This window comes from Kocuria sp. UBA5001, from assembly GCF_002398425.1.
Taxonomy (GTDB): domain Bacteria; phylum Actinomycetota; class Actinomycetes; order Actinomycetales; family Micrococcaceae; genus Kocuria; species Kocuria salsicia.
On record NZ_DGYR01000009.1, the window covers coordinates 14610 to 70199 of the forward strand.

A 55590-nucleotide genomic window follows, 5' to 3' on the forward strand; every position below is an offset into this window, starting at 1 on the left:
ATGATGTTCACGCGCACCAAGTACCGCGCCAAGAAGATGGCCAAGAAGCTCAGCCAGGCCGGCATCCCCGCCGTGGACCTGCAGGGCAACCTCTCGCAGGGCGCGCGCGACCGCAACCTCGGCGCGTTCTCGGACGGCGACGTGCGCGTGCTCGTGGCCACGGACGTCGCCGCGCGCGGCGTGCACGTTGACGACGTCGAGCTGGTCGTGCACATCGACCCGCCCGCCGAGCACAAGTCCTACCTGCACCGCTCGGGCCGCACCGCCCGCGCCGGTGCCTCAGGTTCGGTCATCACGATCGCGACCACCGAGGAGCGCTCGGACGTCAACAAGCTCATGAAGAAGGCGGGTGTCACTCCGCAGGTGGACGAGGTCGGCCCCAACTCCGAGGTCGTGAAGGAGCTCGTGGGCGAGCGCGCCGAGCGCGTCGCTCCCCAGGCGGCCCCGGCAGCCACGCAGTCCGGTGACGGCAACCGTTCGGGCGGTCGCTCCGGTGGCCGTTCCGGCGGCCAGCGCGGTGGTTCCGGCCGCAATGGTTCCAAGCGCGGTGGCCAGGGCTCCGGCCAGCGCCAGAACCAGGGGCGCGGCCAGGGCCAGGGCGGCGGCCGTTCCGAGCGTTCGGACTCCGGGCGATCCTCCCGCGGCGGGCGTTCGACGTCGCGCCGCGGTCAGGGCGGCGACGCCGCCGGGTCCGGTTCGGCGCGCACGTCCTCCCCGCGGGGCGCCCGCGTGGGCTCGTCGCAGCGCGGCGGCGTCGGCCAGGTGCCGGACCGCGCCACGGCGGCGGCGCAGCGTCGTCGGCAGAACAACCGCTCGGGTCAGCCCTCGCGCTGAGTCCAGTCCCGGGAGGCTGCCCCGCCCGCGTGACCGCGCGGTGGGTGCTGCCCCCTGAACCACCGAACCCCCGGTCCGCATTGCGCGGGCCGGGGGCTCGTCGTACCGGGGGCCGCTCCAAAGGTGTCGAACCGCTCAGGTGCCGTGTTCGTGCGGCCGAATCACCGTGGTCTCGCCCACCGGCGGTGTGGCCGCCTCGGGAGTCGGCACCCGCCCAGGGGCTCAGGCCGGCGGGGTGAGCGAGCGCAGGAAGTCGAGCGTGACGTCCTCGTGGGAACTGACGAACACACGGTGCGGTCCCTCGGGAACGGGCTTGTCTCCCGGGACCACCACCACGGTCATGCCCGCGGCCACGGCGCTCTCCACACCCGGCTCGGAGTCCTCCACGGCCACGCAGTCGCGCGGGGGGACGCCAAGCAGGCGAGCGCCCGCGAGGTAGGGCTCCGGGTCCGGCTTGGCGCGGGACACGTCGTCGTGCGAGACGATCCGGGTGAGGACGTCCGGGGCGCCCGCTGAGGTGGTCCGGGCGACGGAGCCGAGCGCGTTGGTCACGATCGCCGCGGGAATCCCCGCTTCCTTCAGCTCGCGCAGCAGGGAGGGGATGCCCGGCAGGAACGGGATCTCGTGGTCCACGCTGCCGATCACGTGCTCCGCCAGCTGCCGGGTGATCTCTTCCACTGAGTCGGTGGCGCCGCGCTCGACCATGAGCCGGGCGGCGTCCTGCACCGTACCGCCCAGGGTGGCGTGGTCGTCCTCGGTGTCCCAGCTCTGCTGGTGGGTGCCGGCCACGTGGCGCTTGGCGGCAGCCCAGTGCGGCTCGGTGTCGACGAGCGTGCCGTCGTGGTCGAAGAGGACTGCTCGGGGGTAGGTCATGGTCACCTTTCGGCAGGGAACGACGGAGAAGAACGGAACCAGGCGGGCGCCGTTGGAACCCGTGAAGGCACGGTGCCGTGGGGTTCGCGGCCGGAGGGCCCAGCTCCGAGGAGGTCAGGAACCGGGGGCTGCTCGGCCCGTCCCAGCATGTGTCGGCTCAGAGCGCAGCTCAGTCCCGTGGCGCGAGCGAGCGCAGGAAGTCCAGTGTGAGGCTCGCGTGCTCGGGCACGTGAACGATCCGCGGCCCCGGTTCCACAGCCTGCTCACCGGGGACAACCACGGTCGCCATGCCCGCGGCCACGCCGGCGGCTGCTCCGGAGGGGGAGTCCTCCACGACCACGCAGTCCTCGGGCGCGACCCCCAGGCGGCGTGCAGCCTCGAGGTAGGCGTCCGGATCCGGCTTGGGGGTGACGCCCTGGGCCACCTCCTCGTCCCCGATGACCACCCGGAACAGGTTGTCCGGGGCGCGGCCGGCGGTGTGACGGGCCACCTCCGAGGTGGCGTTGGTGACGATCGCGGCGGGGATCCCGGCCCGGTCCAGCTCGTGGAGCAGGGGCTCGATCCCCGGGATGAACGTGGGCGTGTCCTCGGCCAGGACCTCCCGGAGGATCCCGTGGAACTCACGCTGGATCTCCTCCTGGCTGCCGGGAACTCCCAGTTCCCCGAGGCGGCGGATGGTGTGAGACAGCGGCATCCCCAGGGTGTCCCGGGTGTCCTTCTCGGACCACTTCCCGCCGTGCGCGGCCGTGATCCGCTGCTTGCCCCGTTCCCACAGCGGCTCGGTGTCCACAAGGGTGCCGTCGTGGTCGAAGAGGACGGCCCGGGGGAACTGTGAGGTGCACATGGGCCCAGGTTACGTCCCCGCTCCGACACGGCCCGGCACCCGCCACCTGCCACCGGCCACCATCCGGAGGACACCTATCATGGGGGCCATGAGCTCCCCGGCCCCGATCCTCCCCGCGAGACCCGGTTCGGCTCTCGCCCGCAGCTTCCCCGTGGTCATGGTGGTCGTGGCCGCCGCGCTGGCACTGTGGGTCGGCTTCGGGCGGGGCCTGGCCGGGCTGCTGGGCAGCCTCGCACCGGTCTACGCCCTGGCGATCGCCCTGCCCGTGCTCGCGCTGCACGTGGTGGCCGCCGCGCTCTTCCGCCGGGACAGCCTGGACCACCCCTCCCGCTCCGTGACCCGCCGGACCATGGCCACCGCTGCAGCGGCGTGGGTCGTCACCGCGTGCTTCGGGTTCTTCCTCCCGGACGCCACTCCCGAGGGGATGCGCTCCCTGTTCACCCACGTGGCCGGGGCCGAGTTCCTGGAGCTCGGTTACGGCTTCGTCAACATCTTCGGAGTGCTGACCGTGGCGCTCGCCGTGGCCCTCGTGCTGCTGGCCGTCACGGAGCAGCGTGTCACGGCCCGTCGTCTGCGCGGGGATCCGCTCACCGAGGACGAGCGCCTGGACCGGCTGGAGCGGGAGCAGCAGCAATGGTCGGGCCCCCGGTCATGACGGTGCCCCTGCGCTCCGCGCGGCTTCTGCTGCGGACCTACGACGCCGACGACGCGGCGTTCGTCCGCGACCTCTACTCGCGCGAGGCGGTGCAGCGCTTCCTCGGGAACGGCACCGCGCGCACCACCACGCTCGAGGCGGCGAGGGAGAAGATCGCCGGGTGGCAGGCCGCCTGGGACACGGATCCGGTGCTCGGCGTGTGGGCGGTGTGCGAGCCGGATGGTTCTCCTCTCGGCACCGTGCTGCTCAAACCCATCCCGGACTCAGGCACGGACACCGCGCATGACGTCGAGGTCGGGTGGCACCTGCACCCGGACGCGTGGGGTCGCGGCTGGGCCACCGAGGCGGCGCGCACCGTGCTCGACCATGCGTTCACCGCGGGCCTCGACCGGGTGGTCGCGGTGACCCATCCCGACAACACTGCTTCGCAGGCGGTCTGCCGACGGCTGGGGATGACGCACCGGGGCCGCACCCGCGCCTACTACGACGCCGAGTGCGAGCTCTTCGAGCTGGCGGCGGAGAATCCGGACCTGGTGGTGGGTGAGGACGGCCTGGCACGCCCCCTCTGGGCGGCCGGGGACCCCCTGCTGCGCGAGTACTACGACCACGAGTGGGGCATGCCCGTGCGGGAGGAGGTGGGGCTGTACGAGCGGATCGTGCTCGAGGGTTTCCAGTCCGGGCTCTCGTGGCGCACTGTGCTCGCCAAGCGGCCGGCGTTCCGAGAGGTCTTCCACGACTTCGACCCGGACGCCGTGGCCGCGATGGGCGAGGCTGACGTGCAGCGGCTCATGGGTGACGTGCGGATCATCCGCAACGAGCGCAAGATCCGCGCCGCAGTCACCAACGCGCGGGCCACGGTGGCGCTGCGCGAGCAGGAGGGCCTCGTGGACCTCGTGTGGTCCTTCCGCCCGGAGGAGACGCCCGAGCCGGTGCGCTTCGCGGAGGTCCCCACCGTCTCCGAGCGGAGCACCGCGCTGTCAAAGGAGCTGAAGCGACGCGGGTTCGCATTCGTGGGGCCCACCACCATGTACGCGCTCATGGAGGCGATCGGCATGGTGGACACGCACCTGGTGGGCAGCCACCGGCGCGGCAGCTCGGGTGAGTGGACGTGAGGCGGGCCGGGCCTCAGGTAACGGGGCCAGCGGCGTCGTGCCCTGACGCCGCCTGCTGACGACGAGGGGTGACGAGGGGGTCAACGACGCCGCCGGGCCGGGGTGCCCGGCCGGGATCAGCTCCCGCGGCGGCGCAGGTAACTCTGGCCGTGGGCGTCCTTCACCATCTCGTACTCGGACTGCAGGTTGCTATACCACTGCTGGGTCTGCTCGCTCATCTGCTCGTTGCCGCGCAGGTCCGCGGGGCTGCGGTCGGCGGGTCCCACGAACTTCATGACGAAGTCGTCGAAGCGCTTGAAGAGGCTGTGGCGCGGGCGGTCGGGGTCGCGGCGGCGGGACATGGGAGATCCTTTTCACGGGACGGACGGGGTGGTCTCACCCCGACGATTAGGGCACTAATCATAGCCTGTCCACCCCCGAATTCCCCCAGAATTCCGGCGCCGAGGGCTTCACAAAGCAGGTTGAGTGGACTAGACTCAAGATAATTGACAATCCGTTAGCCAAGCAGAAGGAGATGCTGTGGACACCAAGTTCACCACCAAGTCTCAGGAGGCCCTGAGTTCTGCGGCGTCGAACGCCGCGACCGCGGGCAACCCCAACATCGAGCCCGCCCACACCCTCAAGGCCCTCATGGACCAGCGGGACGGTGTGGCGGTCGCGGTCCTGAAGGCCACCGGCGCCAACGCCGACGCCGTGTCCCTCAAGGCCAGCACCATCATCCACGAGCTGCCGAGCGCGTCCGGCAGCTCCACGGCCCAGCCCCAGCTGAGCCGCACCGCGCTGCAGGCGCTGCAGGCCGCCGAGACCTATGCGCGCGAGCTGCAGGACGAGTACGTCTCCACGGAGCACATCCTTTACGGCCTGGCCGCGGGCCACGACAAGACCGCGGAGGCTCTGAAGAACGCCGGTGTCACCACCGAGGCGCTCGCCGAGGCCATTCCGCAGGTCCGCGGTGACCGCCGCGTCACCAGCCCGGACCCGGAGGGGACCTTTCAGTCCCTGGAGAAGTTCGGCACGGACCTCACCGCCATTGCGCGTGAGGGCAAGCTCGACCCGGTGATCGGCCGCGACTCGGAGATCCGCCGCGTGGTCCAGGTGCTCTCCCGGCGCACCAAGAACAATCCCGTGCTGATCGGCGAGCCCGGCGTGGGCAAGACCGCCGTGGTGGAAGGCCTCGCGCAGCGCATGGTCGCAGGGGACGTCCCCGAGTCCCTGCGCGGGAAGACGCTGATCTCCCTGGACCTCGGGTCCATGGTGGCCGGCGCGAAGTACCGCGGCGAGTTCGAGGAGCGACTGAAGGCCGTCCTGGACGAGATCAAGAAGTCCGAGGGTCAGATCGTCACGTTCATCGACGAGATCCACACCGTGGTGGGCGCGGGTGCGTCCGAGGGCTCCATGGACGCGGGCAACATGCTCAAGCCCATGCTGGCCCGCGGCGAGCTGCGCCTGATCGGCGCCACCACGCTGGACGAGTACCGCGAGAACATCGAGAAGGACGCCGCCCTGGAGCGTCGTTTCCAACAGGTCTACGTGGGAGAGCCCTCGGTGGAGGACACCGTGGCCATCCTGCGCGGGCTCAAGGAGCGCTACGAGGCGCACCACAAGGTGCAGATCGCGGACTCCGCTCTCGTGGCCGCGGCCCAGCTGTCCCACCGGTACATCCCCAGCCGTCAGTTGCCGGACAAGGCCATCGACCTGATCGATGAGGCCGCGTCCCGGTTGCGCATGGAGATCGACTCCGCCCCGGAGGAGATCGACGAGCTGCGCCGCTCGGTGGACCGTCTGACCATGGAGGAGCTCGCCCTGGACGGCGAGACCGATCCCGCCTCGGTGGAGCGCCTGGCCGCGCTGCGTCGTGACAAGGCGGACAAGCAGGCGGAGCTGGACGCGCTCAACGCCCGGTGGGAGTCCGAGAAGGCTGGCCTGAACCAGGTCGGCGAGCTCAAGGCGCGGATCGACGAACTGCGCTCGCAGGCCGAGCGCGCCCAGCGCAACGGGGACCTCGGCGAGGCCTCCCGGTTGCTGTACGGCGAGATCCCCGCCGCGCAGAAGCAGCTCGACGCCGCCCAGGCACAGGAGGACGCCAGCGGCGTCCCCGAGGACACCATGGTCTCGGAGGAGGTCACTGCGGACGACATCGCCGAAGTCATCTCCGCCTGGACGGGCATCCCCGCCGGCAAGATGCTGCAGGGCGAGTCCGAGAAGCTGCTGCACATGGAGGAGGTCCTGGGCAAGCGGCTGATCGGCCAGCGCAAGGCCGTGACCGCCGTGGCGGACGCGGTGCGCCGCTCCCGCGCGGGGATCTCGGACCCGGACCGGCCCATCGGCTCGTTCATGTTCCTCGGCCCCACAGGCGTGGGCAAGACCGAGCTGGCCAAGTCCCTCGCGGACTTCCAGTTCGACGACGAGCGCGCCCTGATCCGCATCGACATGTCCGAGTACTCGGAGAAGCACTCCGTCTCCCGCCTGGTCGGTGCCCCTCCGGGGTATGTGGGCTACGACGAGGGCGGGCAGCTGACCGAGGCCGTGCGCCGTCGCCCGTACTCCGTGGTGCTGCTGGACGAGGTGGAGAAGGCCCACCCGGAGGTCTTCGACATCCTGCTGCAGGTGCTTGACGACGGCCGGCTCACCGACGGGCAGGGCCGCACCGTGGACTTCCGCAACGTGATCCTGATCCTCACGTCCAACATGGGCAGCCAGTTCCTGGTGGACCCCACGATGGACGAGCAGGCCAAGAAAGACGCCGTGATGGGCGTGGTGAACGCGTCCTTCAAGCCGGAGTTCCTGAACCGGCTGGACGACATCATCATATTCGAGCCGCTGAGCACCGAGGACCTCGCGAAGATCGTGGACATCCAGGTTGCCCAGCTGGCCCGCCGCCTCGCGCAGCGCCGCCTGACCCTGGTGGTCACGCCCGCGGCGAGCGAGTGGCTCGGCGTGACCGGCTACGACCCCGCCTACGGCGCCCGTCCGCTGCGCCGACTGGTGCAGCGCGAGATCGGCGACCGCCTGGCGAAGGGGCTGCTGTCCGGAGCCATCCTGGACGGTGACACCGTGGTGGTGGACGTGAACCCGGACGTCGCCGAGGACGGGCTCACGGTCACGGCCGAGCGCAGCGAGTCCGACGCCTCCCGTGACAGGGATGACGACGACGTCGTGGACGCGGAGGTCGTGGAGGACTGACCCCGCGCACCGCTGGCCACGCGCCAGCACAGCGCGAAGCGCCGGGACAGAGGTGATCCGTCCCGGCGCTTCGTCGTGCGCACCCGCCGCTCGCCGTCGTGGCTCAGCGTCGCGCGGGAGGCTCCGGATCCACGTAGCTGTCCCGCGCGTAGTCGTAGTCGACGGGGCGCCCGTCCTCGTCCGTGCGCTGGTACCAGGAGCTCATGCGCTCGCCGGTGGAGTCGACGTCGGCTCCGGCGGCAGAGGGCCCCTCCTGGTGACGGACCTCCAGAGCGAAGTCGTCACCGTGGTCTCCCATGCCCTGGCGCACGGCGTTGTCCAGGGCGGTGCGGGCGTAGCGGTAGCGCAGGCTCAAGGGGTCCGTGGAGAGGTCCCGCAGGAAGGCGGGGATGAGGGCCAGCAGGATGATCGCGAAGGGTAGGGCCGCAACGGTCACGAGATCCTGAAGCCCCTGCAGGGCGTCGGAGCCTCCGACCGCGAGCATCACGGCGGCGACCCCGGCCAGGGCCACTCCCCAGAAGATCACGATCTTGCGGTCCGGCTCCGGCTTGCCCTGCTGAGACATCGAGGCCATCACGAGCGTCGCGGAGTCCGCGGAGGTGATGAAGAAGACGGCGAGCAGCACCATGATGGCGATCGGCGTGACCTGGGAGAACGGCAGGGCGTCCAGGACCCGGAACAGCATGTCCTCGGGGGACGCGGCGCCGGCAACGTCCGTGCCGGAGCGCTGCAACCAGATGGCGGTGCCGCCGAAGATCGAGAACGCGAGCACACAGATCACCGTGGGGGCCAGCAGCACCACGCTCACGTACTGGCGCAGGGTGCGACCGCGCGAGATGCGGGCCACGAAGACCCCCACGAAAGGCGCCCAGGACACCCACCACGCCCAGTAGAACAGGGTCCACGAGCGCATGAAGTCCTCGGCCTCGGGGCCCCACGAGGCGGAGAGGGCGAGCATCTGGAACATCTCCGCGAAGTAGGTGCCCACCACGGAGGGGATGAAGTTGAGCAGGAACACGGTGGGCCCGGCCACGAAGAGGAAGAACGCCACCACGGCCGCGAGCACCATGTTGAAGTTGGACAGCAGGCGGATGCCCTTGGCCACCCCGGAGACCGCGGAGACCAGGAACACGCAGGTCAGCACGGCGATGATCGCGATCAGCACACCGTTGCCCACCCGGCCCATCCCCGTGACGATCTGCAGCCCGCTGCCGATCTGCAGCGTGCCGAGCCCCAGGGAGGCGGAGGTGGCGAAGAGGATGCCCACGATCGCGAACATGTCGATGAACCGCCCGCCCACGGTGAGGTGGGCCCGCTGGCCGAAGATGGCCGACATCAGCAGCGGCCGTCCGCGCCGGTAGGCGGCATAACCCACCGCGGCGCCCACGAGCGCGTAGATGGCCCACGCCTGCAGGCCCCAGTGGAAGATGGTCTGGGCCATGGCGGAGTGCATTGCGTGGAAGCTCTCGGCCTCGGCGCGCCCCGGGGGAGGGGTCATGTAGTAGGTCACCGGTTCGTACACACCGAAGAAGATGAGGCCCACGCCCATGCCCGCGGCGAAGAGCATCGCGATCCACGAGCGCATGGAGTATGCGGGCTCCTCGCCGTCCTTGCCGAGCGGGATGCGTCCGTAGCGGGAGAAGCCCACGTAGAGCAGGAACAGCAGCACGATGGCCGCCAGCAGGGTGAAGATCCACCCGCCGTACGTCACCACCGTGTTCAGGGCGGACGTCGAGACCGTGGTCAGGGACTCCGTGGACACCGCGCCCCAGATCACGAACCCCACGATGAGTGCACCGGCGACACCGAACGTGATCTTGTCGGTGCGGTAGCGCACCCGCTGCTCCTCCACGGACACGCCGGGCACCAGGCCCGGGTGGGTGTCGTGGGGGTACTGGCCGGTGGGCCGGGGGCTGTCGTCAGGGGACGAGCTCATGGGAAACCTGCGTTCTGGTGCGGGGAAACGCGGGCGACGCCGCCCGGGCCGTCCCACTGTACCGGCCCCTTGCGGAGGCGGCGGGGAGCCGCGGATCGGCCCGGGGTGAACGGGGCCACGGGCGGTGCGCGAGACGCGGTCAAAACATGTACCCTGGACTCACGAAAAACTGACAAGACACTCCGGGGCCGTACTGTGTGCTCAACACGGCACCGCCCACCGGACACGAGACGCAGAGGGGGTCACGCCATGGGGCGCGGCCGTCAAAAGGCGAAGGCGACACGACAGGCGCGGGAGATCAAGTACTTCAGCCCGCAGACCGACTACTCGGCCCTGCAGCGCGAGCTGCGCGGCACGAAACCGTCCTCCCGAGCCGCTGACCACGAGGAAAGCTCCGACGAGGAGGACAACTATTCGTCCTACGCGGAGAAGTACTCCGACTACGACTGACCCGGCCCCGGTGCGTTCCCTTTCGTTGCTGCGCGAGCCGGAGGCCGTGGTCGCTCCGGGGGACAGCGGCACGACACCTCTGCAGCAGGCGCCGCAGACCTGATGGTCACCGCAGCCGTGGTGCCACACGAAGAACCGCCCGCACAGACGTGTGGGCGGTTCTTCGTGTGGGCGGGGTATCCGTGTGGGGCTCTCTGGGAGCCCCACGTTCAGCCTCAGCTCGCGTAGGAACCCGTCATGAGCACGCCGCCACCGGCCACGCCCTTGGCGCCCTGCACCCAGTCGCTGCCGTGGCGGGCCGCGTCCGGATCCACGGGACCGATGCGTCCCATGATCCAGGCGGGCAGGCCACGGGCCTCGAGGTGGGCCACGGCGGCGTCGGCGACCTCGGGGTCGACGATGGCTACCATGCCCACGCCCAGGTTCAGGGTGCGCTCCAGGTCGGAGAGCGGCACGCGGCCGAGCTCGGAGACCAGCCGGAACACCGGGGGCAGGGACCACGTGGCGCGCTCCACCGTGGCCTGCAGGTTCTCGGGCAGCACGCGGGCGAGGTTCGCCGCGAGTCCGCCGCCGGTCACGTGGGAGAAACCGCGCACGCCGTGGCCCGTGGCGCCGTCGGCCCCGTTGACCGGGAAGGCGCGCGCGAGGTCCAGCACGTCCGCGGCGTACACGCGCGTGGGCTCGAGCAGCTCCTCGCCCAGGCTGCGTCCCAGCTCGTCCACCTGGCGGTCCAGCTGCCAGCCGGCCATCTCGACCACGCGGCGCACCAGGGAGTAGCCGTTGGAGTGCAGGCCCGAGGACGCCATCGCGATGACCACGTCACCGTCGCGCACCCGCTGCGGGCCGAGCAGCTCGTCCGCCTCGACGACGCCGGTGGCGGCGCCGGCGACGTCGTACTCGTCCACGCCCAGCAGACCGGGGTGCTCAGCGGTCTCCCCGCCCACCAGGGCGGTGCCGGCCGCCTCGCAGGCCGACGCGATGCCGCGCACGATGTCCGCCACGCGCTCGGGGACCACCTTGCCGGTGGCGATGTAGTCGGTCATGAACAGGGGCTTGGCACCCACCACCACGATGTCGTCCACGACCATGCCCACGAGGTCCCACCCGATGGTGTCGTGGACGTCCAGCGCCTGGGCCACGGCCACCTTGGTGCCCACGCCGTCCGTGGACGTGGCCAGGTATGGCTTGCGGTAGGTCGTGAGCTCGGAGACGTCGAAGAGCCCGGCGAAGCCGCCCACGCCGCCCACGACGCCGGAGGTGTGGGTCGCCTTGACCGCGGCCTTCATGAGCTCAACGGCGCGGTCCCCGGCTTCCACGTCCACCCCCGCGCTCGCGTAGGTCACGGACCGGGAGTCCTGGGGCTGCTCGGGGCTCATGCGGTGGTCTCCTCGTGCTCGGGTGCGGTGCTCGTGACGGTTGTCACGAGGTCCTCGGAGGGCTCGGCGTGGGCACCGGGTGCTTCCAGCACGGCCTTGCCGAGCCGGTCCGCCTTGGGCAGCGCGGTGGGGTAGTCCCCGGAGAAGCACGCGGTGCACAGGTTCCCGCGGGACTGCTTGGTGGCCTCGATCATGCCGTCCTCGGAGATGTAGCCGAGCGTGTCGGCTCCGAGCGAGGCGCGCACACCCTCCACCGAAATGCCGTTGGCGATCAGCTCGGCGGGGGAGGCGAAGTCGATTCCGTAGAAGCACGGCCACTTGATGGGCGGGGAGGAGATCCGCACGTGGATCTCCGCGGCACCGGCCTCGCGCAGCATCCGCACGAGTGCGCGCTGGGTGTTGCCGCGCACGATCGAGTCGTCCACGACCACCAGGCGCTTGCCCGCCACGATGGAGCGCAGTGGGTTGAGCTTGAGTCGGATGCCGAGCTGGCGGATGGTGTCCGAAGGTTCGATGAACGTGCGGCCCACGTAGGAGTTCTTCACGAGACCGTGCCCGAACGGGATGCCAGCGGCCTCGGCGTAGCCGATCGCGGCGGGCGTGCCGGACTCGGGCGTGGGCATCACGAGGTCCGCCTCCACGGCGTGCTCGCGGGCCAGCTGACGGCCCATCTCCACCCGGGACTCGTAGACCGAGCGCCCGTTGATGGTGGTGTCCGGGCGGGCCAGGTACACGTACTCGAACACGCAGCCCGCAGGGGTGGCCTCCGCGAAACGGCGCGAGCGCAGGCCGTTCTCGTCGATCGCGATGAATTCCCCGGGCTCCACCTCACGCACCAGGGAGGCGCCCACGATGTCCAGGGCGGCGGTCTCGGAGGCGACCACCCAGCCACGCTCCAGGCGGCCCAGCACGAGGGGGCGAACCCCCAGCGGGTCTCGCGCGGCGTAGAGCGTGGTCTCGTCCATGAACGTGAGGCAGAACGAGCCGACGAGCTGCGGCAGCAGCTTCATGGCCGCTTCCTCGAGTGAGTTCAGGGGATGCTCGGCGAGCAGGGCGGTGATCAGCGCGGTGTCCGTGGTGTTGCCCCGGGCCATCTCGCCGCGGGACGGGAAGCCGGACTTGTCCAGCAGCAGGTCGTAGAGCTCCGCGGAGTTCGTGAGGTTGCCGTTGTGGGCCAGGGCGAGCGTGCCGTGCGGTGTGGCGCCGAGCGTGGGCTGCGCGTTCGCCCAGTGGGACGCTCCAGTCGTGGAGTAGCGCGCGTGGCCCACGGCCAGGTAGCCCTTGAGCGTGTTGAGCGTGGTCTCGTCGAAGACCTGGGACACGAGTCCCATGTCCTTGTAGACAGAGATCCGCCCGCCGTCCGAGGTGGCGATACCCGCGGACTCCTGCCCGCGGTGCTGCAGCGCGTACAGCCCGTAGTAGGTCAGTTTGGAGACGTCCTCGCCCGGGGCCCACACACCGAACACGCCGCACGCGTCCTGGGGGCCCTTCTCGCCGGGGAGAAGGTCATGGGAGAGTTTTCCGTCAGCACGAGCCACGGGTCAAGTGTCTCACGCCCCGGGGTGCTCGCCACCCCCGCGGACATCCTGGACCTCGGCGGCCCCGGTGCGGGCTCGTTTTACGGAGATCCGGTCCAGCACGAGCCCCACGATCGCGCCCACGGCACCGCCGATGATCAGGAACGTCATGAGGAAGAACCCGATGATCGCCGCGCGGGTGTACGCGATCGATCCGGGGCCGAGCGCGCCGATCAGCAGCCCGGCGATCGCCCCGATCGCCGCTCCGGCGGCCAGGAACGCGGTCACGTTGGGTGCACGGCGCACCGTGACCTCCTGGGTGGTGGTTCCGGGACGGGGTGCGCTCTCGGGGGACTCGCGGTGGACGGACGTCATGGTCTCCACGGTATCGCGCGTGCGGGGGTGGTGTGTCCGGCGGGCGGGCGGGGGCACTTGCGATCTGCTGGGAGTTTTCGGCGCGTTGGCCGGACGCTGCCGAGTCTGCGGTCCGGGGTCGGTCCCCGCCGTCTCCGCACCCGGTCCGTTCCGCGTGTTGGTCTCCTTCGGGGTCCGCCCGGCAGATTCGCCCGCACCCACTCGGCGGTCTGCGCCCGGTGGCGTCAGCGGAAAAGCGGCATCCACCCGCTGAGGTCGGTGCGGGTTCCCGACGCCGCCACGCTCCCGGCGGCGACGGCGCCGGCCCAGGTCTCGGCGCCCGTGGCCAGGGACAACCACGTGGCGGCATCCGTCTCCACCACGTTGGGCGGGGTGCCCCTGGTGTGCCGGGGCCCGGCCACACACTGGGTGACACCGAACGGCGGGACACGCACCTCCACGGAGTTGCCCTCCGCGCGGGTGCCGAGCTCCTCGAGGCAGTAGCGCACGGCGGTGGCCACGGTGCGGCGGTCGGCGGCCTCCGGGTCCTCCCGCCAGCGGGCGAGGGCCAGGGTGCCGTCAGCGGGGTCGATCCTGCGTCGCATCACGGCGGGCCTCAGACCAGCAGGTCCTGCAGGGCCGGCGCGAGCTCAACGGCGCCCACGGGCTTTCCCGCCCCCGTGATCGGCTGTGTGACGAGATCAAGGACGCGGGCGGCGTCGGCCTCGGAGATCGCCCCGGTGTGGGCGAGCAGGGTGAGGCCCACGAGGGAGTTGGCGCGCGAGGAGCCGTCGAGCATCTTGATGGCCACGGACCATCCGGCCCGGGTGCCGAGGCCGAGCACGCCCTCCGCGCCGAGCTTGGTGATCACGTCCAGCTCCTGCATGATCACCGTGTTGGAGCGCCCCGGTCCCTGCACGTACTCCGGGTAGTCGAGCATCGAGGTGGCCACGGTCGCGGCGCGGGCGTCTGCCTGGATGTTGCGGGCCGCCCGGCCGAGCGTGGAGTACATGCGTGCGAGTCCCTTGAGGCTGATGGCCGGCAGCGGTGCGCCGCAGCCGTCCACCCCCACGTGGGCGGGGGCCTCGCCGGCGAACTCCTCGACCGTCTCCAGCACGAGCCGCTGCAGCGGGTGCTCGGGGTCCAGGTAGGTGTCCGTCGGCCAGCCGTTGGTCACGCAGGCGAGCAGGAACGCGGCGTGCTTGCCGGAGCAGTTCATGCACATGCGGTTCTGGCCGCGCGCCGTGCGGACCAGCCACGCGCGGGTGTCCTCGTCCTGGGGCCAGTCCGGCGGGCACTGCAGGGCCTCGGGGCCGAGCCCGGCGGCCTTGAGGATCGAGCTGACGGCATCGAGGTGGTCGAAGGTCCCGGTGTGGGACGCCGCGGCGATGGCCACCTGCTCGCCGCGCAGCGCGGCCCCCGCCTTCATGGCGGCGACCGCCTGGAACGGCTTGAGCGTGGAGCGCGGGAAGATCAGCTCCTCGGGTGCGCCCACGGAGAGGGCCACGGAGCCGTCCGGGGCGAGCACCACGGCCGAGCCGCGGTGGCGGGACTCCACGAAGCCGCTGCGCTGCACCACGGCGAGATCCACGGCCTGATCCGAGCTGAAAGTCTGCATGGGCCCAGTATGTCAGCGTCGTGGGGTGCAATCGTTGCCCGCCCGGGCCCGGTGGCCGATACGCTGAGCCGGTGAAGGTTTTGGTGGTGGGCCCCGGCGGCCGCGAGCACGCGATGATCACGTCCCTCCTGCGGGACCCGCACGTCAGCGAGGTCCACGCGGCCCCCGGCAACGCCGGGATCGCGCAGGACGTTCCGGTGCACCCGCTCAACGCACAGGATCCGGAGGCAGTGGTGGCCCTGGCCCGCGAGCTCTCGGCGGACCTCGTGGTCGTGGGCCCAGAGGCGCCACTCGTGGCGGGGGTTGCGGATGCGCTCGACGCCGCTGGGATCCCCGTCTTCGGCCCGTCCCGCGAGGCAGCCCGGATCGAGGGCTCCAAGTCGTTCGCCAAGGAGATCATGGCCGCGGCGGGTGTTCCCACGGCGCGCGCCGTCGCCACGTCGGACATGATGCAGGTGCGCGAGGCGCTCGAGCTCTTCGGCGCCCCCCACGTGGTCAAGGACGACGGCCTGGCGGCGGGCAAGGGAGTGGTGGTCACCCAGGATCGCGACCGCGCGGAGGCACACGCCCGGGAGTGCCTCGACGCCGGCGGCTCCGTGGTTGTCGAGGAGTTCCTGGACGGCCCCGAGGTCTCGCTGTTCGTGCTCAGCGACGGCGAGCACGTGGTGCCTCTGCAGCCCGCGCAGGACTTCAAGCGCGTGCGCGACGGGGACGAGGGCCCGAACACCGGCGGCATGGGTGCCTACACCCCGCTGGACTGGCTGCCCGAGGACTTCACCCGGGAGGTCGTGGAGCGCGTGGCCCGGCCCGTGGTGAACGAGCTGCGCCGCAGGGGCACCCCGTTCACGGGCGTGCTCTACTGCGGTCTGGCGCTCACGCCCCGGGGCGTGCAGGTGATCGAGTTCAACGCGCGCTTCGGGGACCCGGAGACGCAGTCCGTGCTGGCCATGCTGGAGACCCCGCTCGGGGAGCTGCTGCTCGACGCCGCCCGCGGCAGGCTGGACGAGGAGCGTCCGCTGCAGTGGCGGCCCGGGGCCTCCGTGACGATCGTGCTCGCGGCCCACAACTATCCGGGGGCGCCGCGCAGGGGGGACGTGATCTCCGGTCTGGAGGAGGTCAACGAGGTTCCCGAGACCCGGGTGATCCACGCGGGCACTGAGCGCAACGACGCCGGGGAGCTGGTTTCGGCGGGCGGGCGCGTGCTCGCCGTCGTGTCGCTGGGCGCGGATCTGCGGGAGGCCCGCGAGCGTGGCTATCGTGGGGTCCAGCGCATCACGCTGAACGGATCCCACCACCGCACGGACATCGCGCTGGCCGCGGCTGAGGGGCGGATCGAGGTCCCGACACCGGGTGCCGCGCAGCACACTGCAACCCGGGGCACGGCCACCTCCATGGACGGGCGCCCCGCGGCGAGCACAGCAGAGGAGCAGGCATGAGCGAGCACGGCACACCCCCGGAGATCCCGGGCTGGAAGCACATCTACTCCGGGAAGGTGCGCGAGCTCTACGTTCCGGACGAGTCCCGGCTCAGCGCCACGGGCGTGGCCATCCACAACGACGCCGAGTACCGCGCGGGTGCCGTGCTGGTGGTGGCGAGCGACCGGATCTCCGCGTTCGACCAGGTCCTGCCCACCGAGATCCCGGGCAAGGGCACCATCCTCACCCAGCTGTCCCTGTGGTGGTTCCAGCAGCTGGACGGGATCCCCAACCACATCCTCACCACGGACGTGCACGAGTCCGTGCGCGGGCGGGCCGTGGTGTGCAAGAACCTCTCGATGTTCCCCGTGGAGAACATCGTGCGCGGCTATCTCACGGGCTCGGGCCTGAAGGACTACCGCGCCACGGGTGCGGTGTGCGGCATCGAGCTGCCGGACGGTCTGCGTGACGGGGACCGCCTGGAGCAGCCCATCTTCACCCCCACGGGCAAGGCCGAGCTGGGGGAGCACGACGAGCCCATCACCTACCGGGAGATGGCGGACGTGGTGGGCAACTCCGTGGCGGACCGGCTGCGCGAGCTGTCCCTGAAGATCTACACGCGAGCCGAGCGGATCGCCCGGGAGCGCGGGATCATCGTGGCGGACACCAAGGTGGAGTTCGGGCTGGACTCCTACCGCGGGGCCATCACGCTGGGGGACGAGGTCCTGACCCCGGACTCCTCGCGGTTCTGGGACCTGGAGACCTACAAACCCGGCCAGCCCCAGCCGTCCTTCGACAAGCAGTACGTGCGGGACTGGCTGCGCTCCGACGAGTCCGGCTGGGACGGGCAGGGGCCTGTCCCCGAGCTTCCCGAGGACGTGGTGGCGAAGACGCGTGAGCGCTACGTGGAGGCCTTCGAGAGGCTCACCGGCCGTGCGTTCGACCCCCGCGGACCGTTCATCGAGGTGGCCGGGCCGCCGGAGTACTGAGCCCGCGCCAGCCGGCGGACGACTGTCCCGGGGAACGCCACCCTGCGGAAGATCACCCCGCGCGAGGCTGCCCTGGGGCAGGACCGCCCTCCGGGAGCACATCCGGCGGGAAGTCGTCAGGCGGAGCGTCCCAACGGGCTCGGCGCACGTCCACCTGGACCCAGTGCGCCCTCGTGTCCCGCAGGGGCGTGCCCTCGCGCTCGTAGTGTTCCCGCGCGGTGATCTGCAGGTAGTTCGGCAGGGTGCCGTCCGCGCGCACCACCCGCCACCAGGCGGCGCTCCGGCCGAGCTTCCCCGAGGCCATGATGCGCGCCGCGAGCCGCGGGGTCCCGAGCCGGGCGAGGTCGGCCACGTCTCCGTAGCTGAGCACCCTGCCCGGTGGGATACTGGCGACGACGCCCCGCACCGCCTCGACCGCGTCCTCACCGCCGCGCGCCTCCGGGTCCCGGCTCACGCGAACGGGATCCGCACGTCCAGGCACCACGCGGCGTCGTGCGCCCCGTACTCCACGCTGCCGTCGAGCAGGGCCACACGCTCGCGGATTCCCGGCAGCCCAAAGCCGGAGGTCAGCTCCGCGCCGGGGGCCTCGGCTTCGCCCGCGGGCTGGGCACCGCGGCGGACCGGGTTCTGCGCGTGGACGTGCACGCAGGAACCGCTCGTGGACACCTGCATCTCGCAGTGAGAACCGGCGGGGGCGTACTTGATCATGTTGGTCGTGGCCTCCTGCATCACCCGGGCCGCGGTGCCACGGACGGTTGTGGGAAGGCGTGCCGCGCCGTCGTCGAGCGTGAACTCCGGGTGGAGCCCCGAGCGCTCGAGGTTCGAGGCGAGCGTGCGGGCGATGTCGCCCAGCGATCCCGTGGTCAACCCCGAGGTGCCACCGGCCTGGGGGCGTGCGGGGCCGGCGGGACCGGGGGAGTCGCGCAGCACCTGCAGCAGGATGCGCAGCTCCTGCAGGCCCGAGCGTGCGGCGGTGTCCATTGCGTCGATCGTGCGGTGCAGTGCGGCCGGGTCCTGTTCGCGCTGGGAGCCGGCGGCCTGCATGGTGACGAGCGTGAGCTCGTGGGCCACGACGTCGTGCAGGTCCCGGGCCAGGGCCAGCCGTTCCTGCTCCCGCAGCTGCTGGTGCGTGACCTCGAGCACCGCGAGCCGCCGGGCATTGAGACGGTACTGGGTGAGGAAGAAGCGCAGGGCCACACCGAACAGCGCGCACACGCCGAGGGGCAGGCCGAGCGCCCACACGAAGCGGGTGTCGTGGGAGACGGCGGAGACCACGACGATCCACGCCGCGGAAGTCGCGACGAAGAGGGCGACGGTGCGGCGAGGCAGCATGGCAACGACGCCGACCATGACCACGCACGCCCCGAGCAGCATTGCGGCGTATTCATCGGGCACCACCGATGCCGCGTAGCCCACGACGATGACGACGGTGCTCGCCTTGGGCGACCAGGCGAGGAGGGCCACCGCGCCGTAGCTGAGGACGGAGGTCCCGGCCGTCAGAATCGCCGTGAGGGGTGTCAGCGTCTGCCAATCGACGGAACGCAGGTCGTCGAGCAGTGCGAGTGCCGCGAAGAGCAGGACGACGATTCGCAACCAGTTCGGCATGGAGCGAGTGAGCGCCGTCGGCTGGTCGTCGCGGGATGTGGGTGCCGGGATCAGTGGCCGCCCTTGCAGAGCAGCGGCAGGTACCCGCAGATCACGGAGGAAGGCCCGGTGCGCACGGAGGCACCGGTATCGGCGGCGGCGGGCGCCATGGCGCCGAAGGACAGGCCGCACACGAGGGCGGCGGTGACGGCGGTGCGCACCATGCGGGTGCGGCGGGTGCGGGTGGCGGAGGCGTGCGGGAGTGTCGAGATCTGTTTCATGGTGCCAGCTTATGATCGCCTCATGGATTTGTGCAGACTCCTCCTCGTCGACGACCACCCGCTCATGAGGGATGCACTGGCCAACCTGTTCCGCGCCGAGCCGGGCTTCGAAGTGGTCGGCGAAGCGGGGGAGGGTGCCGAGGCCGTCGAGAAGTGCCTCGCGCTGCAGCCGGACGTGGTACTGATGGACATCCGCATGCCGGGGATGGACGGGATCGAGGCCACGGAGCAGATCGTGCGGCAGTGCCCGAGCACCAAGGTGCTCGCCCTCACCACGTTCTCGACCCTGGAGTACGTGGTGCCCGCGCTGCGTGCCGGGGCCTCCGGCTACCTGGTGAAGGATGCGCGGCACAACGAGATTGTCTCGGCCGCGAGCCTGGTGCGGGAGGACGAGCTTGCGCTGTCTCCGTCCGTGGCGAGCTCGCTGGCGAACAACGTGCTGGGGGACGTGCCTGTGCCGTCCGTGCGGCGCAGGAGCCGGCGGGAGGCGGTCGCGCACGCCTCGGGGCTGTGGGCCACCGGCCCGCTTCCCGGTGCGCCGCAGCTCGCGCCGCGGGAGCTCGAGACCCTGGAGTCGATAGCGCGGGGGCTGAACAACGCCGAGATCGCCGAGCGGATGTCCGTCTCGCACGGCAGCGTGAAGGCCTACGTCTCCCGACTGTGCGAGAAGCTGGCCGTGCGGGACCGGGTCCAGGTGCTGATCGCGGGGATCGAGTGGGGCCTCGTGAAGCCCGCTCTCGACGACGACGACGCGGGCCGCCCCTGATTCCCAGGTTCTGCCCAGTTTCAAGGCCCAGGTCTGGTCGGATGGCCATAGCCCTTCGAACGCCGCGTGCGGCACAGTGGATGGTGGACGCCCTGACCCGGTGTCCACCGCTCCCGGGGGATGGGCGACTGTACGGCGCACCGAGCTCCCGGGGAGTGGACCGCTGGATTCGCGGCGGGGGCCCTTGTACCCCACCCCCGGACGAGTTCCGCGAGCCCTGGATCACCTCGCGCGCAGCTCCGAGGGCTCCCGCCGCGTCAGCAGCCCGAGCGTGGGCGGATCTGGCCCCGGCGCCCTCCGACCAGGGGGTGCCGGGGCAACCCGCTCACTCGGAGCCGGTGCCCCCGGTCTCGTCCGGGACGAGCGCGTAGAACCACAGGATGTGCTCGCGCAGCAGCCGCGCCGCCAGTTCACCCTCCCGATCGAGCGTGGCCCGCAGGATCTCCCGGTGCTGGTGCTGCAGTCCCGCACGCACCCCGGGCCAGTCGGAGGTGGCCGCCACGGTCTCCTGCACGTAGCCGATGGTCGCCTCGCGCAGCGACGCCATGATCGTCTCCAGCACCACGTTGCCGCCCAGGGACGCCAGCTGGAAGTGGAACTGCGCGTCCAGGCAGTGGAACTCGGCGTCGGCCACGTCCGGGCGGTCCATGCGGTCCAGCAGCGCCGTCGCCTGCTCCAGGACGGCGGTGCGCTCCGGCACGTCCGAGCGCGCGGCGTCGAGACTCGACTGGGTCTCCAGCAGCACACGGGTGCTCACCACGTCCGCTACGGGCAGGGACCTGGTGGCGATGTGCATGCGCAGCGCCCACCCCAGTGCTGCCGAGGGGTCCGAGATGACCGTGGCACCGGAGTGCGGCCCGGACCCGGTGGCGGAGCGCACCAGCCCCATGGCCGCGAGGATCCGCACCGCTTCGCGGACCGAGGCACGGGAGATGCCGAAGTCCTCCGCGAGGGTGCGCTCGGCCGGCAGCTTGTCGCCCACCCGCAGCTCACCCGAGCGCAGCTGCCGTTCGAGCCAGTCCAGCACCACGGTGTAGGCGGGGGCGGTGCTCATGGTTCCTCCCAGGGGATTGCACGCGATGGCCCGCCACCGCGAGTAGCGGTGACGGGCCGGGACGCCTCACTGTACCGATGCGGCTCAGGCTGCTGGCAGCATCCAGGCGAGGACGTTGGACTGCAGGAACACCAGGCAGCACAGCACCAGGAGCATGCCGAGCGACCACGGCACGACCGCCCTGAAGATGCTGGACTCCTTGCCCTGCATGCCCACGGAGGTGGACGCGATGGCCAGCGACTGCGGGGAGATCATCTTGCCCACCACGCCACCGGACGTGTTGGCCGCCGTCATCAGGTGGGGATCCAGCCCGGAGCCCAGCGCCGCTGTCTTCTGCAGGTTGGCGAACAGGGCGTTGGCCGAGGTGTCCGATCCCGTGACCGCGGTACCCACCCAGCCCAGGACGGGTGAGAAGAAGGCGAAGGCCGCGCCGAGACCCGCCACGAACGTGCCGATGGCGATGGTCTGGCCCGAGAAGTTCATCACGTAGGCCAGGGCGAGCACGGCCATGATGGTCAGCGCGGAGAAGCGCATCTTCCAGAAGCAGCGCCCGATCTCCGCGATGGCGTTGCCCACGGAGAGGCGGAACATGCCGTTGTGGTTGAACAGGCAGTACACGATGGTGACCAGCAGCCCCGTGATCAGCAACAGGGTTCCGGGGCTGGAGAGCCACTGGAAGTTGTAGACGGTCCCCGTGATGGCCTCACCCTTGGCGTTGAGCAGGTGGCCGTGCAGACCGGGCCAGGGGATCTTCACGTCCGTGGTGGCCAGGGCCTTGGGGACGTTGACGCCGGCGGTCCACAGCTTGGCGATGCCGAAGATCACGACCACCAGGACGTAGGGGAGCACGGCCATCCAGATGCGGCCCGGGGTGAGCACCGCGGCGCTCTCGGGCTTCTCCACGCCCAGGTCCGCGCGCACAGCCTCGGCACCCTTGGGGCGCCAGAACCGCATGAGGACCACGGCCGCCGCGAGGCCTACAAGGGACGCCACGACGTCCGTGAGCTCGTAGGAGAAGTGCGTGGCGCACCACCACTGCGCGATCGCGAAGCTGCCGCCCACCACGAGCGCGGCGGGCCAGGCCTGCTTGAGGCCGCGGGCGCCGTCGACGATGAGCAGCAGGAAGAAGGGGACCACGAACGCGAACAGAGGCGCCTGGTGGCCCACGACGGCACCGATGTGCGCGGGGTCCAGATCCGTGAGCGCGCCCGCGGTGGTGATGGGGATGGCGATGGCGCCGAAGGCCACCGGGGCGGTGTTGGCGATCAGCACCAGGGTGGCGGCCTTGAGGGGCTTCAGGCCCAAGGCCAGGATCATGGTCGCGGTGATGGCCACGGGCGCGCCGAAGCCGGCCAGTGCCTCCAGCAGGCCGCCGAAGCAGAACGCGATCAGCATGGCCTGGATCCTCAGGTCACCGCCGCCGATGGTGTCGAAGATGGTGCGGAGGTCCTCGAAGCGCCCCGAGAGCACGGTCACCTGGTAGAACCACAGGGCCATGACCACGATCCACACGATCGGGAAGAGGCCGTAGACGGCACCCTGCGTGGCGGTGAGCAGGGCGAGCTGGGTGGGCATGCCGAAGCCCAGGATCGCCACGGCCAGGGCGACCACCAGGGAGGTCAGCCCGGCCACGTACGCGCTGGCGCGGAAGGCCAGCAGCATCACGAAGAAGGTCAGCAGGGGGAGGCAGCCCACCAGGGCGGAGAGGCCGATGCTGCCTCCCACGGCATCGGTCACGGCGGTGAAGGTGGTCACAGGATCTCCAAGGGGTGAGGGGTGGATCGGAACCGCAGTTCTCGGGGTGGGGCGGTTCTGGCCGGGGCGGTGTGCACCGTGTCCGGAACCGGTCGTAGGATAAGTGGTCAGGCCACAGTGGTCCGACCACACAGCGTACATGATCCAGGTCACACGATTAAGGCGTGGCGCCCGGTGATTCGTGAGATGACGAGCGCGTCCGGCGGATGTTCGCGGCCGCGTGCGCGCATTGTTGTGATCCGGTTCACGGGCGTAGCCTGGCCTGGACGCAGAGATGGACCGAGGCAGACGATGACCAGAGCAGACGGTTGGGAGACCACAACATGAGAATCGCGCTCTTCGCCACGTGCATTGTGGATGCCATGTATCCGAAGGTGGCACTGGCCACCGTGCGGATCCTGGAGCGGCTGGGACACGAGGTGGTGTTTCCCCAGGGGCAGGGCTGCTGCTCCCAGATGCACATCAACAGCGGGTACTTCGACGACGCCGTTCCCGTGATCCGCAACCATGTCCGGGCCTTCACCAGCACGGACTACGACGTCGCCGTGGCGCCCTCCGGCTCGTGCGTCGCCTCCCTGGGCCACCAGCAGCCGCTGGTCGCGCGGCAGTGCGGGGACGCCGCGCTCGCCGAGGACGCGGCCATGGTTGCGGAGAACACCTACGAGCTCTCGGAGCTGCTCGTGGACGTGCTCGGCGTGACCGACTCGGCCGCCCAGCTGGGCTCCTGGTTCCCCCACCCCGTCACCTACCACCCGTCCTGCCACGGCATGCGCCTGCTCGGGCTCGGGGACCGCCAGAAGGACCTCGTGCGCTCCGTGGAGGAGATCGAGTTCCACGAGTTGCCGGACGCCGAGGAGTGCTGCGGTTTCGGCGGCACCTTCTCCTTCAAGAACCCGGACGTCTCCGGCGCCATGGCGGATGCCAAGCTGCGCAACATCGTGGACTCCGGTGCCTCCCTGTGCACCGGCGGGGACGCCTCCTGTCTCATGCACCTGGGCGGAGCCGCCTCCAAGCGGAAGCTGGACGTGCAGACGGTCCACTTCGCGGAGATCCTCGCGTCCACCCGCGCCAACCCGTTGATCGTGGACGGGCCCGTGGAACTGTCCATCCCCCAGCCCGGCCGCCGGTCGGCAGCCCCGGTAGGAGCCACCCGATGAGTATCACGTCCCTGGGCATGCCCGCCGTGCGCCCCGTCCACGGCCAGGGCAACCTTCACGCTCAGGTGGCCTTCCCACAGGCCGCCAAGAAAGAGCTGCAGAACGAGCAGATGCGCGCCAACATCCGGCACGCCACCCACTCCATCCGCGCCAAGCGCGCGAGCGTGGTGGGCGAGGTCCCCGACTGGCAGGCGCTACGCGACACAGGGTCCGCGACCAAGGAAATGGTCATGGCGCACCTTCCCGAGCTGCTCGAGGAGTTCGAGCGCAACTTCACCGCGCAGGGCGGCGTCGTCCACTGGGCGCGGGATGCGGACGAGGCCAACGCCATCGTGACGAGCCTGATCCAGGAGCAGGAGGTCACGGACGTCATCAAGGTCAAGTCCATGGCCACCCAGGAGATCGGGCTGGACGAGCACCTGCAGGAGCACGGCATCTCCGCCACGGAGACGGACCTCGCCGAGCTGATCGTGCAGCTGGGCAAGGACAAGCCCTCTCACATCCTGGTCCCCGCCATCCACAAGAACCGCGAGGAGATCCGCGAGATCTTCCGCAACGAGATGACCGAGACCACGGACGAGCTCACGAGCGAGCCGCGCGTGCTGGCCGAGGCGGCCCGAAAGCACCTGCGCGAGAAGTTCCTGACCTCCAAGGTCGCGATCTCCGGAGCGAACTTCGGCATCGCGGACACGGGAACGCTGTCCGTGGTGGAGTCCGAGGGCAACGGCCGCATGTGCCTCACCCTGCCCGAGACGCTGATCACGGTGATGGGTATCGAGAAGCTGCTGCCCAGCTACGAGGACCTCGAGGTCTTCTTCCAGCTGCTTCCGCGCTCCTCCACCGGTGAGCGCATGAATCCGTACACCTCCCTGTGGACCGGTGTCACACCCGGCGACGGGCCCCAGAACGTGCACGTGGTGCTGCTGGACAACGGCCGCTCGGCGGTGCTCTCGGATCCCGAGGGACGCTCCGCGCTGCACTGCATCCGCTGCTCGGCGTGCCTGAACGTGTGCCCGGTGTACGAGCAGGTCGGCGGCCACGCCTACGGCTCCACCTACCCGGGGCCCATCGGCGCGATCCTCTCCCCGCAGCTCACCGGCATCACCTCCGAGGAGAACGCCTCCCTGCCCTATGCCTCCTCCTTGTGCGGGGCCTGCTACCAGGTGTGTCCCGTGAAGATCAACATCCCCGAGATCCTCGTGCACCTGCGGGACGAGGACGTCCGCACGCAGCACGGGGAGCGCACGGACGTGGCCGCCCCAGCGCCCACCTCGACGGATCCCGCGATCACCGCGGGGGACGAGTGGCGCGAGGAGAAGTCCCTCACCGCGGACGAGGGCAACGGCGGACAGGACGGCGCGCCCGAAGAAGGGACGCTCAAGGACCTCTCCACGAAAGCGCGGCGCGTCGGCCGCCGGATGCGCGATGCCGTTCCCACGCGCGGGCTTCCCACGCAGATGGACGCGATGATGAAGGGTGCGTCCTTCGTGATGTCCTCGGGTCAGCGCATGTCCCTGGCCGAACGCGCCCTGCCTCTGGGCCGCGTGGTAGCGGGACGGGACCACGCGATCGGCTGGCTCCCCGGCATGGTGGGTGGCTGGACCCAGCAGCGTGACGTCCCCGAGCCGCCCAAGGAGTCCTTCCGCAACTGGTGGAAGAAGCACGAGGACGAGACGGCCCAGCGTCTGGATCGGGACGGCGCGACGCTTGACGCCCGGGCGGAGGTGCCCGGGTCGGATCGCTCCGCGCCCGCGGATGGCAGTGCAGCCGGCCAGGGCGTTGCGTCCAGCCGGGGCAGTGCCGCCGGTAAGAGCAGTGCCGCTGGTGGTGGGTCCGCCGGTGGGGAGTCCTCCGGGGTTTCCGGAGCGAGAGCGGACGACGTCGCCGGGGGAGTCTCGGAGGCGAACGCCGACCCCACCGAGCACAACGACCGGAACGCCGGGCGACGCACGGAAGAGAACGGGGAGCAGGCATGAGCACGGACGCCAAGACCGAGATCCTGGAGCGGCTCGCGGGCGCGCTCTCGGACCATCCGCAGGCACCCGAAATCCCTCGGGCCTACCGGCGGCACTCCGAGCTGAGCCGCGAGGAGATCGTGGACATGCTCGAGGACCGGCTCCTGGACTACAAGGCGAACGTGTTCCGAGAGACTGCGGAGACCGTCGCGGAGCGCATTGCCAGCCAGCTCGGGGCGTCCGCGCGGTACGTGATCCCCGAGGGCTTCGACACCGCCCTACTGCCCGAGGACACCGCCGCACGACGCGTGATCGTGGACCCGAACGACTCCCGGGGGGCCTCCGCGCTGTCCGTGCGAGAGCTCAACCGGGTGGACGCCGTGGTGACTTCCTCGACCGTCTCGTGCGCCCAGACGGGGACCATCTTCCTGTCGGGACGTCCGGACGAGGGGCGCCGGGCCATCACGCTCGTACCCGACCACCACATCTGCATCGTGCCGCTGGAGACCGTGGTGGAGCTGATCCCCGAGGCGATCTCGCGGGTGGAGCCCACCGTGCCGACCACCATGATCTCGGGCCCCTCAGCGACGTCGGACATCGAGCTCGAACGAGTGGAGGGGGTGCACGGTCCCCGCACCCTGGACGTGATCCTGCTGGGCTGAGCCCTGAGGCGATGAACCCCAGCCGCTCCATCCCCGACCCATGGGGGCACCTGAGCCGGCTCGCGCTGTAAAAGTGCAGCTTTCGACGCATTCCTGCTGGAGGAGGTCGAAAGCTGCGCTTTTTCTGTGTGTGGCGGGCGGCCGGTCAGTACCTGGGAAGGGACGGGTCCACGGCGTCGATCCAGGCCAGGATGCCGCCGTCCAGGTGCTTGACGCTGTCCTCGCGCACTGCGTAGCCCGATCGCAGGGCGGCCAGCGCCCGGGCGGAGCGGACCCCGGCCTTGCAGTGCAGGATGACGTCCCCCTCTGTTCCGGCAGGCAGCGCACGAACGCCTTCCGAGAGCAGCCGGTCCAGCGGAGCGGAGACCGCCCCCGGAATGGAGACGAGCTCCCGTTCCCAGTCCTCGCGGACATCCACCAGCGTGAACGTGGCCTCCCCGCGGTCCCGGGCGGCCAGCAGCGCGGCCAGCTCGGCGGCGTCGACGGTCTCGACGGCGCTCGGGGCCGGCGGCGCGGATGGGTCCAGCGGAGCACGGCTCTGGCCTGAACCCCCGGGGCCCTGGAGCGTTTCGGGGCCGGACGGGCCGGTCACCCTCTGGCCGGGCGTGGACTGGCCAGATGCGGAGAGCGCCGCGGCGTCGTCGGGCCGGGCCAGCCCGCACGCGACCATGACCTCGGAGAGGTCGGTGACCGGCTGCCGCTCGGGGTCCGGCAGCACGGTGAGGGTGCGCCAGGTCTGGGCGAGGGCGTCGTGGACGAGCACCCGCCCCACGAGCGGATCGCCCATGCCGGTCAGCAGCTTGAGGGCCTCGGTGGCCATGACCGACCCGATGGTCGCGGGCAGCACGCCCAGCACACCGCCCTCAGCGCACGAGGGGACAGAGCCCGCAGGAGGAGCCCCCGGGTAGAGGTCGCGGTAGACGGGGCCGCGCCCCGCCCAGAAGACGGAGACCTGGCCGTCGAAGCGCAGGATGGAGCCCCACACCACGGGGATGCCGGTGAGCTCTGCGGCGTCGGCCACGAGGTAGCGCGTGGGGAAGTTGTCAGCGCCGTCCAGCACGAGGTCGTACTGCCCGAGGATTTCCAGGGCGTTCTCCGTGGTGAGCCTGGTGTCGTGGGTGCGCACGGTCACCAGCGGGTTGAGACGCGCGATCGCATCCGCCGCGGAGTCCACCTTGGGCCGCCCCAGGTCGCCGACCGTGTGGATGACCTGGCGCTGCAGGTTGGACACCGAGACGACGTCGTCGTCAACGACCCCCAGCGTTCCGACGCCCGCCGCGGCGAGGTACTGCAGCGCCGGCGCGCCCAGCCCGCCAGCGCCTACCACGAGCACACGGGCGTTCTTGAGCCGCCGCTGGCCCTCTGGCCCGAACCGCTCGAGGGTGAGGTGGCGAGAGTAGCGTTCCAATTCCTCCCGCGTGAGGCGTTCCGCGGGCGCCACGAGGGGCTCGAAGCGGGACTCGACGCTCATCGGGTGGTGCCTCCGCCGGGTGCGGGGTCGTCGAGGACGTCCCGGGGTGCTGGGTCGGACGACGTCACCCGCTCGCCACTGGGTACCGGATCACCCGCCGCCTTCGCTGCGGAACGGGCGGGCCAGTCCCCGCGGGGAGCGTCGTCGTCCGCGGGGTCGATCCGCCCGGCCATGGGTGAGGACGCGAGCGCGTGGGTGCGCCGGGCGATCCGCCCCGCGCCCCGGGCCAGCCGCCCCGCCTGCACGGCGTGCTTCATGGCCTGCGCCATGGCCACCGGGTCCTGGGCGCGCGTCACCGCGGAGGCGAGCAGCAGGGCGTCGCAGCCCAGCTCCATGGCCAGCGCGGCCTCCGAGGCCGTGCCGATCCCGGCGTCCAGCACCACGGGCACCGACGCGCGGGACGCGATGAGCTCGATGTTGTGCGGGTTCAGGATGCCCAGACCCGTGCCGATGGGCGCGCCCAGCGGCATGACGGCCGATGCCCCGGCGTCCTCGAGGCGCAGGGCGAGAACGGGGTCGTCCGAGGTGTAGGCGAAGACGGTGAAGCCCCGGCGCACGAGTTTCTCCGTGGCATCCAGCAGCTCCACGCCGTCCGGCAGCAGGGTGTCCTCGTCCGCGATGACCTCGAGCTTGACCCAGTCCGTCTCGAGTGCCTCTCGCCCCAGCTCAGCGGTCAGCAGCGCGTCCCGTGCGGTGTAGCAGCCGGCGGTGTTGGGCAGCACGCGGATGTCGTTGCGCCGCAGGATGCCGTACAGGCTGTCCTGCGGCCTTCCGCTGTACGCCACTGCATCGCTCGACGACGCCGCGCGGCCGGGTGCGAAGCGGCGAAGCGCCACCGTGGTCAGCTCGGTCCCCGAGGCGGTCAGTGCCCGTTCGAGCATGGCGAGGTCGGTGAGCCCGCCCGTTCCCATGATGAGCCGGGAGGACAGCTCCACCCCGGCCACGGTGAAGGGCGTGGTCCGTGTGTTCTGTGCGCTCATGCTCAGCCTCCCTGCACTGCGGTGACGATCTCCACGCTCCGACCCGGGGCCACGGGCGTCGAGGCCCACAGGGAACGGGGGACCACGGTGTCGTCCACCGCCACGGCGATCCCCAGGGGGTGACCGTCCGCAGCGGTGCCGGCCGGGGTGATCTCACGGCCGGTGAGCCGGGCGACGGCATCCGTGAGCGTGAACCCCTCGTGGACTGCCACGGAGGAGCCGTTCACGGTCGCGGTGCCCCGCGCTGCGGAGGGTGCGGTTGGCGTCGTCACCGCCGAGGGCGAGGGGTGCGAGGGGTCGGTGGTCATGCGAGTCCTCCCGAGATGTGGGGGTGGTCGAGCGAAACGGTGTCTGTGTCGGCCTGCGAGTGCCGGGCGGGATCCGTCGAGGCGAGGAACTCGCCGTCCGCGCCGTGCTCCACGCCCGGATCGAGCACACCGGTGACGAGTTCCGCCGCGAGTCGGGACGCGACCGGGGTCAGCAGGATGCCGTGACGGAAGTGGCCCGTGCTGACGACCAGTCCGTGCACGGAGGTGCGGCCGAGGTAGGGGAGGTCGTCCGGGGTGCCGGGCCGGGCGCGGGCCATCATCTCGAGGACGTCGCAGTCATCGATCGCGGGCACCACCGTGCGGGCGTCGCGCAGCAGCTGGTGGACGCCGCCGGCCAGCACGGACTCCCGCCCGTCCTCGCGGCTGGTGGCGCCGAGCACCAGGGTGTGGTCCGCGCGGGGGACCACGTAGACGGGCCGTCCGAGCACCTGGGCCCGCACCGTGCGGGAGAGCAGGTGCTCCTCCCCGGAGGCGAGCACGGACTCGGGCACGCGCAGCCGCAGGATGTCCCCGAAGACCGGGCGCAGGCGCAGGTCGAGGTCCTGCGGCAGACCGCCCACGGTGCTGGCCGTGAGACCGGTGGCGAGCACCACGGCGTCCGCGGTGATCTGCTCGCCGCTGTCCAGGCGCACGCCCGTGACCTGGCGGATCCTTCCCGAGGTTGTCAGCAGGGAGTCCACCTTGCTGGTGAACCACCGCGCGGGCCCGGCATCCGTGGCGCCCTCGGCGGTCTCGAGGTGCGCGGAGTTCAGCGCCTCCACCATGGAGGAGGCGAGCAGCCGGGGGTCCACCTGACGGTCGGAGACGATGCGGACCGCTCCGGCCAGGCGCGGCGCGAGCGCGGGTTCCAGGGACCGGGCCTCCCGCACCGGGATCTCCTGGACGTCCATGCCGGAGGCGATCTGGTGCGAGGCGAGGTCCGAGAGGGAGCGAGCATCCGCGGCGTCCGCGGCGACCACCAGGGTTTCCTCCGTGCGGTAGCCCGTGGGCAGCCCGGTGGCGGCGGTGACCCGCTCCACAAACCGGGGGTACTCGGCGGCCGAGGCGCGCATGAGGGGGTAGAGCGGTTCCTGGCCGTACTGGGTCTCCGCGACCGGGGCGAGCATCCCCGCGGCGGCGCGCGTGGCTCCCCACGCGGGGCGCGGGTCCACCACGGTGACGGCGGTGCCGCGGCGTCGCAGCTCGAAGGCAGTGGCGAGACCGATCAGACCGGCCCCGGCGACGACGACGTGCTCGGGCACGTTCTCGGACATTCTTCCTCCCTCCGGCGGCATGACCCGCATCAGGTGACCGGTCGGCGACTCACGCCCTCTCAGCCCGCTGCGGTGGTGTCGTGCGACGTGTGCGGGCTCCCGTGGAACTCGTGGGGCGGCAGCGGTGCCGACCACGATCAGTGTGCCCAGTCTAGCTGTGCCCACCGTCGGCGTCTCCGGGGGACCGGCGGTGAGGAGAGTGCTTGCCGTGCGCACCGGCAGCGGGCTCGTGCCACGATGGCGTCATGGGACACACGAACGAGCCGGGCACGCGACGTCGTGCCGCACTGCAGAACGCGCGCCTCTACGTGTGCGTTACCGCCCGCCGCGATCGCGGTGACCTGCGGGAGTTCCTGCACGCCGCCTACGAGGGCGGAGTGGACGTCATCCAGCTGCGGGACAAGAGCCTGGAGGCGGCCGCGGAGATGGAGGCCATCGAGGTCCTCGCGGAGGTTGCCCGCGAGCACGGCAAGCTCTTCGCCGTCAACGACCGCGCGGACGTGGCGCTGCTGACCGGCGCGGACGTCTTCCACGTGGGACAGGGGGATCTGAGCACCGAACAGGCGCGCAAGGTTCTCGGCCCGGACGTGGTGCTGGGGCGCTCGTGCCACTCCACCGGACAGGTGGACGCCGCGCTCACAGACCCCGGCCTCGACTACTTCTGCACCGGCCCGGTCTGGGAGACCCCCACCAAGCCCGGTCGCGCCGCCGTGGGCCTGGAGCTGCCGCGCTACGCCGCCGATAACGCCGGGGCCACGCCGTTCTTCGCGATCGGGGGGATCGACGCCGCCCGGGTGCCCGAGGTGCTCGGCACGGGTGCGTCGCGGATCGTGGTGGTGCGGGCCGTCACCGAGGCCGACGACGTCGCCGCAGCCGCCCGCGCGCTGCGCACCGCCCTGCCGGCGTGACCTCGGGGGACCCTGACGGAACGCGCCGACCTCTCACGCGGCGCCCACCGCCCCGTGACTGCACCGGGGGCAGGGGGCGGTCAGGCCCGCCCGGGGGACCCGCACTGTCCGGGATGGGCCTCGCACCACGGGGTGACGCCGGGAAACATGTACCGGTGCGCGGCGACCCAGCGGTAGGCCGCCTCCAGCGTCCACCCGACCAGCGGCAGCCGGTAGACCCGTTCGACGAGCCGTGTTCCGAGCGCCGTGTCGAGGACGACGGCCACCGCGTGGGCGCCGCCGGTGGTCTCGTCCCGTACCGCCCAGACCGCGCTGTGCACCTGCTCCCGGGTGAGCCCGAAGCGCTCCAGGATGTCCGGGCACTGGGACGCGTGCAGCTCTATCCTCCCGTGCCGGTCGATGACCCGTACCCACCCGACGGCTCGCGTGCAGAACCCGCAGTTGCCGTCGAAGACCACGTGCAGCTGCGCGCTCACAGCAGCACGCTCCCGCTGACGCACACGGTGCACGTTCCGCCCACGAGGACGTCCTCACCCCGGGACGAGATCTGGACGAGACCCCGCCGCCCGAGACAGGTGCCCTGCCGCGCCACGTACTCGCGGGGTGCGCGGTCCGTGCGGATGAGCCACTGGGCCAGGCTCGCGTTGAGGCTTCCCGTCACCGGGTCCTCGTAGCCGCGGGCGCCGGGGACGAAGGCGCGCACCTCGAAACGGTGCGCGGAACCTTCTGGGGCGGGCCCCACCACCCCCACCTTGTGCTCGCCGAGGGCGGCGTAATCGGGGTCGAGGGCCAGCACCTCCTCCGCGGATCCGAGCACCACGGCCGCCCAGGCGGGGCCGTTGTCCACCCACTGGTGCGCCACCACGTCCCGGGCAGTGATGCCGAGGCCCTCGACCATTGACCGCAGGACGCGATCCTCCAGGTCCCCGGAGCGGACGGTGGGCGGGGCCTCGAAGGACAGGGCGGCGGCGTCCTTCCCGGAGGCAGAGGCGTGGATGCGCACGAGACCCGCGGCGCACTCCTGGACCAGCGTGCCCGCGAACCGCGGGGTGTTCCCGGCCTGCAGCCACGCGCGCGCGGAGCCGAGCGTGGGGTGGCCAGCGAAGGGGAGTTCGCCGTGGGGTGTCCAGATGCGCAGGCGGTAGTCCGCGTCCGTCGTGGTGGCTGGCAGGACGAACGTGGTCTCGGACAGGTTGGTCCAGCGCGCGAAGCGGGCCATCTGCTCGTCCGTGAGGTCGGAGCCGTCCAGGACCACTGCCAAGGGGTTGCCCAGGTAGGGGTCGGCGGAGAACACGTCCACCTGTGCGAACGGGCGGGAACGGGGCAACGAGGTCATGCTCCGATTTCACCACATCGGTTTGGACCGTTGCGCCACACACCTGGGGTGGAGCGGGGCATCCGCCGAGTTCCGCGCCGTGCGGAGAGAACCTGGCGGGCGGTGGGTGGGATCGACGGGGCGAAAGGCTGCCGGGGACGACACGGGCTTGAAGGACAGGCCGGCATGAAAAAATCCCCTTGCTCCTGCGGACAGGTGCAAGGGGATTCTGGTCGGGATGACAGGATTTGAACCTGCGACCTCGTCGTCCCGAACGACGCGCGCTACCAAGCTGCGCCACATCCCGCTGTCCCACGGAGGAACTCCGCGAACAACTGCTCCAGCATAGCGTCAGGATTCGGGGAATGCGAAATCCCGGGTGGGTCGTCCCGGTACGCTCACAGCCATGGAGCACTCGGAGGAAGAGGCGGTCATGCCGCGCATGTGGCGTCGGGTGGGCGCGGCCATGTTCACCGTGGCGTTCGGCGCGAACCTCTTCGCGCCCATGCTGGAAGTCTACCGGGAGCAGGACGGCCTCTCGGAGTCGTTCGTGACGGGGATGCTCGGGATCTACGCCGCGGGTCTGGTGCCCGCGCTGCTGGTCTTCGGACCTGTGTCGGACCACCGGGGGCGGCGGGCCGTGATGCGCCCGGCACTCGCGGTGGTCTTCGCGGCGTCGCTGATCCTGGCCGCGGCCTCCCAGACCTCCGAGTGGCTGCTCTACCTGGGCCGCTGGATCATGGGCTTCGGGGTGGGTATGGCCATGTCCTCGGGATCGGCGTGGGTCAAGCAGCTGAGCACGGACCAGCCCGGTGCGGGACCCCGCCGTGCGACCGTGGTGCTCTCTGCCGGCTTCGGCGCGGGTCCGCTCGCTGCCGGTCTGCTGGCGCAGTTCCTCCCCGCCCCGCAGGTCACCCCGTTCATGGTGCACCTTGTCCTGGTGCTCGTGGGCGCCGCCATGGTCTGGTGCGTCCCGGAGACCCAGCCGGCGATCCAGGGACCCCGTCCGCGGCAGCCGCTCGTGCCGCCGATCGCCCTCACGGGCCGCTTCTTCTGGGTGGTAGCAGCCTGGGCGCCGTGGGTCTTCGGCACGGCCACCGTGGCTTTCGCGAGCATCCCCCTCTATACGCTGTCGAGCGTGCGCTTTCCCATCGCCTACCTGGGTCTCGTGGCCTCGGTGGTGATGCTCACGGGAGTTCTGGTGCAGCCGCTGGCCGCCAGGCTGGGGGAGGACGGCTGGCTCCCGCTCTCGGTCACCGGGCTGGGGGCGGCGAGCGCGGGCCTGCGCCTGGGTGCGCTCACGGTCACGTGGCACCTGAGCTGGCTCGCGATCCCCACGGCCGTGCTGCTCGGCGTCAGCTACGGGTTCATGATGGTCGCGGGCCTGCGCGAGGTGGAGCTGCTGGCCCGCCCGCACGAGCTCGGTGCCCTGATCGGCGTGTTCTACACCCTCACGTACGTGGGCTTCGCGGTGCCGTTCGTGCTCTCGTTCCTGGCCCCTGCGGTGGCGCGCGTAGCCGGGGTGGGGAAGACCACGGGGTTCGTGTGGTGCCTGCTCGCGGGCGTGGTGGTGTGCGCGGCCTCCGCGGTCCCGGTGGCGCGGGCGGCCTCCCGCGTGGTGCCGGATCCGGGGACGACGGCGCAGCGCCGCCTCACAGGGCCCGGGCCCCGAGGCGTCGCCTCCCGGGCCCGGGCACTAGAGCGCCGTCCCGGACGTCGGGGCCCTGGACTGCCCGACCAGGAACCCCTGCCCGGAGATCCGCTGCCCGCGTGCACCCCGTGGGACCGCCCCGCACACGGGGCGGACACCCTCAGCGCGTGACCCGCTCCAGGACCTGCAGCACGTGCTCGTAGGGGCGGCCGGTGGCATCCGTGAGGGCCTGCTCGCACGTCCGGTTCAATGATGCATACGCATCAAAGTCACCGGATCGCACCTCCGCCGCCTCCGGGGCCGTGGCCGCGGCCGTCAGCTCGGGGTGCAGCATGCCGCGGTCTCCGGCGTAGCCGCAGCAGCCCCACGCGACCGGAACGGTTACGTCCTGCGCGCAGGCGTGGGCCACGCGCAGCAGGTCATCTGCGATCCCGAGGTGCACGGACGAGCACGTGGGGTGCACAGCCAGGGTCTCCAGCCGGGAGTGCTCGGGCAGCAGGGGCAGCACGTGCTCGGCGGCGAACGTCACCGCGTCCACGAACGTGAGTGCGCCGTAGCGGGGGTGGTCCTTGGCCAGCTCCCGCATGGTCTCCAGGCCCTCGGTGCACGAGGACGCGTCGCAGACCACTGGTAGGCGGCCCCCGTCGGAGGCGTCCCACACCAACCCGAGCGTCCGCTCGCTCATGGTGGCGTAGCCGGTGGGCAGACCCTTGGACTTCCACGGGGTTCCGCAGCACGCGGAGTCGATGCCCTCCGGGATGCGCACCGCGACCCCCGCGCGCTCGCACACCCGCAGGAACGCCTCGGACGTGCTCGGTCCCTCGCTGCCGACCGTGCCGAACATCGCGTTGATGCACGCGGGGAAGAACACGGCGCGGACCGTTGCCGACCCGGCGTCCGGAACGGTGGACTCGGCAGGTGCCGCCCACCCGGCGTCGTGCCCACCGTCGCGCTCGGCAGGGAGCTGCCCGGGCGACGTCGTCAACCGGGACCGCGCGGACCCGCCGGACGGGAGCGTGGGGCTGTAGCGCGGCACGGTGTCCGCCCCGAGCGCTGCGCGGGCCGCACGGGTCGCGGAGACGGGCAGCACCGGGGGCATCCGGGAGGCGAGCGTGAGTGCGAAGGAGGCCCCCGCGGACGTGGTCGCCCAGGACCTCGCGGCGGCACCCCAGGCGAGGTCCGCGACCTTCGAGTGGTTCTCCGCGCGCAGCCGACGCACCAGGTCACCGGTGTTGATGTTCACGGGACACGCCGTGACGCACATGCCGTCCACGGCGCACGTCTGCAGCCCCGCGTAGTCGTAGTCCCGCCGCAGCCGGTCCGCGAGACCGCTCTCCCCACGCGCCTCGGCCTGCGCAATCTCGCGGCGGCCCACGATGCGCTGCCGCGGCGTCAGCGTGAGGTCCTGGGAGGGGCACACCGGCTCGCAGTACCCGCACTCCACGCACCGGTCCACCTCGGACTCCACAGGCGGCGCGGTCTTCAGGTCCCGCAGGTACGCGCGCGGGTCCTCGGTGAGGATCACCCCGGGGTTGAAGCGGTTCTGCGGGTCGATCAGCGCCTTCAGCTCGCACATGACCTCGTAGAGCTCGTCCCCGTACTGCCGCCGCACGAACGGCGCCATGATGCGCCCCGTGCCGTGCTCGGCCTTCAGCGAGCCCCCGCGCTCGAGCACGAGGTCCACCATCTCCTCGGTGAAGCGCTCGTAGCGCCGCAGCTGCGCGGGGTCGTCGAACTGCTCGTTGAGCATGAAGTGGACGTTGCCGTCCTTGGCGTGGCCGAAGATCACGGAGTCCCGGTAGTCGTGCGCGTCGAAGAGCCCGGTGAGCTCCTCGCACGTGCTGCCGAGCTGGTCCACGGGTACCACCACGTCTTCCAGCAGCGCGTTCGTGCCCGTTGGCCGGTTGCCCGCCACGGTCGTGTAGAGCCCCTTGCGCACGGTCCACAGGCTCTTGCGCTCGCGGGGGTCGGTGGTCAGGGACACGGGCCCGGTCAGGTCCAGGGCGTCGAACGTCGACGATGCCGCCGCGGCCAGCTCCCGCACGCCCTCCTGCGTGTCGTGCTGGTACTCCACGAGCAGCGCGGCCTGCTGGTCCACGGGGATGTCCATGATCGCGGACGGGGCGAGGCCCGTGCGCTGGGAGACCGCCAGGGAGGTGGCGTCGAGCAGCTCGAGCGTGGCGCAGTGCGAGCCCACGAGGTCCGGGACCGCGCTGGTGGCGGCCACCACGGTGGGGAACACGAGCAGGCCGGTGGCCACGTGCGGGTGGACCGGGATGGTGCGCAGGGTCGCGCTCGCCACGAACCCCAGTGTGCCCTCCGAGCCGATCATCAGGTGCTCCAGGATCCGCACCGGGTCCCGGTGGTCCAGGAACGAGTTCAGCCCGTAGCCCATGGTGTTCTTCATGGCGAAGAGCCGCTCGACGGTCCGCACCGACTCCGGGTTGCCCGTGACCCGATCGCGCAGCCGGAGCAGGCCCTCGAAGAGCTCGGGCTCGCGTGTCCGCAGCTGTTCGGCGGCATCGGGGGCGGCGGTGTCCAGCACGGTGCCCGAGGGGAGCACGAGCACCATCGACTCCAGGGTGCGGTACGTGTTGGACTCCGTGCCGCATGCCATCCCGGAGGAGTTGTTCGCCACCACGCCGCCAAGCGTGCACGCGGTCTCGCTGGCCGGGTCCGGGCCCAGCAGCCGACCGTGCGGGGCGAGCCGCGCGTTGACCTGGCGTACGGTGACGCCGGGCTGTACCCGCACGCGGGCGCCGTCGTCGAGGACCTCCACCGCCTTGAAGTGGCGCCGCACGTCCACGAGCAGCTGGTCCGTCACCGCCTGCCCGGACAGGGACGTGCCGCCCGAGCGCAGGGTCAGCCCCGCGCCGGTCTCGGCGGCCGCGGCGAAGATGCTCTCCACCTCGGTCTCGTCCCGCGGGCGCAGCACGGCGTGGGGCTGCATCAGGTAGTGCGAGGCGTCGTGCGCCACCGCCCGCCGTTCGAGCTCCCCCGCGACCACGACCCCGCTCCCGCACTGCCGCTCGATCCGCTGCACCGCGCGCTCCAGGGGCGACGCCGCCGCGGTTGCCGTGCTGGGCGCGCCGGTCCCGGACGCGACCCCGGACCGGCCCCCGGCGGACGCCCAGGACCCGGCGACGTCGCCGTTCCCGGCGGGGGTGCCCCGGGCTGCGTCGTCCCCGGTGCCCGTACGGCGCCCGTCGCGGGAGCGGGAGCGGGGGAAGGGGAGGGTGAACGGTGCCATGGTGAACTTCGCTGGGTGAGACGGTCGGTGGACGGAAGCGGTCGGGCGGTCAGTCCGTGAGCGTGACCAGCACGGCCTGGGGCGGGCAGAACAGGCGGACCGGTGCGAAGCGGGACTCGCCCAGTCCCTGGGAGATGTTCACGGTCACCCCGCGGTGCTCGATCAGTCCCTTGCAGATCGCGGGGTCGAGGTCGCAGTTGCTCACCAGGGCGCGGCCGCCGGGCAGGCACACCTGCCCGCCGTGGGTGTGGCCCGCGAAGACGATGTCTGCCCCGTCCGCCGCGAAGCGGTCCAGGGTTCGCAGGTACGGAGCGTGGGCCACCCCGATGCGCACGTCCGCGGGAGTGTCGTGGCCCTGCGGGAAGCCCGGGTGGCGGTCGTAGTGCAGGTGGGGATCGTCCACGCCGGAGAAGTCGATCACGGTCCCGGCCACCTCCAAGCGCAGCGCGCGGTTGATCAGACCGGTCCATCCGTGCCCGTCGAAGGCTCGGTGCATCTGGGCGGTGGGCAGCAGCTGCGGTGCCTCGTCCTGCCCGGCGCGGTCCGCCGCGGAGGTGCGCCACAGGTACCGCGTGGGGTTCTTGGGCTGCGGCGCGAAGTAGCAGTTGGACCCCGGCACGTAGACCCCGGGGAACGCGAAGAGCGGGTCGAGGATCTCCAGCAGGAACGGCAGCGCCTGCAGGTGGGACAGGTTGTCCCCCGTGTCGATCACCAGGTCCGGTCGCAGGGCAGCGAGCGAGTGCATGAATCGCAGCTTCGCCGCCTGGCCCGGCACCGTGTGCAGATCCGAGATGTGCAGGATGCGCAGGGGCCGGGCACCGGTGGGCAGGACCCGCACCGTCTCCTGGCGCAGCTGGAACCGCCGACGCTCCCCGAGCACAGCCCACGCGAGCGTCCCGGTCCCTGCCGCGAACAGGCCCGCCCCGGCCGCGGTGATCTGGCGCGGGGCCGGGGCGGGCCCGGTGCTGGCGGAGGCCACTACTTGCTCGTGGACAGCACGCTGGCGGGCGGCGAGGAGAACGCGTCGGTGCTGTAGCGCGGCGCAATCTCTTTCATGTAGTTCTGCCACTGGCCACCGGCGTACGTGGCACCGTCCACCCACTCGGTACCGGAGCCACCGGAGCGGCCGCCGATGTTCAGGCCGTTCAGGGAGCGCGAGCCGTACTGGTAGTTGCCCACCCAAGATGCCGTGGACAGGCCCTCGGTGTAGCCCACCATCCACGTCTGGGTGGAGTTGTCCGTGGTACCAGTCTTGGCCGCGGACGCGCCGGGCAGGCCGATGGAGCGTTGGTAGCCGGACCCTCTCACGAGCACCTGTTCCAGCACGTAGTTCACGCCCTGGGCGACCTCCTTTTTGATGACCTGCTTGCAGGAGTCGTTGCCGACGTCGTACGACTTGCCCTGCGCGTCCACCACCTTGGTCACGGCGCGGGGTTCGCACATCACGCCGTCATTCGCGAAGGCCGAGAACGCGCGGGCCATGGTCATGGGGGAGATGTCCGCCGAGCCACCCAGCAGGGAGGAGAGCACCGTGGTGTCCACGGGGTCGCCGGTCTTGCCGTCGTGGATGCCCAGCGCCTTGGTCAGGTCGCCGATCTCGCACAGGTCGAGGTCTGCGGCCATCGCGTACAGCGCCGAGTTGATGGAGTTGTAGATGCCGTAGTCCACGTCCATGATCTTCTGGTAGCCCTCGGTGGCGTTCTGGAAGGTCAGGCCGTTGCCGTCGGTGCCCGGTTCGATCTTGTACCCGTTGGGCAGGCAGGACGCCTTCCACTTGTAGTCCGCCGGGTAGCTCACCCTGCGGGCGTCGATGCTGGCCTTCACACCCTTGCCCGAGTTGATCCACTGGGCCAGGGTGAACGGTTTGAACGTGGAACCCACCTGGAACCCGCCGGCGCCGCCCACCGACGTGTCCACGTTGAAGTTGTACGTGGTGTTGCTGTCGCCCTCAGCTGCGGAGTAGTTCGTGTTCTGCGCCATGGAGGCGATGTGTCCGCTGCCGGGCTCCAGGGAGATCAGGGACGTGGAGACGCTGTCCGGGTTGTTGTCCTTGGGCTGCGTCTGGTTGACCTGGGTGTCCGCCGCCTTCTGGGCTGTGGGATCCAGGGTGGTGGTGATCGTCAGACCACCGCGCTGCAGGGTGGCCAGCCGCTCCTCCGGCGTGGTGCCGTAGGTGTCCGACTGCATGACCTCGTTCTCCACGTAGTCGCAGAAGTACGGTGCGGTCTTCGCCGCAGAGCACCCGGAGCTCGTGGTGTGGATGTCGAGGTTCATCGGCTCGTTGGCCGCCTTGTCCGCCTCCGCCCGGGTGATGGACCCGGTCTGGACCATGGTGTCCAGCACCAGGTTTCGACGCTGCGTGGACAGCTCGGGGTTCACCTGGGGGTTGTACGTGTTCGGGGACTGCACCATGCCCGCGAGGGTGGCCGCCTGGGCCACGCTCAGCTGTGAGGCGTGGATGCCCCAGAAGTACTGCGACGCCGCTTCGACACCGTAGTTGGAACCGCCGAAGAGCACAATGTTGAGGTAGCCCTCGAGGATCTCGTCCTTGGACTTCTCCTGCTCCATGGACAGCGCGAGCTTCATCTCCTTGATCTTGTCGACCACGCCCTTGTCGGCGCCGATGGTGCTGGCCTGCTCGCCGTTGCGCACCTGCTGGTCGATGATGAGGTTGTTCACGTACTGCTGCGTGATCGTGGAGGCGCCCTGACGGTTGCTCGGGCGCAGCAGGTTGTTGCCAATGGCGCGCACAATGCCCCACGGGTCCACCGCACCGTGCTCGTAGAACTCTCGGTCTTCGATGGACAGCAGCGCCTTCTGCATGTTGGGGGAGATCTCGTCCAGGGGCACGGGGTCCCGGTTCTGGGCGAAGAACTTGGCGATCTCGGAACCGTCCTTCGCAACAACAGTGGAGGCGCGGGAGAGCGGGCCCGTCTCCATGTCCGCGGGCAGGGACTTGAACCATCCGATGGACGCGTTGGCGGCCAGCCCGGCTGCCGCGGCGGGGGGGACCAGGAGCCCGGCTGCGACCACTCCGGTGACCACAGCAACGGCGATGAACGCCACCACGTTGCCCAGTACCGACGTGGGCTCGGAGCCCGAGTTGTTGCGTGATGCCATTGCGCCAGTGTACAAGCCGGGGGCGGGTGGATCCGTGTATCCGAAGCTGCGGTCACACTGTGATCTTCCCGGGACCGGGGACGCGCGCCGCGCCCGCCTGGACAGTAGGGTGGTGGCCATGACCACTTGGGAATACGCAACCGTTCCGCTGATGATCCACGCCACCAAGCAGATCCTCGACAACTGGGGTGACGACGGCTGGGAGCTCGTGACCGTGCTGCCCGGCACCCAGGCCGCGGACACCCCCGCCGCGAACATGAACGCGCCGGTGCAGACCAACCCCATCGCCTACTTCAAGCGCCCCAAGAACTGACACGGCGAGGGAGGACCCGGACATGAGTGACAGGTACGAGGACCGGCTCGCGGAGCTGGGGCTGCAGCTGCCCGACGTCGCGGCACCCCTGGCCGCCTACGCACCAGCGGTGACCACCGGCAACCACGTGTACACCGCGGGCCAGCTGCCCCTGGTCTCGGGATCGTTGCCCCAGACCGGTGTGGTGAGCGACAGCGGCGCCGAGGGCACCGTGGACCCGCAGCGGGCGGCGGAGCTCGCCGAACGCTGCGCACTTAACGCGCTCGCGGCGGTGAAGTCGCAGATCGGCGAGCTGGAGCGCATCCGGCGCATCGTGAAGGTCACGGGTTTCGTGGCCTCCGCCCCGGACTTCTTCGCGCAGCCTGCGGTGGTGGACGGCGCGTCCCAGCTGCTCGGCCGGGTCTTCGGAGATGTCGGCGTGCATGCGCGCTCCGCGGTGGGCGTGAGCGTGCTGCCGCTGAACTCCCCGGTGGAGGTCGAACTGATCGTCGAGTTCGGCTGAGCATGAGCGGCGCGCCGGCGGGGGAGCGGATCTTCGCGATCCCCCGCTCCTACAGCAAGGCAGCCCGCGCCTGGATGGAACGCGGCCTCGGGATGCACGGCACGGCACCGCGCCGGGGTGCCGCCACAGTCTTCGTCCGGGACGGGGACAACGGGGTGGAGACCCTCATGCTCCACCGACCCGGCCGTCAGTCCATGGGTACGCTCTCCTTTCCCGGGGGGATCACCGAGACGAGTGACGACGAGCCCCTCGACTGGCGCGGTCCGAGCTCTTCCGAGTGGGCCCACAAGCTCCTCTCCGAGGACATCGGCCGCGCCCGGCGCAGCGTGGTCACCGCCGCGCGCAAGACGTTCGTGGAGACCGGCATCCTCTTCGCGGGCGCACCAGCCCACGGGGTGGCCGAGAACGTGGAGGGGGTGGACTGGATGCGCTCCCGCGAGCAGCTGGCCTCCGGGGACATCTCCTTCGCGGACCTGCTCGCCAAGCGCAGCATGGCGTTCCACAGCGAGTGCCTGCGCCCACTGTCCCACTGGATGACCTCGGACTTCGTGCACCAGCGGGTGGACCTGCACTTCTTCGCCGCGGCGGTTCCCGTGGGCCAGCGTGAGTCCCCGCTGGCCACACAGCGCGGACGTGCCTGGCTCGGCTGGGTGGACGCCCGCACGCTGCTCGACGACCCCTGGGCCACACCCCTGCCCGAGCTCTTCCGGGAGGAGAGCGAGGACTGTGCCCAGACCCAGGACCCCTGGCACTTCGACTTCAACGAGCTGACTACCCCGGGTGTGCAGTGCGCCGTGGAGGCCGTGGCGGAGGCGAGTTCAGCCATGGCGTTCCTCGCCGCTCGCCGGGACCTGCGGGTCAAGGTGCCTCGCCTGGACCTGCGCGACGACGAACCCGTCCTGGTGCTCGACGCCTGACTCCCGCCGCGGTGGGCGGGGCGGCGTCGACCGGGCCCGTCCGCACACGCGACGACGCCCGCGGCGGGTGCCGCGGGCGTCGTCGTCGAATCAGGGGGAACGCGTCAGCGCGAGCGCTGCTGGAGGCGCTGCAGGTTCAGGATGACCACCGCTCGCGCCTCCAGTCGGATCCAACCGCGCTGCACGAACTCGGCGAGAGCCTTGTTCACGGTCTCGCGCGAGGCACCGACCAGCTGAGCGAGCTCCTCCTGGGTGAGCTCGTGGGCCACCAGGATGCCGTCCGTGGCGGGGCGCCCGAAGCGGTCCGCAAGGTCCAGCAGAGCCTTGGCCACGCGCCCGGGAACGTCCGAGAACACGAGGTCCGCGAGGTTCTCGTTGGTGCGGCGCAGCCGGCGGGCCAGTGCCTGCAGCAGCTGGGCTGAGACCTCGGGGGAGCGCTGGATGACCTTGCGCAGGTTCTCGTGCTTGAGCCCGGCCAGTCGCGTCTCGGAGACCGCGGTGGCGGAGGTGGAGCGGGGGCTGGGGTCGAACAGGGCCATCTCGCCGAAGATCTCGCCCGGGCCCATGACGGCCACCAGGTTCTCGCGGCCGTCGCTGGCCGTGCGGCCGAGCTTCATCTTGCCGGAGACGATGAAGTAGAGCTGGTCTCCCGGGTCGCCCTCGTAGAACAGGGTGGCACCGCGGGAGAGATCCACCTCCGTGATCTCCTCGGTCAGAGCGGCGAACGCCTCGTCGTCCAAAGAAGCGAACAGGGGAGCGCGGCGCAGGACGTCTGTATCCAAGGTGTATCTCCTCACCAAAGTCGGGGGGCACCCCGCAGGGGTGCATGCGTGCTTACGGTCCATCGTAACGAGTTTCACACCGCTCGTGGCCACTCCTGCGTTGTGCCCAGTGTGAACACCCGGGGAGCTCTGCGGTGGCAGCGCCGCCCGCTTCTCCCACCGGCGGTGCACGCTTTGCCCAGGCCCCCGCCGTATGCTCGGCTCCACACGTGGCCGATCCCCGCGTGCCCCCACACCGTGAGGACCTCCATGAGTCTGTCCCTGAACCTTCTGGACGTGCTGCTCGTCCTGGTGCTGATCGCGTACCTGGTGGCGGGTTTCCGCCGGGGGTTCTTCCGCTCCTCCGCCTCCCTGGCCGGGCTGGTGCTCGGCGCCGTGGTGGCGTTCTGGGCGGGTCCCGTGGTGGCCGCCTACGTGAGCGGCGAGTGGCGGATTCCCGCCGTGCTGCTCACGGTGCTCGTGCTCCTGGGCCTCGGCCAGTACCTCGGCTCCACGCTGGGCGGCGCCCTGGCCCGGATCACTGAGAAGACGGGGCTGGGGGTGCTCGACCGGCTGGGCGGGGCGGTGCTCAACGTGGCGGTCGCCGGGATCATCATGACGCTGCTGGGTTCCCTGGTGGGACAGATGGGCCTGCCCGCACTGTCCCAGCAGGTGGCGTCCTCCCAGGTGCTGCGCGGCATCGAACGCCTCACCCCGGAACCGGTGCGCAACGCCATGACCCAGACCCGCAACGCGGTGAGCGGCTCCCAGGGCATCCGTCAGCTGGATGAGCTGCTGTTCCCCACGCAGGCCGTCCCGGACCCGAAGGACACCCCCGACTCGCAGGTGGTGGCGGACGCCGGCCAGTCCGTGGTGCAGGTCTACGGCACCGCGGCGCAGTGCGCCCAGAACCAGACGGGCTCGGGCTTCGTGGCGCAGGACGGCACCGTGGTCACCAACGCCCACGTGGTGGCCGGAGTGGACCAGCCCGTGGTCCAGACAAGGGACGGGCAGGTCTACCGCGCGCAGACGGTGCAGTACGACGCCGCCTCCGACCTCGCGGTGCTGCGCGTCCCCGATCTCCCGGATACACCGCTGCCACTGGAGGACTCCGCGGTGCAGGGCGAGACGGTCTCCTTCGCGGGCTACCCGCTGGGCGGTCCGTACACGCTGCGTCCCGCCACCGTGCAGGGCGAGGCGGTGGCCCCGGTGCAGAACGTGACCACCGGCGAGACCCAGACCCGCAGCATCATCCAGTTCGCGGGCAACGTGGAGCAGGGCAACTCCGGTGGGCCGCTACTCAACGACTCGGGCCACGTCGTGGGTGTGGTGTTCGCCAAGGCTGTTACGGACCAGGTGGGCTACGCCATCCCGGTGGCCCGTGTCACCGAGATCCTGGACGCCGCCGAGCAGTCCACGCAGGCCGTCTCCACGGGTCAGTGCGTGGCCTCCTGAGCCGTGTGCGCCCACGGGGCCGCGCGAGGTGGCCTGCGCGGCGGCAGGACCCGGGCGCCGTCGTCGTCCGCGCGCCGTCGTGGTCCGGAAGAGTCGTCATGCGGGCAGCGCTCTGGCCCGGGGAAGCGCCCCTGCCCCTGAGGGCTCAGCGCAGCCCGAGATGCTGGGCGACAACGTCCACGCCGAACTCGTAGCCCAGGATCCCCGCGCCCGCGATCACCGCGGTGGCCTGCGGGGACACGAAGGACGTGTGGCGGAAGGCCTCGCGCCGGTGCACGTTGGAGATGTGGACCTCCACCACCGGCACCTCGCACATCTCCAGCGCGTCGTGGATTGCCACCGAGTAGTGCGTGAGGGCCGCCGGGTTGATGACAATCCCGCAGGCCTGCGTGCGCGCCTGCTGGATCCACTCCACGATCTGGCCCTCGTAGTTGGACTGCTCGAAGACCACGTCCAGCCCGTAGGTCTGGGCGCGGGCCCGCACGTTCGCCTCCACGTCCGTGAGGGTCGCGTGACCGTAGACCTCGGGCCTGCGGGTGCCCAGGGTGTTGAGGTTGGGGCCGTTGAGGACGTAGACCGGTAGCTCGTTCATGGCCCCATTGAACACGACGCGCGCACGACATCAGCTCGGCACGGGCCCGACGCGCGTTCCGCCGGGCGCGGGTGGGACGCCACGACGCCGCCGCGGTGCCTCCCGTGCGAGAGGCGCCGCGGCGGCGTCGTGGGTGGTGCCGTACCGTGGCCGCGCCGGTGGCGGACCCGGACGGGGCGCTGGCTACTCGCCCAGGGAGTCCACGATCTGCTGCATGACCGTCTGGTCCGCGAGTGTGGAGACATCCCCCACGGGGCGGTCCTCGGCGACGTCCTTGAGCAGGCGACGCATGATCTTTCCGGAGCGCGTCTTGGGCAGCTCGGGGACGATCAGAACCTTCTTGGGCTTGGCGATCGGGGAAATCTCGGTGCCCACGTGCCCGCGGATCTCCTCCGCCAGCTCGGTCTTGTCCCGGTCCTCGGCGGTGGCCTGGTCCGAGAGGATCACGAACGCGAAGACCGCCTGGCCCGTGGTCTCGTCCTTGGCGCCCACCACGGCCGCCTCCGCGACGGACGGGTGGGAGACCAGCGCGGACTCGATCTCCGGGGTGGAGAGACGGTGGCCGGAGACGTTCATGACGTCGTCCACGCGCCCCAGGATCCAGATGTCCCCGTCCGCGTCCCGCTTGGCGCCGTCGCCGGCGAAGTACTTGTCCCCGAACTGGCCCCAGTAGGTGTTCACGAAGCGCTCGTCGTCGCCCCAGATGGTCCGCAGCATGGACGGCCACGGCTCGCGGACCACCAGGAAGCCGTCCGTCTCGTTGGGCAGGGATGTGCCGGCGTCGTCGACGACGTCCACCGCGATCCCCGGCAGCGGAACCTGCGCGGAGCCCGGCTTGGTCGCGGTCACGCCGGGCAGCGGGGAGATCATCATGGCGCCCGTCTCGGTCTGCCACCACGTGTCCACGATGGGGCAGTGGTCCTGGCCGATCACCCGGCGGAACCAGGTCCACGCCTCCGGGTTGATGGCCTCGCCCACGGTGCCCAGCAGGCGCAGCGAGCTGAGGTCCCACTCGGCGGGGATCTCCTCGCCCCACTTCATCATGGTGCGGATGGCCGTGGGGGAGGTGTAGAGGATGCTCACGCCGTACTTCTGCACGATCTCCCAGAAGCGGCCGCGGTGCGGGGAGTCCGGGGTGCCCTCGTAGATCACCTGGGTGGCACCGTTCACGAGCGGCGCGTAGGTGATGTACGTGTGGCCGGTGACCCAGCCGACGTCCGCGGTGCACCAGTAGACGTCCGTCTCCGGCTTGAGGTCGAAGACGTACTTGTGGGTGAACGCCGCCTGGGTGAGGTAGCCGCCGGTGGTGTGCAGGATGCCCTTGGGCTTCCCGGTGGTGCCGGAGGTGTAGAGGATGAACAGCGGGTCCTCGGCGTTCTGCTCCGAGGGGGTGTGCTCCGTGGAGGCCTCTCCCACGACGTCGTGCCACCACACGTCCCGGCCGTCCTGGAACGCGACGTCCTCGCCGTTGCGCTTGACGACCACCACGTGGTTGACGGTCTCCCCGCCCTTCTCCAGTGCGGCGTCCACCGCGGGCTTGAGTGTGGTGGGCTTGCCGCGGCGGTAGGAGCCGTCCGCGGTGACCACGAGCTTCGCCTCGCCGTCCTCGATGCGCGAGCGCAGGGCGTCCGCGGAGAAGCCGCCGAAGACCACCGAGTGGATCGCGCCGATGCGCGCGCACGCGAGCATGGTGATCACGGCCTCCGCGATCATGGGCAGGTACACGGCCACGCGGTCGCCCTTGGAGACGCCGAGGGACTCGAACGCGTTGGCGGCCTTGGAGACCTCGTCCTTGAGCTGCGCGTAGGTGTAGACGGCGCTGTCACCGGGCTCGCCCTCGAAGTACAGGGCCACGCGGTCCCCGTTGCCGGCCTCCACGTGGCGGTCCACCGCGTTGTACGCGGCGTTGAGGGTGCCGTCCTGGAACCACTTGGCGAACGGCGGGTTGGACCAGTCCAGGACCTCCGTGAAGGGGGTGGACCAGGTGAGCAGGTCGCGGGCCTGGTCGGCCCAAAACTCCTGGCCCTTCGCCTCGGCCTCCTCGTAGAGCTCCGCGGTGGCATTGGCCTGCGCCGCGAACTCCTTGCTGGGCGCGAAGGTCTTCGGCTGGGATGCTGCGGGTTCCGGGGTCATGGTGCTCCTTCACTGGGCCGACCCGCACCGCACGCGGCGGTACGTGGTGCAGTTCACATTCTGTGCTCCACCTTAGACGAGGAGCTGCACCCCGCTCCATCGTGTGCGGGCAGGTGTCGTGCGGGCCCGGGCGCACCCGCCCGGGCCCGGCCTCCCGGTTTGACCGGCCACCCCGGGCCCAGCATGATCGAGGGCATGGACACCCCCGCCGCAGCAGCCCACGTGCGCTTCGTGACGCCGCGGCAGGCGGAGCAGGCGGCCGCGCGGCGTCGTCGTGCCGGGACCGAGACAGACCTGTCCAGGACGCGGCGTGCGCGGCGGATCCAGCGTGTGCTCGCGCAGACCTACCCCTACGCCGTGGCTGAGCTCGACTTCGACGACCCCTGGCAGCTGCTCGTGGCCACCGTCCTGTCCGCGCAGACTACCGACATCCGCGTCAACGAGGTCACGCCCCGACTGTTCGCCGCCTACCCCGGCCCGCGGGAACTGGCTGAGGCGCCTGCCGAGGACGTGCAGGAGGTGGTGCGCTCGCTCGGCTTCTACCGCTCGAAGGCACGCTCGATCCAGGCCCTGGCCACGCGCATCGTGGACGAGTACGACGGCGCCGTCCCCGGCACGGTCGAGGACCTCGTGAGCCTTCCCGGTGTGGGACGCAAGACCGCGAACGTGGTGCTCGGCAATGCCTTCGACGTCCCGGGGATCACGGTGGACACCCACTTCGGGCGGCTTGCACGCCGCCTCGGGTGGACGGAGAACGAAGACCCCGTCAAGGTCGAGAAGGACGTGGCCGCTCTGTTCCCGTCCGCACTGTGGACCGAACTGTCCCACGAGCTGATCTACCACGGGCGGCGGATCTGCCACTCCCGCAAACCCGCGTGCGGGGTGTGCCCCGTGGCGGACCTGTGCCCCTCCTACGGCGCCGGACCCACGGATCCCGACGCGGCGCGGAAGCTGCTCGGCTACGAACTGAAACCCGGCCGCGAGGACCTGCTGGCCAGGTTCATGGCGGGACGCACCCGGCGGCAGCTGCGCGCCGAGGGACACACGCTCAGCGCGTGAGAGGACGGACGATGACCACTTCTTCCCCGATCCAGGGCGGGCCCCGCGAGCAGCTGGTGGAGCTCGCGCGGCACGGCGACTCCGTGATCATGCACGACCGCGAACCCTGGCGGATCGGTGAGCTGGACGAGAACTACCGGCACTCCGCGGTGCTCATCCTTTTCGGTGCGCTGGACAGCGTGCCCTCCGCCTACGCCGAGCACGCGGAGGGCCCCGGGCGGGACCTGGACGTGCTGCTGGTGCAGCGTGCCTCCACCCTGCGCGCGCACCCCGGGCAGGTGGCCTTCCCCGGAGGCCGGCTCGACCCGCCGGACGGGCAGATCGGCACGTTCCTGGACGCCCCCGCAGGGCGGGTCAGCGCCCCTCACGTGCGCGCCGCGCTGCGCGAGGCCCACGAGGAGACGGGCCTCGATCCCGAGGGCGTGGACGTGCTCGGTGCGCTGCACCCTGTGCCGCTGCCGGTGAGCAACCACCTGGTCACGCCGGTGATCGGGTGGTGGTGCAAGGAGTCCCCCGTGGACGTGGTGGACCACGCGGAGTCCTCGCTCGTGTTCCGAGTGCCCGTGCTGGACCTCATCAACCCCGCCCACCGGTACTACGCGACCGTCACCCGCGGCGCGTACACCTACAAGTCCCCGGCGTTCGACGTGCACGTTGCTGGGGTGGCCGAGACCGTGACCGTGTGGGGCTTCACGGGGGTCGTCCTGGACCGGATCCTGGACCGGCTCGGGTGGTCCGTGGAGTGGGACCGCTCGGTGAAGCGGCCGGCGCCGGGTGCGGGTCCGGGGGAGTAGAGGGACTCGGCCGACGACGCAGGGGCCGCTCGGCCGTGGCTACTTCGCCTCCGCGTAGGACCTGACCACGTTCGTCGCCACCGGGACCTCCACGGGGACCGTTCCGAACACCGTGCGCACCGCCTGCTCCGCGGCGTCGACCACCAGTTCCCGTACCTGTTCCGCGTGCTCCTCGGCGCAGTCGACCATGACCTCGTCGTGCAGGAAGAAGACCAGCCGCGCATCCAGACCCGACCGGTGCAGGCCCTGGCGGATGAGACCGAGCCACGCGAGCGCCCACTCGGCCGCCGAGCCCTGCACCACGAAGTTGCGGGAGAACCTGCCGTGGCTGCGGGCCTCACGGGTGGCACGGTGCTCGCCAGCCTCGGTGTCGGTCGCGCGCTGGACCTCGAACCACTCCGGCCCCGGCGCGGGGGACCAGCGGCCCAGGTACGTGCAGACCTGCTGACCGCGTTCGCCCACCCGGGCGGCGTGCTCCACGTAGCCCACCGCTCGCGGGAACAACCTCGTCAGCTGGGGCATGAAGCGCCCCGCCGCGCCCGACGTCGCCCCGTACATCGCACCGAGCAGCGCGACCTTCGCGTCCGCGCGCTCCGTCAGTTCCGTGCGGCGTGCCTGGCCCTGCTCGGCGATGGACGCGTAGAGGTCGCGGCCGCGCGAGGCCTCGGCCAGGGCGTCGTCGCGCGCGAGGATCGCGAGCACGCGCGGTTCCAACTGGGCGGCGTCCGCGACGACGAGCGCGCGTCCCGGCTCGGCCCGCACGGCGTCGCGAATGTACTTGGGGATCTGCAGCGCACCACCACCGCGGGCGGCCCACCTCCCGGTGACGACGCCGCCCACCACGTACTCGGGGTGGAACCGGCCGTCCTGCACCCAGGTCTCCAGCCAGTGCCAGCCCGTGGCGGAGAAGACGCGCGAGAGCTTCTTGTACTCCAGCACGGGCGCCACCACGGCCACACGCTGCTCCTGCGGCTGGCCGTTGACGAGCGTCCAGTCCTGGAGCTTCCACGCGCGGGTGGTGTCCACGTCCACCCCGGCGTTGCGCAGGGCCTTGAGCAGCTCCACGGGGGAGTCGGGGTTCAGGGTGGGCGCGGCGAGCACCTCGCGCACCCGCTCTGCGAGTTCCTGCATGCGGGCGGGGCGTTCCTCACCCCTGGGCTCCGGACCCAGCAGGTCCTCGAGGATCGCGCGGTGGACCTCCGTGTTCCACGGGATGCCACGGTGGCGCATCTCCTCGGCGACCAGCGCGCCCTGGGACTCCAGGCCGAGAAGGCGCCCCAGCCTCGCGGGATTGCGCGCACTCGCGCAGGCCTTCGTCTGTGCCGCAAGCTCCGCGGTCAGTTCGTCGATGCCCGGGCCGGTCTCGGAGGCAACAGCGAACAGCGAGCCCTGATTCGCGGCCACCGGTGCCCGCGGGCCCGGGGCGTGGCGGGCGGCCGGGGGGTCGACGACGGGCCGGTAGTCGAGCGGGTGCGGCACGTTCGCCTCGGAGCCGACCGCGGTCCCGGTGCCTTGATATGTCCCTCCAGCCCGCGGATTCTGGGTCTGAGGGGGTGTTCCAGACGTCGGGTTGCCCGCCGGTGCGGTCGCAGGCGGGGCACCCGAGCCGGGAGCCGTGGACGCGGTCGTCAGGATGGTCGAGCACAGCCCGAGGTCCCGGCAGCGGCTCACCCACACGCCCGCCGTGTTCAACAGGGCAACGGGGACGGAGGTGTCCAGCCACGTCCACACCGGTGGCGCCACACCGGCCCGGTGAGCGGCCTCCTCACGCTGGGCGACGAGACGGGGAAACTCGGCGTCCGTGACCGTGAGGTCGTCCCCCGCGCGCTCGCCGTCCGCGGAGACCACCCGCAGGACCCAGGTCCCGGGCTCGGCGGCGGCCACCACAATGTGCATGGGCCTCATTATGCGGTGGGTGTCCGACGCCGCGCCGGAGGCGTCACCCCGCCGCGAGCACGTCCCGGGAGCGGGTGTGCTTGCGCGCCAGCCGCGCGCGGGTCTCCTCGTCCAGCAGGGCGGTTCGGGCGGGGTCGGTGCTGTCGTCCCGATCCGCCTGTTCCACGGCACGCGCCAGGGGATGAGCGGCCACACGCCGGTAGTAGACGTCTCTCCCCCCTGCCGCCGGGTCATGGCGTCCGCCCCGGTCACGATCTCCTCGGGGAAGTCCTCGCGGAGATCGTCGAGTGTGACCCCGGTGTCCTCCACGACGTCGTGCCGCCACCCCACCACCTCTGCGGCCTCCTCCTGACCTGCCGGGGCGAAGTGGCGTGCCCGGTCCGCCACGCGGGCCGGAGCACCGCGGCGTCGTCGGCAGGGGTCGGACGGCGGTGGGAGACTCGGTGCATGACGAGCGAGCCGAACGACGAGCAGGACGTCCCCTGGGCCATGCAGCTGGTGGTGCACCGGGACCGCGCGAACCCGGCGCGGGAGGTGGACGTGGCGGAGGCGGCCGCGCGCGCCGTCGTGACCCTGCTGGCGGACGAACGCAGCGTTCCCGGCGGGCCGTGGCACGAGGCCGTGCGGACGTGGCGGGACGTGCAAATCCGCAAACTCGTGCGGCGCGCGGAGGGCAAACGGTGGGACGACGTCCAGCAGCTGCCCGGCGTGACCGTGCGGCAGGAGGGGGCGGGGGACTACGGGGACGCGATCGTGCGGGCGTTCGTGCCGGCGCCGGTGCAGCCGCTGCCGAAGGCCCTCCACAAGCTCCAGGTCTCGGGGACGAACTTCCCGGAGGACGGCGATTCGGCGTCGTCGGGCGCCGTGGTGACTGTGGAGGTGGCGCCCGGGCTCGGCATCTCGACCGGGAAGCTGGCCGCGCAGTGCGGGCACGCCGCGCAACTCGCCTGGGAGGTTCTGCCCGGGGACGTGCGCGAGCGGTGGGCGGCCGACGGCTACCGGGTGCGCGTGGTGTTCCCGTCGCGGGTGCAGTGGGATGCCGCGCGGCGACCGGTCACCGTCACGGACGCCGGACTGACCGAACTGGACGGGCCCACGGACACGACCCGGGCGTGGTGGTGACGGTCCTTCCCCGTGGCCGTGGCGGGGGACGACGACGCTCGGTCACCTCGCGCTGCTACGCGTCTTCGCGAGCAGAGACGGCCTGGGGCGGGGGTTTCATGGACCGCACGGGGGAACGCGTAGAGGTTCTTCCCGCGGCGACCCCAGCTGGTGATGTCCAGGGGAAACGCAGGGCGGCAGGCGGCAGTCGCCTCGGACTCGGTGGTCGGCACCGGTTCCACGGAGAAGCGGATGCGCTCACCCCAGGAGGAGGAAGAGATGCCGGTGGTGATGCTTCCTCCCTCCGCGGTGTTCGTCCGAAGTCCCAGCTCGGGGTCGTGGAGACACACGTCGTCGATCACCCGGGGGACATCAACTGCGGGACGATTGACGACGGTGCTGCACCGACGCTTGGCGCCGTCGACCGTCGTCCCCATCCCCTTCTCCTGCCGGTTCTTCGCCCGCTGTGCAACGACGGCTGCGGCTGCGGTGGCGGTGGTGACCACGACCACCACCAGGGCGACCTGGAGCAACCACCATCCCAGTGCTTTCACAACCGATGACCTGTTCACAGGTTTGATGTCCATCAATCCATGGGTGGGAATCATGGCTGTGGCCACAATGGCCGATCGGCCGGAGTTGGGCTGAGCCGCGCCGGGCGCACTCCTGTTCCGGTCTTCTGGACGGGGCTCGTCCTGGCCAGTTCACCGGCCGCACCACCGCAGCCCGACACCCGCGGCGGGCATCCTCCACAGGCCGTCGCACCGTCGCGGCGATGGCCTGGGCCTCCACAATCGGAGGGCCTCCGGGCCATGTGACGGCCCACCCCGACCACCGTGGGGGCATGACCAGCGCACCCCTTACAGGCCCCGGCACCCGGACCCGTCGGTCCCACCGTGCGGACACGTCAGCGCCCGTGCCGCCCGCCGCTGCGGGGGGCGGGGAGCTTTCCGTTTCTTCGCCGATCGCGGCGCGCAGTTCCCCGCAGCAGAGCCGGGTCGGGACCCCGTCGCACCGATCACAGCCCACCGGGCCCGAGGCTGCGGACCACCGCCCCGCCGTTCCCCGCGCCATGGCGGGAGCCGCACGCGGGGTGCATCTTCTCAGCACCTGCCCGCAGCTTGTGGAAGCCGTCGAGGCGGTGTGCATCGGGGTGGGTGTGCCGCTCTCGGTGACGTCGGGTGCCCAGCGGACGCGGGCGACGTCGTCGGAGCTGCTTCTCGTGGACGCCGCTCTGGGCGGTGACGAGGTGCCCCGCGGTGCCGTGATCGTGGCGCTCGCCGAGCAGGGCGACGCGTGGGACGCCGCCGCTCGCCGTGGTGCCTCGGCCGTGGTGGTGCTGCCCCACGCGGCGGCGTGGCTCGCCGAACTGATCTCCCGCTCGACCGCGCCCGAGGGGCCGATCGCGCTCGGGCGCGTGTACGGCGTCGCCGGCGCCACCGGGGGAGCGGGTGCCACCACCCTCGCGTGCTGGCTCGCCGGGCACTTCGCCGGGGACGGGACGCGGACCGCACTGGTGGACGGCGATCCCCTCGGCGCGGGTCTGGACCTCGCCCTCGGAGAGGAGACCGCCGACGGGCTGCGGTGGCCGGAGCTGAACCAGTTCTCCGGCGCCGTCGCCGCGGATCAGCTGTGGGCGGCCATGCCGCGGGTGGACTCCCTGCGCTACCTCTCGTGGGACCGCCGGGCCACCCACACGGACACGGTTCCCGCAACCACGGTGGTTGCCGCGCTGCGGGGCGCCGCCGACGTGCAGGTCGTGGACCTCTCACGCACAGAACTGGAGGAGCAGGCACGGTGGTGCGACGCCGTCGTGGTCGTGACGCCCCGCACCGTCCGTGGCGCGCTCGCCGCGGACCACACCGTGAGACGCTGCGGGCCGGTTCCCGTCGTGACCGCCTTGGCGGGGCTCAACGTGGCGGACCTGGAGGCCCGCGTGCTCGCCGAGACCACGGGTGTCCCGTGCGCGGCCACGATCGGCTTCGATCCCCGGGTGCCGCAGCACCTCGACGACGGCACCGTCCTGCGCCGCGGCCGTCGTCCCCGCCACGCAAGAGCGGTGGCAAGCATCGCGCAGGCCCTGGGAGACCTGTCGTGAACGCCGCCGGCACTCGGGGCGGTGCCGCCGAGCTCGACGACGCCTTCGTCGCCCAGGTCCGCGAACGCCTCCTTGCAGAAGGCGGTGCGATCACGGACACCCGGATCGCCCGGGCTGTTCGGGAGACCGGCCGCGTGCTCGGAGCCGTGGGATCGGTGCGGGCCGCCCTGCACGTGAAGGCCCAGCTGACCGGTCTCGGCCCCCTGGAACCGCTGCTGCCCACCACGGGTCTGAGTGACGTCTACGTCAACGGCCACGAGAATGTCTTCATCGAGACCCTGGACGGGATCCGCCGGGTGGACAGTCCGTTCACGTCCGAGGCCGAGGTGCGGGCGCTCGCGGTGCGGCTCGTGACGGCCGCGGGTCGGCGGCTGGACGACGGCCACCCGTGCGTGGACGTCCAGACCGCCACCGGGCTGCGCGTCCACGCCGTGATTCCGCCGGTCTCCACCTCTGGGACCCTGCTGTCCATCAGGTTCCGGTCCCCGCAACGGCTCTCGCTCGCGGACCTGGTCGCCTCCGGGACGGTGCACCCGTTCCTCGCGGACGTCCTCACCGATGCCATGGCCGCGCGGGCCAACCTCATGATCAGCGGCGCGACCGGCTCCGGGAAGACCACCGTGCTCTCCGCCCTGCTCTCCCGCTGCCCGCCCGAGCAGCGGCTCGTGCTGGTGGAGGACGCCGCCGAGCTGGACCCGCACCATCCGCACGTGGTGGGTCTGCAGTCCCGCCAGGAGAACGTGGAGGGCGCGGGTTCTGTGGACCTCACGGAACTCGTGCGCCAGGCCCTGCGGATGCGCCCGGACTGGCTCGTGGTCGGAGAGTGCCGCGGCGCCGAGGTCCGGGACCTGCTGAGCGCCCTGAACACCGGTCACAGCGGTGCCGGGACGGTGCACGCGAACTCCGCCCGGGCCGTTCCCGCGCGCCTCGCCGCCCTCGGCTCCCTGGCTGGTCTCGACCGCGCTGCCGTGGACCTGCAGGCTGCCAGCGCACTGGACCTCGTGGCGCACGTCAGCCGCACTGCGGCCGGGCGGCGGTTGGACTCGGTGTGCACGCTGGCCCTCGACGACGGCGTGCTGATCACCCTGCCCGCCCTCACCGCGGAGCACGGGCAGCCGGTCAAGGGCCCCGGGTGGAACCGGCTCACCACGCTGCTGGCCCGAGGACGGGAGACGTCATGACCCTCGCCGTCCTCACGGGGATCCTCTTCCTCGCCGCGGCACTCGTCCTGACCGGTGCCCCGGGCTCCCGACGCCGCGTGCGCGCCCTCGCGGGTGGTCTCCGGATGCCTTGGGACGCGGCCGAGCAGCCGTCCCCGCTTG

The 55590-nt window shown here is 71.2% G+C and carries 51 protein-coding genes, 1 tRNA gene and 1 pseudogene (1 of these 53 cut by a window edge); 24 read left to right on the top strand and 29 right to left on the bottom strand.

Translation table 11 applies throughout. From position 1 onward, the window contains the following. Positions 1-834 (top strand): helicase-related protein (locus B3G12_RS03995; RefSeq protein WP_290499209.1); only part of this gene is annotated, 834 nt, incomplete at its 5' end. A 222-nt stretch (positions 835-1056) separates the two neighbouring features. Here the strand turns inward: B3G12_RS03995 and B3G12_RS04000 are convergent. Then, positions 1057-1707 carry an HAD family hydrolase gene (locus tag B3G12_RS04000; protein ID WP_144940961.1) on the bottom strand — a complete coding sequence of 217 codons (651 nt, stop codon included), beginning with the start codon at positions 1705-1707 and terminating at the stop codon, positions 1057-1059. A 169-nt stretch (positions 1708-1876) separates the two neighbouring features. Further along, on the bottom strand, positions 1877-2551 hold the full coding sequence (locus B3G12_RS04005) for an HAD family hydrolase (protein ID WP_144940957.1): 675 nt from the start codon (positions 2549-2551) through the stop codon (positions 1877-1879). An 88-nt stretch (positions 2552-2639) separates the two neighbouring features. Here B3G12_RS04005 and B3G12_RS04010 point away from each other — a divergent pair, with 88 nt between their 5' ends. The 3 genes and pseudogenes from B3G12_RS04010 to B3G12_RS04020 all read left to right on the top strand — a co-directional run bounded on the left by B3G12_RS04010 (position 2640) and on the right by B3G12_RS04020 (position 4318). Then, positions 2640-3206, top strand: a complete 567-nt coding sequence (locus tag B3G12_RS04010; protein ID WP_144940953.1) for a hypothetical protein — start codon at positions 2640-2642, stop codon at positions 3204-3206. Next, positions 3203-3652, top strand: a pseudogene (locus B3G12_RS04015) (GNAT family N-acetyltransferase); the annotation flags it as partial. The gene B3G12_RS04010 and the pseudogene B3G12_RS04015, both read left to right, overlap by 4 nt. Positions 3653-3715: 63 nt before the next feature. Continuing rightward, positions 3716-4318 carry a DNA-3-methyladenine glycosylase I gene (locus tag B3G12_RS04020; RefSeq protein WP_244944753.1) on the top strand — a complete coding sequence of 201 codons (603 nt, stop codon included), beginning with the start codon at positions 3716-3718 and terminating at the stop codon, positions 4316-4318. A 116-nt stretch (positions 4319-4434) separates the two neighbouring features. On the opposite strand, the gene B3G12_RS04025 is transcribed toward B3G12_RS04020, so the two are convergent. Continuing rightward, a complete protein-coding gene (locus B3G12_RS04025; RefSeq protein ID WP_144940950.1) occupies positions 4435-4659 on the bottom strand; it encodes a hypothetical protein in 225 nt (74 codons plus the stop codon). Between the two features lie 178 nt (positions 4660-4837). Between B3G12_RS04025 and clpB the strand changes: the two genes are divergently transcribed. Beyond that, positions 4838-7501: an ATP-dependent chaperone ClpB gene (gene clpB / locus B3G12_RS04030; protein WP_144940948.1), complete on the top strand. Its 2664-nt coding sequence runs from the start codon at positions 4838-4840 to the stop codon at positions 7499-7501. A gap of 103 nt (positions 7502-7604) precedes the next feature. Here the strand turns inward: clpB and B3G12_RS04035 are convergent, their stop codons facing one another. Then, complete coding sequence (locus B3G12_RS04035; protein ID WP_290499210.1) at positions 7605-9437, bottom strand: BCCT family transporter; 1833 nt, start codon at positions 9435-9437, stop codon at positions 7605-7607. 249 nt (positions 9438-9686) lie between these two features. Between B3G12_RS04035 and B3G12_RS04040 the strand changes: the two genes are divergently transcribed. Beyond that, positions 9687-9887: a DUF3073 domain-containing protein gene (locus B3G12_RS04040; RefSeq protein ID WP_068471186.1), complete on the top strand. Its 201-nt coding sequence runs from the start codon at positions 9687-9689 to the stop codon at positions 9885-9887. A 215-nt stretch (positions 9888-10102) separates the two neighbouring features. Here the strand turns inward: B3G12_RS04040 and purM are convergent, their stop codons facing one another. The 5 genes from purM to B3G12_RS04065 form a co-directional block, all read right to left on the bottom strand. Next, a complete protein-coding gene (gene purM, locus B3G12_RS04045; protein WP_144940942.1) occupies positions 10103-11263 on the bottom strand; it encodes a phosphoribosylformylglycinamidine cyclo-ligase in 1161 nt (386 codons plus the stop codon). Continuing rightward, entirely contained in the window at positions 11260-12801 is a 1542-nt protein-coding gene (gene purF, locus B3G12_RS04050; protein ID WP_144940939.1) for an amidophosphoribosyltransferase, read from the bottom strand. The genes purM and purF overlap by 4 nt, the downstream gene beginning before the upstream one ends. A gap of 12 nt (positions 12802-12813) precedes the next feature. Then, positions 12814-13155 (bottom strand): hypothetical protein, encoded by a 342-nt coding sequence (locus B3G12_RS04055; RefSeq protein WP_144940936.1) that lies wholly within the window; start codon positions 13153-13155, stop codon positions 12814-12816. Positions 13156-13379: 224 nt separating this feature from the next. Further along, a complete protein-coding gene (locus tag B3G12_RS04060) occupies positions 13380-13739 on the bottom strand; it encodes a sterol carrier family protein (protein WP_144940933.1) in 360 nt (119 codons plus the stop codon). 11 nt (positions 13740-13750) lie between these two features. Further along, positions 13751-14752 carry an asparaginase gene (locus B3G12_RS04065; protein ID WP_144940930.1) on the bottom strand — a complete coding sequence of 334 codons (1002 nt, stop codon included), beginning with the start codon at positions 14750-14752 and terminating at the stop codon, positions 13751-13753. Between the two features lie 71 nt (positions 14753-14823). Here B3G12_RS04065 and purD point away from each other — a divergent pair, with 71 nt between their 5' ends. Both purD and B3G12_RS04075 read left to right on the top strand, forming a co-directional pair. Then, positions 14824-16188, top strand: a complete 1365-nt coding sequence (gene purD, locus B3G12_RS04070; protein WP_094395111.1) for a phosphoribosylamine--glycine ligase — start codon at positions 14824-14826, stop codon at positions 16186-16188. Further along, the gene (locus B3G12_RS04075) at positions 16185-17156 is read left to right on the top strand and encodes a phosphoribosylaminoimidazolesuccinocarboxamide synthase (RefSeq protein ID WP_144940927.1); all 972 of its coding nucleotides are present in this window, start codon (positions 16185-16187) and stop codon (positions 17154-17156) included. The genes purD and B3G12_RS04075 overlap by 4 nt, the downstream gene beginning before the upstream one ends. A 52-nt stretch (positions 17157-17208) precedes the next feature. Here B3G12_RS04075 and B3G12_RS04080 read toward each other — a convergent pair whose 3' ends face one another. Genes B3G12_RS04080 through B3G12_RS04090 form a run of 3 tightly spaced genes read right to left on the bottom strand, consistent with a single transcriptional unit; the run spans position 17209 to position 19021 of the window. After that, positions 17209-17610: an MGMT family protein gene (locus tag B3G12_RS04080; protein ID WP_232300179.1), complete on the bottom strand. Its 402-nt coding sequence runs from the start codon at positions 17608-17610 to the stop codon at positions 17209-17211. Further along, positions 17607-18761, bottom strand: a complete 1155-nt coding sequence (locus B3G12_RS04085; protein ID WP_144940924.1) for a sensor histidine kinase — start codon at positions 18759-18761, stop codon at positions 17607-17609. The genes B3G12_RS04080 and B3G12_RS04085 overlap by 4 nt, the downstream gene beginning before the upstream one ends. Before the next feature lie 50 nt (positions 18762-18811). After that, complete coding sequence (locus B3G12_RS04090) at positions 18812-19021, bottom strand: hypothetical protein (RefSeq protein WP_055082287.1); 210 nt, start codon at positions 19019-19021, stop codon at positions 18812-18814. 22 nt (positions 19022-19043) lie between these two features. Between B3G12_RS04090 and B3G12_RS04095 the strand changes: the two genes are divergently transcribed. Then, a complete protein-coding gene (locus B3G12_RS04095; RefSeq protein ID WP_055082289.1) occupies positions 19044-19787 on the top strand; it encodes a response regulator transcription factor in 744 nt (247 codons plus the stop codon). A 325-nt stretch (positions 19788-20112) separates the two neighbouring features. Here the strand turns inward: B3G12_RS04095 and B3G12_RS04100 are convergent, their stop codons facing one another. Together B3G12_RS04100 and B3G12_RS04105 are read right to left on the bottom strand one after the other, a co-directional pair. Beyond that, positions 20113-20841, bottom strand: a complete 729-nt coding sequence (locus tag B3G12_RS04100; protein ID WP_144940921.1) for a FadR/GntR family transcriptional regulator — start codon at positions 20839-20841, stop codon at positions 20113-20115. Between the two features lie 84 nt (positions 20842-20925). After that, a complete protein-coding gene (locus B3G12_RS04105) occupies positions 20926-22596 on the bottom strand; it encodes an L-lactate permease (RefSeq protein ID WP_144940918.1) in 1671 nt (556 codons plus the stop codon). Between the two features lie 323 nt (positions 22597-22919). On the opposite strand from B3G12_RS04105, the gene B3G12_RS04110 reads away from it, so the two are divergent. The 3 genes from B3G12_RS04110 to B3G12_RS04120 are packed head-to-tail and all read left to right on the top strand — an operon-like array spanning position 22920 to position 26370. Next, on the top strand, positions 22920-23753 hold the full coding sequence (locus tag B3G12_RS04110) for a (Fe-S)-binding protein (RefSeq protein ID WP_144940915.1): 834 nt from the start codon (positions 22920-22922) through the stop codon (positions 23751-23753). Next, positions 23750-25729, top strand: a complete 1980-nt coding sequence (locus B3G12_RS04115) for a lactate utilization protein B (protein WP_055082295.1) — start codon at positions 23750-23752, stop codon at positions 25727-25729. The genes B3G12_RS04110 and B3G12_RS04115 overlap by 4 nt, the downstream gene beginning before the upstream one ends. Continuing rightward, positions 25726-26370, top strand: coding sequence for a LutC/YkgG family protein (locus B3G12_RS04120; RefSeq protein WP_055082296.1), 645 nt, complete (start codon positions 25726-25728; stop codon positions 26368-26370). Before B3G12_RS04115 ends, B3G12_RS04120 begins: the two co-directional genes overlap by 4 nt. A gap of 145 nt (positions 26371-26515) precedes the next feature. Here the strand turns inward: B3G12_RS04120 and moeB are convergent, their stop codons facing one another. Genes moeB through thiO form a run of 4 tightly spaced genes read right to left on the bottom strand, consistent with a single transcriptional unit; the run spans position 26516 to position 30619 of the window. Continuing rightward, complete coding sequence (moeB, locus tag B3G12_RS04125; RefSeq protein WP_144940912.1) at positions 26516-27841, bottom strand: molybdopterin-synthase adenylyltransferase MoeB; 1326 nt, start codon at positions 27839-27841, stop codon at positions 26516-26518. Beyond that, complete coding sequence (locus tag B3G12_RS04130) at positions 27838-28821, bottom strand: thiazole synthase (RefSeq protein WP_144940909.1); 984 nt, start codon at positions 28819-28821, stop codon at positions 27838-27840. The genes moeB and B3G12_RS04130 overlap by 4 nt, the downstream gene beginning before the upstream one ends. A gap of 2 nt (positions 28822-28823) precedes the next feature. After that, the gene (gene thiS / locus B3G12_RS04135; protein WP_144940906.1) at positions 28824-29129 is read right to left on the bottom strand and encodes a sulfur carrier protein ThiS; all 306 of its coding nucleotides are present in this window, start codon (positions 29127-29129) and stop codon (positions 28824-28826) included. Further along, a complete protein-coding gene (thiO, locus tag B3G12_RS04140) occupies positions 29126-30619 on the bottom strand; it encodes a glycine oxidase ThiO (RefSeq protein WP_422653746.1) in 1494 nt (497 codons plus the stop codon). The genes thiS and thiO overlap by 4 nt, the downstream gene beginning before the upstream one ends. 29 nt (positions 30620-30648) lie before the next feature. Between thiO and thiE the strand changes: the two genes are divergently transcribed. Next, positions 30649-31311 carry a thiamine phosphate synthase gene (gene thiE, locus B3G12_RS04145; RefSeq protein WP_144940900.1) on the top strand — a complete coding sequence of 221 codons (663 nt, stop codon included), beginning with the start codon at positions 30649-30651 and terminating at the stop codon, positions 31309-31311. Positions 31312-31391: 80 nt separating this feature from the next. Here thiE and B3G12_RS04150 read toward each other — a convergent pair whose 3' ends face one another. From B3G12_RS04150 to B3G12_RS04160, 3 genes are all read right to left on the bottom strand, one after another. After that, the gene (locus tag B3G12_RS04150) at positions 31392-31787 is read right to left on the bottom strand and encodes a thiol-disulfide oxidoreductase DCC family protein (protein ID WP_260983270.1); all 396 of its coding nucleotides are present in this window, start codon (positions 31785-31787) and stop codon (positions 31392-31394) included. Continuing rightward, positions 31784-32647: a PhzF family phenazine biosynthesis protein gene (locus tag B3G12_RS04155; protein WP_290499222.1), complete on the bottom strand. Its 864-nt coding sequence runs from the start codon at positions 32645-32647 to the stop codon at positions 31784-31786. Before B3G12_RS04155 ends, B3G12_RS04150 begins: the two co-directional genes overlap by 4 nt. Before the next feature lie 209 nt (positions 32648-32856). Further along, positions 32857-32933: transfer RNA gene (locus tag B3G12_RS04160), tRNA-Pro, on the bottom strand. Positions 32934-33032: 99 nt separating this feature from the next. On the opposite strand from B3G12_RS04160, the gene B3G12_RS04165 reads away from it, so the two are divergent. Beyond that, positions 33033-34448, top strand: coding sequence for an MFS transporter (locus B3G12_RS04165; protein WP_290499223.1), 1416 nt, complete (start codon positions 33033-33035; stop codon positions 34446-34448). Here the strand turns inward: B3G12_RS04165 and B3G12_RS04170 are convergent. From B3G12_RS04170 to B3G12_RS04180, 3 genes are read right to left on the bottom strand one after another with little or no spacing between them, the layout of a single operon-like run. After that, positions 34438-37527, bottom strand: a complete 3090-nt coding sequence (locus tag B3G12_RS04170) for an FAD-binding and (Fe-S)-binding domain-containing protein (RefSeq protein WP_290499224.1) — start codon at positions 37525-37527, stop codon at positions 34438-34440. The two genes, B3G12_RS04165 and B3G12_RS04170, sit on opposite strands and share 11 nt — an antisense overlap. A gap of 49 nt (positions 37528-37576) precedes the next feature. Continuing rightward, positions 37577-38506 carry a metallophosphoesterase gene (locus tag B3G12_RS04175; RefSeq protein ID WP_144940894.1) on the bottom strand — a complete coding sequence of 310 codons (930 nt, stop codon included), beginning with the start codon at positions 38504-38506 and terminating at the stop codon, positions 37577-37579. Next, complete coding sequence (locus B3G12_RS04180; protein ID WP_144940891.1) at positions 38506-40647, bottom strand: transglycosylase domain-containing protein; 2142 nt, start codon at positions 40645-40647, stop codon at positions 38506-38508. Before B3G12_RS04180 ends, B3G12_RS04175 begins: the two co-directional genes overlap by 1 nt. 118 nt (positions 40648-40765) lie before the next feature. On the opposite strand from B3G12_RS04180, the gene B3G12_RS04185 reads away from it, so the two are divergent. Genes B3G12_RS04185 through B3G12_RS04195 form a run of 3 tightly spaced genes read left to right on the top strand, consistent with a single transcriptional unit; the run spans position 40766 to position 42379 of the window. Beyond that, a complete protein-coding gene (locus B3G12_RS04185; protein ID WP_055082311.1) occupies positions 40766-40960 on the top strand; it encodes a hypothetical protein in 195 nt (64 codons plus the stop codon). Positions 40961-40982: 22 nt separating this feature from the next. Beyond that, on the top strand, positions 40983-41462 hold the full coding sequence (locus tag B3G12_RS04190; RefSeq protein ID WP_145010054.1) for a RidA family protein: 480 nt from the start codon (positions 40983-40985) through the stop codon (positions 41460-41462). Positions 41463-41464: 2 nt separating this feature from the next. Further along, on the top strand, positions 41465-42379 hold the full coding sequence (locus tag B3G12_RS04195; protein ID WP_144940885.1) for a hypothetical protein: 915 nt from the start codon (positions 41465-41467) through the stop codon (positions 42377-42379). A 104-nt stretch (positions 42380-42483) separates the two neighbouring features. On the opposite strand, the gene B3G12_RS04200 is transcribed toward B3G12_RS04195, so the two are convergent. Continuing rightward, complete coding sequence (locus tag B3G12_RS04200) at positions 42484-43161, bottom strand: Crp/Fnr family transcriptional regulator (protein WP_144940882.1); 678 nt, start codon at positions 43159-43161, stop codon at positions 42484-42486. Positions 43162-43410: 249 nt separating this feature from the next. Here B3G12_RS04200 and B3G12_RS04205 point away from each other — a divergent pair, with 249 nt between their 5' ends. Next, a complete protein-coding gene (locus tag B3G12_RS04205; protein WP_126874484.1) occupies positions 43411-44595 on the top strand; it encodes a MarP family serine protease in 1185 nt (394 codons plus the stop codon). A 145-nt stretch (positions 44596-44740) separates the two neighbouring features. On the opposite strand, the gene aroQ is transcribed toward B3G12_RS04205, so the two are convergent. Both aroQ and acs read right to left on the bottom strand, forming a co-directional pair. Then, a complete protein-coding gene (gene aroQ / locus B3G12_RS04210) occupies positions 44741-45187 on the bottom strand; it encodes a type II 3-dehydroquinate dehydratase (protein ID WP_055082321.1) in 447 nt (148 codons plus the stop codon). A 183-nt stretch (positions 45188-45370) separates the two neighbouring features. Then, positions 45371-47320 carry an acetate--CoA ligase gene (gene acs / locus B3G12_RS04215; protein WP_055082323.1) on the bottom strand — a complete coding sequence of 650 codons (1950 nt, stop codon included), beginning with the start codon at positions 47318-47320 and terminating at the stop codon, positions 45371-45373. Between the two features lie 195 nt (positions 47321-47515). Here acs and nth point away from each other — a divergent pair, with 195 nt between their 5' ends. Together nth and B3G12_RS04225 are read left to right on the top strand one after the other, a co-directional pair. Beyond that, complete coding sequence (gene nth, locus B3G12_RS04220; protein WP_290499232.1) at positions 47516-48379, top strand: endonuclease III; 864 nt, start codon at positions 47516-47518, stop codon at positions 48377-48379. An 11-nt stretch (positions 48380-48390) separates the two neighbouring features. Then, complete coding sequence (locus tag B3G12_RS04225; RefSeq protein ID WP_290499233.1) at positions 48391-49173, top strand: NUDIX hydrolase; 783 nt, start codon at positions 48391-48393, stop codon at positions 49171-49173. 39 nt (positions 49174-49212) lie between these two features. On the opposite strand, the gene B3G12_RS04230 is transcribed toward B3G12_RS04225, so the two are convergent. Further along, positions 49213-51069 carry a bifunctional 3'-5' exonuclease/DNA polymerase gene (locus B3G12_RS04230; protein WP_290499235.1) on the bottom strand — a complete coding sequence of 619 codons (1857 nt, stop codon included), beginning with the start codon at positions 51067-51069 and terminating at the stop codon, positions 49213-49215. Positions 51070-51112: 43 nt separating this feature from the next. Beyond that, positions 51113-51262 (bottom strand): hypothetical protein, encoded by a 150-nt coding sequence (locus B3G12_RS04235; protein ID WP_290499237.1) that lies wholly within the window; start codon positions 51260-51262, stop codon positions 51113-51115. Positions 51263-51516: 254 nt separating this feature from the next. Between B3G12_RS04235 and B3G12_RS04240 the strand changes: the two genes are divergently transcribed. The 4 genes from B3G12_RS04240 to B3G12_RS04255 form a co-directional block, all read left to right on the top strand. Beyond that, positions 51517-52191 carry a peptidyl-tRNA hydrolase gene (locus B3G12_RS04240; RefSeq protein ID WP_290499239.1) on the top strand — a complete coding sequence of 225 codons (675 nt, stop codon included), beginning with the start codon at positions 51517-51519 and terminating at the stop codon, positions 52189-52191. 1072 nt (positions 52192-53263) lie between these two features. Beyond that, positions 53264-54268, top strand: coding sequence for a septum site-determining protein Ssd (gene ssd, locus B3G12_RS04245; RefSeq protein ID WP_290499241.1), 1005 nt, complete (start codon positions 53264-53266; stop codon positions 54266-54268). Next, positions 54265-55449 (top strand): TadA family conjugal transfer-associated ATPase, encoded by a 1185-nt coding sequence (locus B3G12_RS04250; protein ID WP_144940864.1) that lies wholly within the window; start codon positions 54265-54267, stop codon positions 55447-55449. The genes ssd and B3G12_RS04250 overlap by 4 nt, the downstream gene beginning before the upstream one ends. Continuing rightward, a protein-coding gene (locus tag B3G12_RS04255; RefSeq protein ID WP_145010036.1) for a type II secretion system F family protein crosses the window boundary here: on the top strand, positions 55446-55590 show its beginning. 626 nt of this gene lie beyond the right edge of the window; only the first 145 of its 771 coding nucleotides appear in the window; it begins with the start codon at positions 55446-55448; its stop codon lies beyond the right edge, outside the window. Before B3G12_RS04250 ends, B3G12_RS04255 begins: the two co-directional genes overlap by 4 nt.

What these genes read in the sequence shown, in the direction of transcription:
- B3G12_RS04000 (WP_144940961.1), bottom strand. Translation starts at nt 1,707, where the DNA reads ATGACCTACCCCCGAGCAGTCCTCTTCGACCACGACGGCACGCTCGTC.
- B3G12_RS04005 (WP_144940957.1), bottom strand. Translation starts at nt 2,551, where the DNA reads ATGTGCACCTCACAGTTCCCCCGGGCCGTCCTCTTCGACCACGACGGC.
- B3G12_RS04010 (WP_144940953.1), top strand. Translation starts at nt 2,640, where the DNA reads ATGAGCTCCCCGGCCCCGATCCTCCCCGCGAGACCCGGTTCGGCTCTC.
- B3G12_RS04025 (WP_144940950.1), bottom strand. Translation starts at nt 4,659, where the DNA reads ATGTCCCGCCGCCGCGACCCCGACCGCCCGCGCCACAGCCTCTTCAAG.
- B3G12_RS04035 (WP_290499210.1), bottom strand. Translation starts at nt 9,437, where the DNA reads ATGAGCTCGTCCCCTGACGACAGCCCCCGGCCCACCGGCCAGTACCCC.
- B3G12_RS04040 (WP_068471186.1), top strand. Translation starts at nt 9,687, where the DNA reads ATGGGGCGCGGCCGTCAAAAGGCGAAGGCGACACGACAGGCGCGGGAG.
- purM (WP_144940942.1), bottom strand. Translation starts at nt 11,263, where the DNA reads ATGAGCCCCGAGCAGCCCCAGGACTCCCGGTCCGTGACCTACGCGAGC.
- B3G12_RS04055 (WP_144940936.1), bottom strand. Translation starts at nt 13,155, where the DNA reads ATGACGTCCGTCCACCGCGAGTCCCCCGAGAGCGCACCCCGTCCCGGA.
- B3G12_RS04060 (WP_144940933.1), bottom strand. Translation starts at nt 13,739, where the DNA reads ATGCGACGCAGGATCGACCCCGCTGACGGCACCCTGGCCCTCGCCCGC.
- B3G12_RS04065 (WP_144940930.1), bottom strand. Translation starts at nt 14,752, where the DNA reads ATGCAGACTTTCAGCTCGGATCAGGCCGTGGATCTCGCCGTGGTGCAG.
- B3G12_RS04075 (WP_144940927.1), top strand. Translation starts at nt 16,185, where the DNA reads ATGAGCGAGCACGGCACACCCCCGGAGATCCCGGGCTGGAAGCACATC.
- B3G12_RS04085 (WP_144940924.1), bottom strand. Translation starts at nt 18,761, where the DNA reads ATGCCGAACTGGTTGCGAATCGTCGTCCTGCTCTTCGCGGCACTCGCA.
- B3G12_RS04090 (WP_055082287.1), bottom strand. Translation starts at nt 19,021, where the DNA reads ATGAAACAGATCTCGACACTCCCGCACGCCTCCGCCACCCGCACCCGC.
- B3G12_RS04095 (WP_055082289.1), top strand. Translation starts at nt 19,044, where the DNA reads ATGGATTTGTGCAGACTCCTCCTCGTCGACGACCACCCGCTCATGAGG.
- B3G12_RS04100 (WP_144940921.1), bottom strand. Translation starts at nt 20,841, where the DNA reads ATGAGCACCGCCCCCGCCTACACCGTGGTGCTGGACTGGCTCGAACGG.
- B3G12_RS04110 (WP_144940915.1), top strand. Translation starts at nt 22,920, where the DNA reads ATGAGAATCGCGCTCTTCGCCACGTGCATTGTGGATGCCATGTATCCG.
- B3G12_RS04115 (WP_055082295.1), top strand. Translation starts at nt 23,750, where the DNA reads ATGAGTATCACGTCCCTGGGCATGCCCGCCGTGCGCCCCGTCCACGGC.
- B3G12_RS04120 (WP_055082296.1), top strand. Translation starts at nt 25,726, where the DNA reads ATGAGCACGGACGCCAAGACCGAGATCCTGGAGCGGCTCGCGGGCGCG.
- moeB (WP_144940912.1), bottom strand. Translation starts at nt 27,841, where the DNA reads ATGAGCGTCGAGTCCCGCTTCGAGCCCCTCGTGGCGCCCGCGGAACGC.
- B3G12_RS04130 (WP_144940909.1), bottom strand. Translation starts at nt 28,821, where the DNA reads ATGAGCGCACAGAACACACGGACCACGCCCTTCACCGTGGCCGGGGTG.
- thiS (WP_144940906.1), bottom strand. Translation starts at nt 29,129, where the DNA reads ATGACCACCGACCCCTCGCACCCCTCGCCCTCGGCGGTGACGACGCCA.
- thiE (WP_144940900.1), top strand. Translation starts at nt 30,649, where the DNA reads ATGGGACACACGAACGAGCCGGGCACGCGACGTCGTGCCGCACTGCAG.
- B3G12_RS04155 (WP_290499222.1), bottom strand. Translation starts at nt 32,647, where the DNA reads ATGACCTCGTTGCCCCGTTCCCGCCCGTTCGCACAGGTGGACGTGTTC.
- B3G12_RS04165 (WP_290499223.1), top strand. Translation starts at nt 33,033, where the DNA reads ATGGAGCACTCGGAGGAAGAGGCGGTCATGCCGCGCATGTGGCGTCGG.
- B3G12_RS04170 (WP_290499224.1), bottom strand. Translation starts at nt 37,527, where the DNA reads ATGGCACCGTTCACCCTCCCCTTCCCCCGCTCCCGCTCCCGCGACGGG.
- B3G12_RS04180 (WP_144940891.1), bottom strand. Translation starts at nt 40,647, where the DNA reads ATGGCATCACGCAACAACTCGGGCTCCGAGCCCACGTCGGTACTGGGC.
- B3G12_RS04185 (WP_055082311.1), top strand. Translation starts at nt 40,766, where the DNA reads ATGACCACTTGGGAATACGCAACCGTTCCGCTGATGATCCACGCCACC.
- B3G12_RS04190 (WP_145010054.1), top strand. Translation starts at nt 40,983, where the DNA reads ATGAGTGACAGGTACGAGGACCGGCTCGCGGAGCTGGGGCTGCAGCTG.
- B3G12_RS04195 (WP_144940885.1), top strand. Translation starts at nt 41,465, where the DNA reads ATGAGCGGCGCGCCGGCGGGGGAGCGGATCTTCGCGATCCCCCGCTCC.
- B3G12_RS04205 (WP_126874484.1), top strand. Translation starts at nt 43,411, where the DNA reads ATGAGTCTGTCCCTGAACCTTCTGGACGTGCTGCTCGTCCTGGTGCTG.
- aroQ (WP_055082321.1), bottom strand. Translation starts at nt 45,187, where the DNA reads ATGAACGAGCTACCGGTCTACGTCCTCAACGGCCCCAACCTCAACACC.
- acs (WP_055082323.1), bottom strand. Translation starts at nt 47,320, where the DNA reads ATGACCCCGGAACCCGCAGCATCCCAGCCGAAGACCTTCGCGCCCAGC.
- nth (WP_290499232.1), top strand. Translation starts at nt 47,516, where the DNA reads ATGGACACCCCCGCCGCAGCAGCCCACGTGCGCTTCGTGACGCCGCGG.
- B3G12_RS04225 (WP_290499233.1), top strand. Translation starts at nt 48,391, where the DNA reads ATGACCACTTCTTCCCCGATCCAGGGCGGGCCCCGCGAGCAGCTGGTG.
- B3G12_RS04230 (WP_290499235.1), bottom strand. Translation starts at nt 51,069, where the DNA reads ATGCACATTGTGGTGGCCGCCGCCGAGCCCGGGACCTGGGTCCTGCGG.
- B3G12_RS04240 (WP_290499239.1), top strand. Translation starts at nt 51,517, where the DNA reads ATGACGAGCGAGCCGAACGACGAGCAGGACGTCCCCTGGGCCATGCAG.